Source organism: Spongiactinospora sp. TRM90649, from assembly GCF_029382225.1.
In the GTDB taxonomy this organism is placed as follows: Bacteria; Actinomycetota; Actinomycetes; order Streptosporangiales; family Streptosporangiaceae; genus Spongiactinospora.
In genome coordinates, this window is sequence record NZ_JARLTC010000004.1 from 1 (window position 1) to 56,893 (window position 56,893).

53 protein-coding genes (1 of these 53 cut by a window edge) are annotated in these 56,893 nt (G+C 71.2%); 5 read left to right on the top strand and 48 right to left on the bottom strand.

Translation table 11 applies throughout. The features are described 5' to 3' along the window. Positions 1-586 precede the first annotated feature (586 nt). The 10 genes from tyrS to argC form a co-directional block, all read right to left on the bottom strand. The gene (gene tyrS, locus P3X83_RS04980) at positions 587-1,858 is read right to left on the bottom strand and encodes a tyrosine--tRNA ligase (RefSeq protein WP_277303659.1); all 1,272 of its coding nucleotides are present in this window, start codon (positions 1,856-1,858) and stop codon (positions 587-589) included. Positions 1,859-1,977: 119 nt separating this feature from the next. Further along, positions 1,978-2,598 (bottom strand): DNA-3-methyladenine glycosylase, encoded by a 621-nt coding sequence (locus P3X83_RS04985; protein ID WP_277303660.1) that lies wholly within the window; start codon positions 2,596-2,598, stop codon positions 1,978-1,980. A gap of 10 nt (positions 2,599-2,608) precedes the next feature. Further along, on the bottom strand, positions 2,609-4,027 hold the full coding sequence (gene argH / locus P3X83_RS04990; RefSeq protein WP_277303661.1) for an argininosuccinate lyase: 1,419 nt from the start codon (positions 4,025-4,027) through the stop codon (positions 2,609-2,611). 112 nt (positions 4,028-4,139) lie between these two features. Continuing rightward, positions 4,140-5,336: an argininosuccinate synthase gene (locus P3X83_RS04995; RefSeq protein WP_277303662.1), complete on the bottom strand. Its 1,197-nt coding sequence runs from the start codon at positions 5,334-5,336 to the stop codon at positions 4,140-4,142. Positions 5,337-5,391: 55 nt separating this feature from the next. Continuing rightward, positions 5,392-5,913 (bottom strand): arginine repressor, encoded by a 522-nt coding sequence (locus P3X83_RS05000; protein ID WP_277303663.1) that lies wholly within the window; start codon positions 5,911-5,913, stop codon positions 5,392-5,394. Further along, positions 5,910-6,833, bottom strand: a complete 924-nt coding sequence (gene argF / locus P3X83_RS05005; protein ID WP_277303664.1) for an ornithine carbamoyltransferase — start codon at positions 6,831-6,833, stop codon at positions 5,910-5,912. The genes P3X83_RS05000 and argF overlap by 4 nt, the downstream gene beginning before the upstream one ends. Then, complete coding sequence (locus tag P3X83_RS05010; protein WP_277303738.1) at positions 6,830-7,975, bottom strand: acetylornithine transaminase; 1,146 nt, start codon at positions 7,973-7,975, stop codon at positions 6,830-6,832. Before P3X83_RS05010 ends, argF begins: the two co-directional genes overlap by 4 nt. 62 nt (positions 7,976-8,037) lie before the next feature. Further along, positions 8,038-8,952, bottom strand: coding sequence for an acetylglutamate kinase (argB, locus tag P3X83_RS05015; RefSeq protein WP_277303665.1), 915 nt, complete (start codon positions 8,950-8,952; stop codon positions 8,038-8,040). Next, positions 8,949-10,100, bottom strand: coding sequence for a bifunctional glutamate N-acetyltransferase/amino-acid acetyltransferase ArgJ (argJ, locus tag P3X83_RS05020; protein WP_277303666.1), 1,152 nt, complete (start codon positions 10,098-10,100; stop codon positions 8,949-8,951). Before argJ ends, argB begins: the two co-directional genes overlap by 4 nt. Then, positions 10,097-11,125, bottom strand: a complete 1,029-nt coding sequence (gene argC, locus P3X83_RS05025) for an N-acetyl-gamma-glutamyl-phosphate reductase (protein WP_277303667.1) — start codon at positions 11,123-11,125, stop codon at positions 10,097-10,099. The genes argJ and argC overlap by 4 nt, the downstream gene beginning before the upstream one ends. A 204-nt stretch (positions 11,126-11,329) precedes the next feature. On the opposite strand from argC, the gene P3X83_RS05030 reads away from it, so the two are divergent. Together P3X83_RS05030 and P3X83_RS05035 are read left to right on the top strand one after the other, a co-directional pair. Then, positions 11,330-13,012: a class I adenylate-forming enzyme family protein gene (locus P3X83_RS05030; protein ID WP_277303668.1), complete on the top strand. Its 1,683-nt coding sequence runs from the start codon at positions 11,330-11,332 to the stop codon at positions 13,010-13,012. A 53-nt stretch (positions 13,013-13,065) separates the two neighbouring features. Further along, positions 13,066-14,370 carry an MFS transporter gene (locus P3X83_RS05035; protein ID WP_277303669.1) on the top strand — a complete coding sequence of 435 codons (1,305 nt, stop codon included), beginning with the start codon at positions 13,066-13,068 and terminating at the stop codon, positions 14,368-14,370. Between the two features lie 100 nt (positions 14,371-14,470). On the opposite strand, the gene P3X83_RS05040 is transcribed toward P3X83_RS05035, so the two are convergent. The 15 genes from P3X83_RS05040 to P3X83_RS05110 form a co-directional block, all read right to left on the bottom strand. Beyond that, a complete protein-coding gene (locus tag P3X83_RS05040) occupies positions 14,471-17,035 on the bottom strand; it encodes a phenylalanine--tRNA ligase subunit beta (RefSeq protein WP_277303670.1) in 2,565 nt (854 codons plus the stop codon). After that, a complete protein-coding gene (gene pheS, locus P3X83_RS05045; protein WP_277303739.1) occupies positions 17,035-18,075 on the bottom strand; it encodes a phenylalanine--tRNA ligase subunit alpha in 1,041 nt (346 codons plus the stop codon). The genes P3X83_RS05040 and pheS overlap by 1 nt, the downstream gene beginning before the upstream one ends. 142 nt (positions 18,076-18,217) lie before the next feature. Further along, positions 18,218-19,300, bottom strand: coding sequence for an ATP-binding protein (locus tag P3X83_RS05050; protein WP_277303671.1), 1,083 nt, complete (start codon positions 19,298-19,300; stop codon positions 18,218-18,220). Positions 19,301-19,361: 61 nt separating this feature from the next. Then, complete coding sequence (locus tag P3X83_RS05055; protein ID WP_277303672.1) at positions 19,362-20,165, bottom strand: RNA methyltransferase; 804 nt, start codon at positions 20,163-20,165, stop codon at positions 19,362-19,364. Positions 20,166-20,296: 131 nt separating this feature from the next. After that, entirely contained in the window at positions 20,297-20,677 is a 381-nt protein-coding gene (rplT, locus tag P3X83_RS05060) for a 50S ribosomal protein L20 (RefSeq protein ID WP_277303673.1), read from the bottom strand. A 26-nt stretch (positions 20,678-20,703) separates the two neighbouring features. Further along, positions 20,704-20,898, bottom strand: coding sequence for a 50S ribosomal protein L35 (gene rpmI / locus P3X83_RS05065; RefSeq protein ID WP_111167197.1), 195 nt, complete (start codon positions 20,896-20,898; stop codon positions 20,704-20,706). 131 nt (positions 20,899-21,029) lie between these two features. Then, positions 21,030-21,623, bottom strand: a complete 594-nt coding sequence (infC, locus tag P3X83_RS05070) for a translation initiation factor IF-3 (protein WP_277303740.1) — start codon at positions 21,621-21,623, stop codon at positions 21,030-21,032. Positions 21,624-21,908: 285 nt separating this feature from the next. Further along, on the bottom strand, positions 21,909-22,751 hold the full coding sequence (locus tag P3X83_RS05075) for a shikimate dehydrogenase (RefSeq protein WP_277303674.1): 843 nt from the start codon (positions 22,749-22,751) through the stop codon (positions 21,909-21,911). Beyond that, entirely contained in the window at positions 22,748-23,899 is a 1,152-nt protein-coding gene (gene mltG / locus P3X83_RS05080) for an endolytic transglycosylase MltG (RefSeq protein ID WP_277303675.1), read from the bottom strand. The genes P3X83_RS05075 and mltG overlap by 4 nt, the downstream gene beginning before the upstream one ends. A gap of 391 nt (positions 23,900-24,290) precedes the next feature. Next, entirely contained in the window at positions 24,291-24,764 is a 474-nt protein-coding gene (gene ruvX / locus P3X83_RS05085; protein ID WP_277303676.1) for a Holliday junction resolvase RuvX, read from the bottom strand. 94 nt (positions 24,765-24,858) lie between these two features. After that, positions 24,859-27,531: an alanine--tRNA ligase gene (gene alaS, locus P3X83_RS05090; protein WP_277303677.1), complete on the bottom strand. Its 2,673-nt coding sequence runs from the start codon at positions 27,529-27,531 to the stop codon at positions 24,859-24,861. 1 nt (position 27,532) lies between these two features. Next, on the bottom strand, positions 27,533-27,793 hold the full coding sequence (locus P3X83_RS05095) for a hypothetical protein (RefSeq protein WP_277303678.1): 261 nt from the start codon (positions 27,791-27,793) through the stop codon (positions 27,533-27,535). Continuing rightward, positions 27,790-28,179: a DUF948 domain-containing protein gene (locus P3X83_RS05100; RefSeq protein WP_277303679.1), complete on the bottom strand. Its 390-nt coding sequence runs from the start codon at positions 28,177-28,179 to the stop codon at positions 27,790-27,792. Before P3X83_RS05100 ends, P3X83_RS05095 begins: the two co-directional genes overlap by 4 nt. 115 nt (positions 28,180-28,294) lie before the next feature. Continuing rightward, complete coding sequence (locus tag P3X83_RS05105; RefSeq protein ID WP_277303680.1) at positions 28,295-29,611, bottom strand: replication-associated recombination protein A; 1,317 nt, start codon at positions 29,609-29,611, stop codon at positions 28,295-28,297. 28 nt (positions 29,612-29,639) lie between these two features. Further along, entirely contained in the window at positions 29,640-30,101 is a 462-nt protein-coding gene (locus tag P3X83_RS05110; RefSeq protein WP_277303681.1) for a DUF2231 domain-containing protein, read from the bottom strand. Between the two features lie 224 nt (positions 30,102-30,325). On the opposite strand from P3X83_RS05110, the gene P3X83_RS05115 reads away from it, so the two are divergent. Continuing rightward, entirely contained in the window at positions 30,326-31,240 is a 915-nt protein-coding gene (locus tag P3X83_RS05115; protein WP_277303682.1) for a peptidylprolyl isomerase, read from the top strand. 71 nt (positions 31,241-31,311) lie between these two features. Here the strand turns inward: P3X83_RS05115 and aspS are convergent, their stop codons facing one another. From aspS to P3X83_RS05130, 3 genes are read right to left on the bottom strand one after another with little or no spacing between them, the layout of a single operon-like run. Next, a complete protein-coding gene (gene aspS, locus P3X83_RS05120) occupies positions 31,312-33,063 on the bottom strand; it encodes an aspartate--tRNA ligase (RefSeq protein WP_277303683.1) in 1,752 nt (583 codons plus the stop codon). Continuing rightward, positions 33,060-34,325, bottom strand: a complete 1,266-nt coding sequence (hisS, locus tag P3X83_RS05125; RefSeq protein WP_277303684.1) for a histidine--tRNA ligase — start codon at positions 34,323-34,325, stop codon at positions 33,060-33,062. The genes aspS and hisS overlap by 4 nt, the downstream gene beginning before the upstream one ends. Next, entirely contained in the window at positions 34,326-35,006 is a 681-nt protein-coding gene (locus P3X83_RS05130; protein ID WP_277303685.1) for an MBL fold metallo-hydrolase, read from the bottom strand. 151 nt (positions 35,007-35,157) lie between these two features. Here P3X83_RS05130 and P3X83_RS05135 point away from each other — a divergent pair, with 151 nt between their 5' ends. Both P3X83_RS05135 and P3X83_RS05140 read left to right on the top strand, forming a co-directional pair. After that, positions 35,158-35,982 carry a peptidylprolyl isomerase gene (locus tag P3X83_RS05135; RefSeq protein ID WP_277303686.1) on the top strand — a complete coding sequence of 275 codons (825 nt, stop codon included), beginning with the start codon at positions 35,158-35,160 and terminating at the stop codon, positions 35,980-35,982. 43 nt (positions 35,983-36,025) lie between these two features. Next, positions 36,026-37,255: a DUF349 domain-containing protein gene (locus tag P3X83_RS05140; protein ID WP_277303687.1), complete on the top strand. Its 1,230-nt coding sequence runs from the start codon at positions 36,026-36,028 to the stop codon at positions 37,253-37,255. A gap of 190 nt (positions 37,256-37,445) precedes the next feature. Here P3X83_RS05140 and P3X83_RS05145 read toward each other — a convergent pair whose 3' ends face one another. From P3X83_RS05145 to pgsA, 20 genes are all read right to left on the bottom strand, one after another. Then, entirely contained in the window at positions 37,446-39,632 is a 2,187-nt protein-coding gene (locus P3X83_RS05145; protein ID WP_277303688.1) for a bifunctional (p)ppGpp synthetase/guanosine-3',5'-bis(diphosphate) 3'-pyrophosphohydrolase, read from the bottom strand. 242 nt (positions 39,633-39,874) lie between these two features. Further along, positions 39,875-40,399 carry an adenine phosphoribosyltransferase gene (locus tag P3X83_RS05150; RefSeq protein ID WP_277303741.1) on the bottom strand — a complete coding sequence of 175 codons (525 nt, stop codon included), beginning with the start codon at positions 40,397-40,399 and terminating at the stop codon, positions 39,875-39,877. Between the two features lie 83 nt (positions 40,400-40,482). Continuing rightward, entirely contained in the window at positions 40,483-41,526 is a 1,044-nt protein-coding gene (secF, locus tag P3X83_RS05155) for a protein translocase subunit SecF (RefSeq protein ID WP_277303689.1), read from the bottom strand. A 1-nt stretch (position 41,527) separates the two neighbouring features. Then, positions 41,528-43,321: a protein translocase subunit SecD gene (gene secD, locus P3X83_RS05160; protein WP_277303690.1), complete on the bottom strand. Its 1,794-nt coding sequence runs from the start codon at positions 43,319-43,321 to the stop codon at positions 41,528-41,530. A gap of 86 nt (positions 43,322-43,407) precedes the next feature. Beyond that, positions 43,408-43,791: a preprotein translocase subunit YajC gene (gene yajC, locus P3X83_RS05165; protein ID WP_277303691.1), complete on the bottom strand. Its 384-nt coding sequence runs from the start codon at positions 43,789-43,791 to the stop codon at positions 43,408-43,410. A 233-nt stretch (positions 43,792-44,024) separates the two neighbouring features. Further along, complete coding sequence (gene ruvB / locus P3X83_RS05170) at positions 44,025-45,044, bottom strand: Holliday junction branch migration DNA helicase RuvB (RefSeq protein ID WP_277303742.1); 1,020 nt, start codon at positions 45,042-45,044, stop codon at positions 44,025-44,027. A 105-nt stretch (positions 45,045-45,149) separates the two neighbouring features. Beyond that, on the bottom strand, positions 45,150-45,770 hold the full coding sequence (ruvA, locus tag P3X83_RS05175) for a Holliday junction branch migration protein RuvA (protein WP_277303692.1): 621 nt from the start codon (positions 45,768-45,770) through the stop codon (positions 45,150-45,152). Next, entirely contained in the window at positions 45,767-46,300 is a 534-nt protein-coding gene (gene ruvC / locus P3X83_RS05180) for a crossover junction endodeoxyribonuclease RuvC (protein WP_277303743.1), read from the bottom strand. Before ruvC ends, ruvA begins: the two co-directional genes overlap by 4 nt. 90 nt (positions 46,301-46,390) lie before the next feature. Further along, on the bottom strand, positions 46,391-47,548 hold the full coding sequence (locus P3X83_RS05185; protein ID WP_277303693.1) for a GNAT family N-acetyltransferase: 1,158 nt from the start codon (positions 47,546-47,548) through the stop codon (positions 46,391-46,393). Between the two features lie 44 nt (positions 47,549-47,592). Next, a complete protein-coding gene (locus P3X83_RS05190) occupies positions 47,593-48,345 on the bottom strand; it encodes a YebC/PmpR family DNA-binding transcriptional regulator (protein WP_277303694.1) in 753 nt (250 codons plus the stop codon). Positions 48,346-48,349: 4 nt separating this feature from the next. Then, positions 48,350-48,952 (bottom strand): pyridoxal 5'-phosphate synthase glutaminase subunit PdxT, encoded by a 603-nt coding sequence (pdxT, locus tag P3X83_RS05195; protein ID WP_277303695.1) that lies wholly within the window; start codon positions 48,950-48,952, stop codon positions 48,350-48,352. A 54-nt stretch (positions 48,953-49,006) separates the two neighbouring features. After that, positions 49,007-49,330, bottom strand: a complete 324-nt coding sequence (locus P3X83_RS05200) for an MFS transporter (protein ID WP_277303696.1) — start codon at positions 49,328-49,330, stop codon at positions 49,007-49,009. A gap of 88 nt (positions 49,331-49,418) precedes the next feature. Continuing rightward, entirely contained in the window at positions 49,419-49,856 is a 438-nt protein-coding gene (locus P3X83_RS05205; protein WP_277303697.1) for a MarR family transcriptional regulator, read from the bottom strand. A gap of 91 nt (positions 49,857-49,947) precedes the next feature. Further along, positions 49,948-51,627 (bottom strand): alkaline phosphatase D family protein, encoded by a 1,680-nt coding sequence (locus tag P3X83_RS05210; protein ID WP_277303698.1) that lies wholly within the window; start codon positions 51,625-51,627, stop codon positions 49,948-49,950. 226 nt (positions 51,628-51,853) lie between these two features. Beyond that, positions 51,854-52,801, bottom strand: a complete 948-nt coding sequence (gene pdxS, locus P3X83_RS05215) for a pyridoxal 5'-phosphate synthase lyase subunit PdxS (RefSeq protein ID WP_277303699.1) — start codon at positions 52,799-52,801, stop codon at positions 51,854-51,856. 20 nt (positions 52,802-52,821) lie between these two features. Continuing rightward, complete coding sequence (locus P3X83_RS05220; RefSeq protein WP_277303700.1) at positions 52,822-53,841, bottom strand: DUF3048 domain-containing protein; 1,020 nt, start codon at positions 53,839-53,841, stop codon at positions 52,822-52,824. A gap of 125 nt (positions 53,842-53,966) precedes the next feature. After that, entirely contained in the window at positions 53,967-54,509 is a 543-nt protein-coding gene (locus P3X83_RS05225) for a hypothetical protein (RefSeq protein ID WP_277303701.1), read from the bottom strand. Continuing rightward, entirely contained in the window at positions 54,506-55,645 is a 1,140-nt protein-coding gene (locus tag P3X83_RS05230) for a glycosyltransferase family 4 protein (protein WP_277303702.1), read from the bottom strand. Before P3X83_RS05230 ends, P3X83_RS05225 begins: the two co-directional genes overlap by 4 nt. Before the next feature lie 6 nt (positions 55,646-55,651). Beyond that, the gene (locus P3X83_RS05235) at positions 55,652-56,590 is read right to left on the bottom strand and encodes a phosphatidylinositol mannoside acyltransferase (RefSeq protein ID WP_277303703.1); all 939 of its coding nucleotides are present in this window, start codon (positions 56,588-56,590) and stop codon (positions 55,652-55,654) included. Next, a protein-coding gene (gene pgsA, locus P3X83_RS05240) for a phosphatidylinositol phosphate synthase (RefSeq protein ID WP_277303704.1) crosses the window boundary here: on the bottom strand, positions 56,562-56,893 show its 3' portion. It continues 331 nt past the right edge of the window; only the last 332 of its 663 coding nucleotides appear in the window; its start codon lies off the right edge, out of view — the gene reads right to left on this strand; it ends in the stop codon at positions 56,562-56,564. Before pgsA ends, P3X83_RS05235 begins: the two co-directional genes overlap by 29 nt.

A 56,893-nucleotide genomic window follows, 5' to 3' on the forward strand; every position in this document is an offset into this window, starting at 1 on the left:
ATGCATTCTATGCATTCATCATGCATGCACTGGCTTTTAACACACTGTTGAGTTCTCAAGAAACGGACGCGTACACCGTCGAACCGGACCAGTCTAGCCGCTCCAGCCCTCTGGGGCATACCTCTTCAGAGAAGACCTTACCAGATCGCTAGAACCGCGTCAAACTCCGATTCCGATGATCAAATTTGATCTTCAGATCAGCCTGCTGGCAGGCTGATTCCCACAGACTTACCGTGCCACCGCACGACGCCGAACTCGACCGGATCTCCGGGGGCTCAGTACTCCGTGCGATCTTGACAGACCCCGCACTCAGGCGGACAAGTCAAGAAGCTCACCCTGGGGCCCGTCCGCCTCGCAGGCGTCCGGCTCACTCCCGGGGGTGGAATGAAGATTAGGCGGAGCTCCCGGCCGCGTCAAATCGCGGGGCCTCGCGTCGGCCCAGGTCACCGGATCGCTCGCCACAGCCGCCCAGGTTTGCGACCGGAACGTTACATTACGGCGAGCGCTGTCCGGCCCCATCAGCCCCAGAGACCACACCTGTCCCGGCGCCCCCTTGACAGGGACCGCCGGGACAGAGTGCCGCGGATCAGTCTCCGGTGACCTCTACGCCGCCCACGGACCGCTTGCCGCGGCGCAGCACCAGGAAACGGCCATGGAGCAGGTCGTCCGCCGTGGGCACGTAGCCCTCGTCGGTGATCTTGGAGTTGTTCAGGTACGCGCCGCCCTCCTTGACGGCACGCCGAGCGGCGGACTTGGACTCCACCAGCCCGCTCTCGGCCAGCAGGTCCACGTAGGCGGCCCCGAGCGCCGGCACCTCGGCCTTCGGCACCTCCGCCAGCGCGGATCCGAGGGTGCGCCCGTCCAGCTCCTCCAGGGAGCCCTGGCCGAACAGCGCCCGCGAGGCCGCGACCACGCGAGCCAGCTCGTCCGCTCCGTGGACCATCGAGGTGACGTCCTCGGCGAGGGTCCGCTGCGCCTCACGCGCGGCCGGGCGGTCGGCCACAGCCTTCTCCAGGGCCTCGATCTCCTCGCGGGTGCGGAAGGTGAAGACCTTCAGGAATCGGATCACATCGCGGTCGTCGGCGTTCAACCAGAACTGGTAGAACGCGTACGGCGAGGTCAGCTCGGGGTCCAGCCAGATCGCGCCGCCGGCCGTCTTGCCGAACTTGGTGCCGTCGGCCTTGGTGATGAGCTTGCCGGTCAGGGCGTGCACGTGCCCGCCCTCGACCCGGCGGATCAGGTCGACGCCCGCGATGATGTTGCCCCACTGGTCGCTGCCGCCCACCTGCAGCGAGCAGCCGTGCCGGCGGTACAGCTCCAGGTAGTCGTTGGCCTGGAGAATCTGGTAGCTGAACTCGGTGTAGCTCAGCCCCTCTCCCCCGAGGCGCGCGGAGACCGACTCGCGGGCGAGCATCCGGTTGATCGGGAAGTGCTTGCCGACGTCACGCAGGAAGTCGATGGCCGAGAGCCCGGCCGTCCAGTCGAGGTTGCTCACCAGCGTGGCGGCGTTCGGCCCGGGCTCGAACGACAGATACCGCTCGACCTGGACGCGGATCCGGGCCACCCATTCCTCGACCACCTCGTTCGAGTTCAGCGAACGCTCGGTGCTGCGCCCGCTGGGGTCGCCGATGAGGCCCGTCGCGCCGCCCACGAGCCCGATCGGGCGGTGCCCGGCCCGCTGGAAGCGGGTGAGGATCAGGAGAGTGGCGAGGTTGCCCGCGTGCAGCGAAGGCGCGGTGGGGTCGTAGCCGCTATAGACCGTGATCGGACCCTCGGCCAGCGCCGCGCGCAGGGCGTCGGCGTCGGTGGACTGCGCGAGCACGTCGCGCCATTCGAGCTCATCGAGGATGTCGGTCACGTTCCTGACTTTCGTCGATCGGTTGCTGAGTCGGTGTGCCTGATACGGCACAGCCTGCCCGATCGTATCCCCGATCCGCCACTCGAAAGCGGCGCGACATATGGGGATGAAGTGACCTGTCAGGTTCGCGGGGCGAGCGCCGTCCCACGACGGCGGGGCACATGCGCGCGGTACGGCGAGACCGTCGGGTCCCCCTCGATCCAGAACCGCCACGGTGTGTCCGCCGCCGACGAGATGCCGGTGCGCGGGCCGGACAGCACCACCGGAGGGGCACCGTCGTCCGTGTGTACCGTCAACGGCCCCGCGCCGCAAGCGTCGATCCCGTTCTCCTCGCGGCGGAACCCAAGGGCGGTGGCCAGGCGGGCGGGCCCCCTGGCCAGGTCTCGATCGCGTACGGCCGGCCCGCGCCGCGCCCGCGCCCGCTCGGCCCCCTCGACGATCTCCCCCGCGCGCAGCAGCACCGCCGAGCCCTCCCCCTCCGGACGGCACACCAGGTTGGCGCAGAAGTGCATGCCGTAGGTGAAGTAGACGTAGAGATGCCCGGGTGGCCCGAACATGACCGCGTTGCGGGGAGTCATCCCGCGATAGGTGTGCGACGCGGAGTCTTCGCCGGGCAGCCCGTACGCCTCCACCTCGGTCAGCCGCAGCGCGACCGAACCGTGCACGACCACCTTCCCGAGCAGCTCGGGCGCGACCACGTCGGACGGCCGGTCGAAGAAGTCTCTGCCGAGGGGTTCCATCCGGTGGCCCCTACGCGCCCGCCGCCCACGAGGCCTGGGCGTCGACGATCTCCCGCAGCGCCACGAGCTGGTCGCGGACCCGGTCGGGCGCGGTGCCGCCGTGGGCCTTGCGTGCGGCCAGCGCCCCCGGCACGTTCAGCACGTCGCGGGAGTCGGGGGTGAAGTGCGGGGAGACCTTCGCCAGCTCCTCGTCGGTGATCTCGTCGAGGGTCTTGTCGTGGACCTGGCACCACACCACCAGGTGCCCCACGGCCTCGTGCGCGTCGCGGAACGGCACGCCCTTGCGGACCAGCAGTTCGGCCAGGTCGGTGGCGAGGGCGAAGCCGTCGGGGGCGCTGGCGGCCAGCCGCGCCGTGTTGACCCGCATGGTGGCCACCAGGCCGGCGACCGCCGGGAGCACCAGCAGCAGGGTGTCGACGGAGTCGAACACCGGCTCCTTGTCCTCCTGGAGGTCACGGTTGTAGGTCAGCGGCAGGCCCTTGAGCACGGTGAGCAGCGTGGTCAGCGAGCCGATCAGCCGGCCGGACTTGCCCCTGGCCAGCTCGGCGACGTCGGGGTTCTTCTTCTGCGGCATGATCGAGGAGCCGGTGGAGTAGGCGTCGTCCATCTCGATCCAGCGGAACTCCTGGGAGGCCCACAGCACGACCTCCTCTCCCAGCCGGGACAGGTGCACGCCGACCAGCGCGGCGCAGAACAGGAACTCGGCTGCGAAGTCGCGGTCGGCGACGGCGTCCATCGAGTTGGGCGCGGCGGAGCCGAAGCCCAGCTCCTCGGCGACGGCCTGCGGGTCCAGCGGCAGCGAGGACCCGGCCAGCGCGCCGGAGCCGAGCGGGGAGACGGCGGCGCGGCGGTCCCAGTCGCGCAGCCGGTCGATGTCGCGCGCGAAGGCGTGGACGTGGGCGAGCAACTGGTGGCCGAAGGACACCGGCTGGGCGTGCTGCAGGTGGGTCATGCCTGGCGCGGCCGTCTCGGCGTGCTGCTCGGCCTGGCTCATCAGCGCGGTCTCCAGCTCGACCAGCCTGGAGACGATGTGCCGGACGTGGTCGCGCAGGTAGAGCCGCAGGTCGGTGGCCACCTGGTCGTTGCGGCTGCGGCCGGCGCGCAGCTTGCCGCCGAGCGCGCCGAGGCGCTCCAGCAGGCCCCGCTCCAGCGCGGTGTGCACGTCCTCGTCCGCCACGGTGGGCCGGAACTCGCCGGAGACGCACGCGTGCTCCAGGTCGTCGAGCGCGCCGATCATGCGGTTCAGCTCGTCGTCCTCCAGCAGCCCCGCCCGGTGCAGCACCCGGGCGTGCGCCCGGGAGGCCAGCAGGTCGTACGGCGCGAGCCGCCAGTCGAACTGGACGCTCACCGACAGACGCGTCAGCGCGTCGGCGGGCCCTCCTTCGAACCGGCCGCCCCACAACCGCATCGGCTTGCCACCGTCACTCACCCTGTCTCCTCCCCTTTTCCTTCCGCGACCTTACTCCGCCCGGAGCACCACTCACGCGCGGCATGACCAGCGCCGGTCACCGTCGTACGGGTGACCGGCGCTTTGTTCTCCCTCAGCTACGGCCGTCCCTGGCCGCCGCGATCTTCGAGGGCAGGCTCCACAGTTCCACGAACCCCTTCGCCGCCGACTGGTCGAAGGTGTCGCCGGTGTCGTAGGTGGCCAGGTTGAAGTCATAGAGCGACGCGTCGGAGCGGCGCCCGGTGACCACGGCTCTGCCGCCGTGCAGGGTCATCCTGATCTCGCCGCTGACGTGCCGCTGCGTGTCGGCGATGAAGGCGTCCAGGGCGCGCTTCAGCGGCGAGAACCACAGCCCGTCGTAGACCAGTTCGCTCCAGCGCTGGTCCACTCCGCGCTTGAACCTGGCGAGGTCGCGCTCGACGGTGACGCTCTCCAGCTCCATGTGCGCGGTGATCAGGGCGATCGCCCCCGGCGCCTCGTAGATCTCGCGCGACTTGATGCCGACGAGGCGGTCCTCGACGAGGTCGATGCGGCCGACGCCGTGCGCGCCGGCGCGCCGGTTCAGCTCGGCGATGACCTGGAACGGGGTGAGCGGCCTGCCGTCCAGGGCGACCGGTACGCCCCGCGAGAAGGTGACGACCACCTCGTCGGGCTCGCGGGCGAGCGCGGGGTCGGCGGTGTAAGCGTAGACGTCTTCGGTGGGGCCGTTCCAGATGTCCTCAAGGAAGCCGGTCTCGATGGCCCTGCCCCAGATGTTCTGGTCGATCGAGTAGGGCGACTTGGCCGTGACGTCGATCGGCAGGCCCTTCTCCTCGGCGAAGGCGATGGCCTTGTCGCGGGTCCAGGCGTAGTCGCGGGCGGGGGCGACGACGCTCAGGCCCGGGGCCAGCGCGGCCAGCCCGGCCTCGAAGCGCACCTGGTCGTTGCCCTTGCCGGTGCAGCCGTGCGAGACGTGGGTGCCGCCGTACCGTTCGGCCGCGGCGACCAGGTGCTTGACGATCAGCGGGCGCGACAGCGAGGACAGCAGCGGGTAGCGGTCCATGTAGAGGGCGTTGGCCCGCAGCGCGGGCACGCAGAAGTCGGCGGCGAACTCCTCGCGGGCATCGACGACGACGGATTCGGCCGCGCCGCAGTCGATCGCGCGTCGCCTGATGACCTCGAGGTCCTCGCCGCCTTGACCGACGTCCACGGCGACGGCGATCACCTCTGCTCCCATCTTCTCCGCGAGGAAGGGAATGGCGACGGAGGTGTCCAGCCCTCCCGAGTAGGCGAGGACGACGCGGTCGGTCATGGCGATTCGGCTTTCTGGTGCGATCTTCCGGATTGGCTGCGGGGACGTGCCCGCGTCACGTGGACGCGGGCCAGGTACGTCGGTCCGCGGCCTTGAGCAGCGCGTCGGCGACGGTCCGGCCGCCCTGTGGGTCGCGGCTGATGACCAGGATGGTGTCGTCTCCGGCCACAGTGCCGAGGATGGCCTCCCAGTCGGCGTGGTCGATGGCGGAGGCGAGGAACTGGGCGGCGCCCGGCGGGGTGCGGGCGATCACCAGGTTGGCCGACGCCTCGGCGGAGACCAGCAGTTCCTCGGCGATCCGGCGCAGCCGCGCGGCGGGCGTCTCCCCCGCGCCGACGCGGCGCGGCTGGATGCGTCCGCCGCCCTCGCCGGGCAGGGAGTACACCAGCGAGCCGTCCTCGGCGCGGAGCCGCAGCGCGCCCAGTTCGTCCAGGTCGCGGGAGAGCGTCGCCTGGGTGACCTCGACGCCGCTCTCGGCCAGCAGCCTGGCCAGCTCCGGCTGGGAGCGCACCGCCTGACGGCGGAGCAGCTCGGTGATGCGGGCCTGCCGGGCGGCCTTGGTCATCGGGATGGTCATGACGACCGTTCCATTAAGAACTGGAGCAGCGCCTTTTGCGCGTGCAGGCGGTTCTCCGCCTGGTCCCACACGGCGCTCTTCGGCCCGTCGATGACCTCGGCGGTGATCTCCAGGCCGCGGTAGGCGGGCAGGCAGTGCAGCACGACGGCGTCGGCGGCGGCCTGCGCCAGCAGTTCGTCGTTGACCTGGTACGGCATCAGCGCCGCGACCCGATCGTCCTTGTCCTCCTGGCCCATCGACACCCAGGTGTCGGTGGCGAGCACGTGCGCGCCGCGCGCCGCCGCGGCCGGGTCGGACAGGACCACGACGGACCCGGAGGTGCGGGCGGCGATCGCGGCGGCCTGGTCGAGGATCACGGGGTCGGGCTGGTAGCCGGGGGGCGCGCCGATCCGGACGTGCATCCCGGCGGTGGCGGCCCCCAGCAGGTAGGAGTGGGCCATGTTGTTGGCGCCGTCGCCCAGGTAGGCCAGGCTGAGCCCGGCCAGGCGGCCCTTGCGCTCGCGGACGGTCTGCAGGTCGGCGAGGATCTGGCAGGGGTGGAAGGCGTCGGTGAGGGCGTTGACCACCGGGACGGTCGCCGCCGCGGCCATGGCCTCGATGCGGTCCTGGCCGTAGGTGCGCCACACCACGGCCGCGACCTGGCGCGAGAGCACCCGCGCGGTGTCCTCGACGGGCTCTCCCCTGCCCAGTTGCGAGGTGCCGGCGTCGATGATCAGCGGGTTGCCGCCGAGTTCGGCGATGCCGACCGCGAAGGAGATCCGCGTGCGGGTGGAGTGCTTGTCGAACAGCACGGCCACGGTGCGCGGGCCGTCGAGCGGGCGGTGGCCGTACCGGTCCTTCTTCATGGCGTCCGCCAGGTCGAGGACCTGGGCCTGCTCGGCCGGCGACAAGTCGTCGTCGCGCAGGAAGTGCCTGGTCACGGGTGTACCTCCGACAGGATTGCGGGCAGCGTGGCGACGAACGAGGTCAGCTCGGCCTCGGTGATCACCAGCGGCGGTGCGATGCGGATGGCCTCGGGGGTGACCGCGTTGACGAGGAAACCGGCGCGCTGGGCCGCGGCCTGCACCTCGGGGGCGCGCGGGTCGCGGAGCAGGACGGCCAGCCACAGGCCGCGCCCGCGGACCCCGGCGAGCAGCGGGTGGTCGATCCCGGCGATTCCCCGTGCCAGCGCCGCCCCGGCCGAGTAGGCGTTCTCCAGCAGCCCCTCGCGCTCGATGGTGTCCAGGACGGCCAGCGCCGCCGCGCACGACACCGGGTTGCCGCCGAAGGTGGACCCGTGGTCGCCCTTGGCGAAGAGCGTGCCGGCGTCGCCGAGGCCCACGCAGGCCCCGATCGGCATCCCGCCGCCCAGCCCCTTGGCCAGGGTGAGGATGTCGGGCAGCGGCCCTTCGGCCTGGTGGGCGAACCAGTAGCCGGTGCGGCCGATGGCCGACTGGATCTCGTCGGCGACGAGCAGGGCGCCGGTGGCGTCGCAGATCTGGCGGGCGGCGGCGAAGTAGCCGTCCGGCGGGGGGACCACTCCGGCCTCGCCCTGGGTGGGTTCGAGGAACACTGCGGCGCACTCGTCGGTGACGGCGTTCTTCAGCGCGTCGGCGTCGCCGTAGGGAACGAAGCGGACATCGGTCGGGAACGGCCCGAACTGCTCGCGGATCGCGGGCTTGCCGGTAAGGGACAGCGCGCCCATGCTGCGGCCGTGGAAGCCGTTCTCGGCGGCGACGAAGTAGCCGCGGCCCTTGGCCTTGCCGTACTTGATCGCCATCTTCAGCGCGGCCTCGTTGGCCTCGGTGCCGGAGTTGGCCAGGAACACCCGGCCGGGGGCGTCGAGGAGGTCGAGCAGCCGCTCGGCGAGGAGCACCTCCGGCTTGTGCATGAACAGGTTGGAGGTGTGGGCCAGGGTGGCCACCTGCTGGGAGACGGCCTGGACCAGGGCGGGGTGGGCGTGGCCGAGCGAGCTGACCGCGATGCCGCCGATCAGGTCGAGGTACTCGCGCCCGTCGACGTCCCAGACGCGGCAGCCGAGGCCGCGCGCGAGGGCGACGGGAGGCACCCCGTAGTTGGGCATGAAGACCGCCTCGAAGCGCCTGCCGAGGTCTTCGGTGTTGGCGGGCTGGGCGTCGTGCGGGCTCACGGGTGGACCTCCTGGTCGGCGTCGCCGGTCTTGACGGCGGGGACGACCATGGTTCCCACGCCTTCGTCGGTGAAGATCTCCAGCAGCAGCGCGTGCTGCACGCGCCCGTCGAGCACGTGCGCCTGGGGCACGCCGCCGCGCACCGCGGTCAGGCACGCCTCCATCTTGGGCAGCATGCCGCTGGAGAGGGACGGCAGCAGCAGCGCCAGTTCGTCGGCGTCGAGGGTGCCGATCACCTCGTCGCTCGCGGGCCAGTCGGCGTACAGGCCCTCCACGTCGGTGAGCACGACCAGCTTCTCCGCGCCGAGCGCGACGGCCAGTTCGGCGGCGGCGGTGTCGGCGTTGACGTTGTAGACGGTGCCGTCCTCGCCCCTGGCGATGCTGCTGATCACCGGGATCCGCCCGTCGTCGAGCAGCGCGCTCACCGCGCCCGCCTCGACCTTGACGACCTCGCCGACCTGGCCGATGTCCACCTGCTCGCCGTCGACGACGGCGTACTTGCGGATGGCGGTGAGCAGGTGGGCGTCTTCGCCGGACAGGCCCACCGCGAACGGGCCGTGGTCGTTGATCAGGCCCACGACATCGCGGTTGACCTGGCCGACCAGCACCATCCTGACGACCTCCATGGCCTCGGGGCTGGTGACCCGGAGCCCGGCGGTGAAGGTGGACTCGATGCCGAGACGGTCGAGGTGGGCGTTGATCTGGGGGCCGCCGCCATGCACGACGACCGGTTTGAGGCCGACGTAGCGCAGGAAGACGATGTCCTTGGCGAACGCCGCCTTGAGCGTGTCGTCGGTCATCGCGTGGCCGCCGTACTTGATGACGACGGTCGCGCCGTGGAAGCCCGCCAGCCAGGGCAGGGCCTCGATCAGGGTCGCCGCCTTGCCTCCGGGCACGCTGAGGTCGGTCATGTGGAGTACGCCGAGTTCTCGTGCACGTAGGCAGGGGTGAGATCGGTGGTGTGCACGGTCGCCGACTCCGGACCGGCGGACAGGTCGATCGTCACGGTGACGTCGCGCGGGCGCAGATCGACCTTGTCGCGGTCGTCGCCGGCCGCGCCGCCCCGGCAGATCCAGATGCCGTTGATCGCCACGTTGACCCGGTCGGGCTCGAAGGCGGCGTCGGTGGTGCCGACGGCGGACAGCACCCGGCCCCAGTTGGGGTCTTCGCCGTAGATGGCGCACTTGAACAGGTTGCTGCGGGCCACCGCGCGGCCCACGGCCACCGCGTCGTCCTCGGAGGCGGCGCCGACCACCTCGATGGCGATCGCCTTGGTCGCCCCCTCGGCGTCGACCAGGAGCTGCCTGGCCAGGTCGGCGCAGACCTCGGTGATCTTCTCGGCGAACTCGCGCTCGTCGGGGGTGATCCCAGACGCACCGCTGGCCAGCAGCAGCACGGTGTCGTTGGTGGACATGCAGCCGTCGGTGTCGAGCCGGTCGAAGGTCACCGAGGTGGCCTCGCGCAGCACGGCGTCGAGCCGGTCGGCCGGGAGGTCGGCGTCGGTGGTGAGCACGCACAGCATGGTGGCGAGGCCGGGGGCGAGCATGCCCGCGCCCTTGGCCATGCCGCCGACCATGTAGCCCTCGCCGCGACGGAAGGAGATCTTGGAGACGGTGTCGGTGGTGCGGATGGCGTCGGCGGCGGGCAGCCCGCCGTCCCTGCTGAGCTGTCCGGCGGCCGACTCGACCCCGGCGAGCAGGGTGTCCATCGGCAGCCGCTCGCCGATCAGGCCGGTGGAGCACACCGCGATCTCACCGGCGGAGTCGCCGAGCAGCTCGGCGGCCTTCTCCGCGGTGGCGTGGGTGTCCTGGAAGCCCTCCGGCCCGGTGCAGGCGTTGGCGCCGCCGGAGTTGAGGACCACGGCCACCACTCGGCCGCCCTTGAGCACCTGCTCCGACCACAGCACCGGGGCCGCCCTGACCCGGTTCCTGGTGAAGACGGCGGCGGCGGCGCGCGACGGGCCGTCGTTGACCACGAGGGCGAGGTCGCGCTGGTTGTCCGATTTGAGGCCGGCGACGACGCCCGCCGCCCTGAATCCGAGTGGTGCGGTAACGCTCATGGAGCGACTCCGTTGAGGGGAAGGCCGATTTCTTCCGGAAGCCCGAGGGCTAGATTGGCGCTCTGGATCGCGCCGCCCGCGGTGCCCTTGGTGAGGTTGTCTATGGCGATGACCACGATGACGCGCCCCGCCCGCTGGTCCAGGGCGACCTGGAGGGCGGCGGTGTTGGCTCCGCTGGTCATCGCGGTGGCGGGCCACTGGCCTTCCGGCAGCAGCCGCAGGAAGGGTTCGCCGTCGACCGCCCGCAGGTAGGTCTCGCGCAGCGCGGCCTGGGTGAGGCCGGGCGCGGCGGGCGCGGTGCAGGTGGCGAGGATGCCCCGGCTCATCGGGGCGAGGGTCGGGGTGAAGGAGACGGTCACCGGCGTGCCCGCGACCGCCGAGAGGTTCTGCTCCATCTCGGGCGTGTGGCGGTGGACGCCGCCCACGCCGTAGGCGCTCATCGAGCCCATGACCTCGCTGCCGAGCAGGTTGGGCTTGGCGGCGCGGCCCGCGCCGCTGGTGCCGCTGGCGGCGATGACCACGACGTCGGGCTCGGCGAGCCCGGCGGCGAGGGCCGGGAACAGGGCGAGGGTCACGGCGGTGGGGTAGCACCCGGGGACGGCGACGCGCTTGGAGCCGCGCAGCCGCTCGCGCTGGCCGGGCAGCTCGGGCAGGCCGTACGGCCAGGTGCCCGCGTGGGTTCCGCCGTAGAAGTGCTCCCAGGCGGCGGGGTCGGCCAGGCGGTAGTCGGCCCCGCAGTCGACGATCAGCGTGTCGGGGCCGAGTTCGGCCGCCAGCGCGCCGGACCGCCCGTGTGGCAGCGCGAGGAAGACCACCTCGTGCCCGGCCAGGGTCTCAGGTGTGGTGTCCAGCAGGGGGCGGTCGGCCAGTGCGGCCAGGTGCGGCTGGTGCGCGCCGAGCAGGGTGCCCGCGCTGGACCCGGCGGTCAGCGCACCGATCTCCAGCTCGGGATGGGCCAGCAGCAGGCGTAGCAGTTCACCTCCCGCGTATCCGCTCGCTCCGGCGACGGCAGCGCGCGCTCCCAAGTCGGTTCAGCTCCCTCGGTTCGTATAATCATGCAGTCAAGTGCATGACCTTGCTGAAGAGTATGCACCAGGCAGCATGCCCATGCAAGCCGGGTTCCGAACCGGAAAACCGTTGTCACGCTCCGGTTGCCTGCCCTTATGGCCCGCCCGATACGCTGATCACGTCCCACCGGTACTGGCCGCTCACACCGGGGAGATCATGCGATGGCACTCACCCACGACCGGATCCAGGCGCGGCTCACCGCCCCCGGCGGGCTCTTCGAAATGGACGAGATAGAGGTTCGCGGCCACCCGATTCGCACCTGGAAACACGCACCCCCGCACTTTCGCGCGCTCCTTTCCGGCAGCAGGTCACACGGCGGCAAGCCGTTCCTCGGCTACGACGGTGACTGGATCACCTTCGACGACCACTACCGCCGGGCGGCGGCGCTCGCCCTGTGCCTCGCCGGCGACTACGGCGTGCGCAAGGGCGACCGGGTGGCCATCGCCATGCGGAACTACCCCGAATGGGTCATCGCATTCTCCGCGGTGCTGGCGTGCGGGGCCGTGGCCGTGCCGCTCAACGCGTGGTGGACCCGGCCGGAGCTGGAATACGCGCTCACCGACTGCGGCGCCACGGTGCTGATCGCCGACGGCGAGCGGGCCGTGCGGATGCGGGACACCCCGCTGACGGCCCGCCTCATCGTCACCCGCCCGCTGGAGGAGCCGCCGCCCGGCACGGCCCTCCTGGCCGACCTGGTCGGCGAGCCCGGCGGCGAGGTCGGGCTGCCCGACGTCCGGGTCGAGCCGGAGGACCCGGCCACGATCTTCTACACCTCCGGCACCACCGGGCGCCCCAAGGGCGCGCTGGGCAGCCATCGCAACCTGGGCGAGGCGCCGCTCACCATCGCCTACTCGCTGACCAGGGCCGCCGCCCTGGCCGGGCGCGACGCGGCGCACGCGGTCCGGCGGCGGCGCGTCACCCTGCTGGCCGTACCGCTCTTCCATGTGACCGGCTGCTTCGCCGCCATGATCCCCTCGCTGTTCAGCGGCTCGGCCGTGGTGCTCATGTACAAATGGGACCCGGGGGCGGCGCTGCGGCTGATCGAGACCGAGCGGGTCACCGGCATCGCCGGGGTGCCGACCAACGCCTGGCAACTGATGTCGCACCCGGGGCTCGGCGAGCACGACGTGTCGAGCCTGGGATCGCTGTCCTACGGCGGCGCGCCCGCGCCGCCCCGGCTGGTGGAGCGCATCGCCGAGGCGCTGCCGGGGCGCACGCCGTCCAACGGGTACGGCATGACCGAGACCACCTCCCTGGTCATCCACAACTGCGGCGCCGACTACGCCGCCCGGCCGGACAGCGTCGGCCGTCCCATCCCGACCGTGGACGTGCGGATCACCGGCCCCTCGGGGCACGACCTGCCGCCGGGCCAGGTGGGCGAGCTGCGCGTGCGCGGCGGCCCGGTGATCACCGGCTACTGGAACCGGCCGGACGCCACCGCAGATACGTTCACGGACGGCTGGCTACGCACCGGCGACCTGGCCAGGATCGACCCCGACGGCTACGTCTACCTCGTTGACCGCGCCAAGGACGTGGTCATCCGGGGCGGCGAGAACGTCTACTGCGCCGAGGTCGAGGCGGCCCTGTTCGAGCATCCCGCGGTGGACGACGCCGCCGTGTTCGGGATCCCGCACGACGAGCTGGGCGAGGAGGTCGGCGCGGTGATCCGCCCGCTGCCCGGAGCCGGACTGGAGCCCGGGGAGCTGACCGCCTTCCTGCGTGAGCGGATCGCGCCCTTCAAGGTCCCGGCGCGCTTCTGGTTCCGCGACACCGAACTGCCCCGCAACGCCGGCGGCAAGCTGCTCAAGACCGGCCTGCGGCGCGAGGTGCTCGGCTCCTCGTAGGCCCGGGAAATTGGATTGCCGCCGTACCGGGGCAGGAGTCACAATCTCGTCTCGTGCCGGACTCCGATCGATCGCCGCTAGCGCTGTTCCGTCACCTGCGGATGGACCTGAGACCGCTGCGCGACTCCCGCGACTTCAGGTATCTGATGGGGTCCGGGGTCATCACCATGTTCGGCAGCTTCCTGACCTTCGTCACCATCCCGCTGCAGATGAAGCAGCTCACCGGCTCCTACGTCGCGGTCGGGCTGGTCAGCCTGGCGGAGTTCGTGCCGATGGTCGTGTTCGGGCTGTGGGGCGGCGCGATCGCCGACGCGCTCGACCGGCGCCGGGTGGTGCTGATCTGCGAGGGCGGCCTGGCGCTGATGGCGGCCCTGCTCACGCTCAACGCGCTGCTGCCGCGCCCGCAGGTCTGGGCGCTCTACGTGATCGCCGCGCTGATGGCCTCGCTGGACAGCGTGCAGCGGCCGAGCCTGGACGCCATGGTGCCCCGGGTGGTCCGGCACGACCAGCTCACCGCCGCCGCGGCGCTGACCAGTTTCCGGTGGAACGTCGGCGCCATCGCCGGGCCCGCGCTGGCCGGGCTCATCGTGGCCGGTTTCGGACCGGCCACGACCTACGGGATCGACCTGCTCACCTACGTCGTGTCGATGGCCCTGCTGTGGCGGGTGCGCGCGGTCCCGCCGCGTGAGAACGCCGCTCCGGCCACGCTGCGCAGCCTCGCCGAGGGCGTGCGCTACGCGATGGGCCGTCCGGACCTGACCGGCACCTACCTGGTGGACATGGCCGCGATGTTCTTCGCCATGTCCATCGCGCTCTACCCGTTCCTCGCCGACGAGCTGGGCGCTCCCAAGGCGCTGGGCCTGCTCTACTCCGCGGGCGCGGTGGGCGCGCTGCTGGCCTCACTGACCTCCGGCTGGACGCGCCACGTGCGGCGGCACGGCCTCGCGGTGATCGTCGCGGCCATGGTGTGGGGCCTGGCGGTGTTCCTGGCCGCGCTCGCCCCGAGCCTGTGGGCGGTGTTCGCCTGCCTGGCCCTGGCGGGCGCGGCCGACATGATCAGCGGCATCTTCCGCACCACCATCTGGGACCAGACGATCCCCGACGAACTACGCGGACGGCTGGCGGGCATCGAGCTGCTGTCGTACTCCTCCGGCCCGATGCTCGGCAACGCCAGAGCGGGCCTGATGGCCGACCTGGGCGGCACCAGGTTCTCGCTGGGAGCGGGCGGCCTGCTGTGCGTCGGCGCGGTGGCGCTGATGTCGGTGCTGCTGCCGAAGTTCCGGACCTACGACGCCGAGACCGACGAGCACGCCGTCGCCGAACGCACCCGCAGGGCGGCAGCCCCAGAGCCTGCTTGAGTGCCTGCCTGAGGGCCCGCCCGAACGAAGCGGGGCCGGCGCGCATGAGCGGCCGGCCCCTTCTCTCTCTTGCTCTCTCTTACCCTTGATCGCCCCGAGGTCAGGAGCCCCGCAGGCGGGCTCCGAGGCGGTCGGCGGCGAGCGCCACCGCCGCGTCACGGGCGGCGCTGGTCTCCTCGACGGTGAGGGTGCGGTCGGGGGCCCGGAAGCGCAGGGCGTAGGCGAGCGACTTGGCGCCCTCGCCCACCTGCGCGCCGGTGTAGACGTCGAACAGCCGGATGTCCTCCAGCAGTTCGCCCGCGCCCTCGCGGATCACCGCCTCGACCTCCGCGACCGGGGTGGCGGCCGGGACGATCAGCGCGACGTCCTGGGTGGCCACCGGGTAGGCGGACACGGCGGGCGCCTGCGCGGGGCCGGACATGGCCGCCGCGAGACGGCTCAGCTCCAGCTCCATCGCGCAACTGCGGGGCGGCAGGCCGTACGCCTCGACGACCCTCGGGTGCAGCTCGCCCGCGTGGCCGACCAGCACGTCGCCGACGTGCAGTGCGGCACAGCGGCCGGGATGCCACGGCAGATGCTGGTCGGCGGTGACGGTCACCTCAAGCCCGGCCTGGCGCGCCACCAGGCGCGCCGCCTCCACGGCGTCGGCCCAGGTAGCCGCCCGGCCCGCGCCCCACCAGCCGGACCGCCCGGCCTCGCCGGCCAGCACCACCGCCACGCGGTACGGCTGGTCCGGCAGCGCCGCCTCGATCGCCGCCAGCTCCTCGGCGGACGGCTTGCGGTCCACCGGCAGGATCGGCGCCTTGCGGGCGGACCCGGACTTTGGACGGTAGACCAGCCCGTTCTCGAACAGGGTGACGTCGGAGGCGCCCCGCCCCACGTTGCGGACCAGGGTCTTCAGCAGCCCGGGAAGCAGCGTGGTGCGCAGCAGCGGCTCGTCCTCGCTGAGCGGATTGGCAAGGCGGGTCGCCTGGCGGCGCGGGTCGTCGGCGTCGAGCCGCAGGTTGTCGAGGTCGCGCTCACCCATGAACGGGTAGGACAGCACCTCGACGTACCCGGCGGCGGCCAGCGCCCTGCCCACCCGGCGGCGGAGGCGCTGCCACTCGGTGAGACCCCCTCCCGCCGGAGCCAGCGGCAGCACCGACGCGAGCCGGGAGTAGCCCTCCAGCCGGATGACCTCCTCGGCGAGGTCGTTGGGGTCGGTCAGGTCGAGCCGCCAGGTCGGCGGGCTGACCGTCAGCAGGTCATCGGCGCCCTCGCTGACGTCGAGCTGCTCGCGCAGGTCGCCGCCGGTCACGGTGCCGGTGCCGGCCGCCGGACCGCCGCCCTTGGCCTGGGGGTCGGCGCCCTCGGTGACCGTGCAGCCCACCTGCTCCAGCCGCCTGATCACGGTCTCGCGCGGGTAGGTCATGCCGGCCACCCGGCCGGGGTAGCCCGAGGGGATGACGATCCGGACCGGTTCGGCGTCGATCGCCGCGTGCGTGACGCCCGGACCGGCCGTGCCGCCGCCCAGCTCGACCAGGAGCCGGACCGCGCGCCAGGAGGCGTAGAGCGGCAGCTCACGGTCGACGCCCCGCTCGAACCGCCGCGACGCCTCGCTGACCAGACCGTGCCTGCGGGACTGGCGGGCGGTTCCGGTGGCCGAGAAGTGCGCCGCCTCCACCACCAGCTCGGCGGTGGTGTCGGAGATCTCGGTGTTCAGGCCGCCCATGGTGCCGGCCATGGAGATGGGGCCGGACTCGTCGGTGATCAGGATGTCCTCGGGGTGCAGCTTGCGCACGACGTGGTCGAGGGTCTCCAGCGTCTCGCCCTCGCGCGCCCGGCGCACCACGATCTCACCGGTCAGCCGGGTGCGGTCGAAGGCGTGCAGCGGCTGGCCCAGCTCCAGCATCACGTAGTTGGTGACGTCGACGGCCAGCGACACCGGGCGCATGCCCGCCCGCAGCAGCCGGATGCGCATCCACAGCGGGCTCGGGGCCGCCGGGTCGAAGCCGCTGACCTCGCGCAGCACGAAACGGTCGCAGACCGTGGCGTCGGCGATGGACGCCGGGTAGGCGGACCCGCCCGACGCGGGCAGGTCGAGGTCGGCCGGGTCGCGGAACGGCACGCCGAACGCGGTGGCCGCCTCGCGCGCCACGCCCCTGATCGACAGGGCGTATCCGCGGTCGGGGGTGACCTCCAGCTCGATGACGTCGTCGCGCAGCGCGAGCAGCTCGACGACATCGGCGCCGATCGGCAGGCTCGGCGAGAGCACCAGGATGCCCGGAGAGCTCTCGGCGATGCCGAGCTCCTGCTCCGAGCAGATCATGCCGTCGGACAGCCGGCCGTAGGTCTTGCGGGCGCCGATCTCGAAGCCGCCGGGCAGCACCGCGCCGGGCAGCGCCACCGGCACCCGGTCGCCGACGGAGAAGTTGACGGCGCCGCAGACGATGCCGCGCGGCGCGGCCTCGCCGACCTCGACCTGGCAGTAGCGGATCGGCTTGTTGAAGCCGGTCAGCTCCTCGATGTCGAGGACCTCGCCCACCACCACGTTCTTGATCTCGTGGCCGTGCGAGGTGATCGATTCGAGCTTCAGCCCGGCCGCGGTGAGCCGGTCGGCGATCTCGTGCGCGTTGACGGCGGGCAGGTCGACGAACTCCCGCAGCCAGGAGAGCGGGACCCTCATCAGACCTCCATCCCGAACGGGAGCGTGAAGCGCACGTCTCCCTCGACCATGTCGCGCATGTCCTCGGCGTTGTGCCGGAACATCAGCGTCCGCTCGATGCCCATGCCGAAGGCGAAGCCGGAGTATCGCTTGGGATCGACCCCGCAGGACACGAGCACCCGGGGGTTGACCATGCCGCAGCCGCCCCACTCGATCCAGCCCTCGGACTTGCAGGTACGGCACGGCGGCCCGCCGGGGACCGCCGAGGCGCCCCGGCAGACGAAGCACTTGAGGTCCATCTCGGCGGACGGCTCGGTGAACGGGAAGTAGTTGGGCCGGAACCGCGTGGAGATGCCCTCCCCGAACATCACCTCGGCGAACCGGTCGAGCGTGCCCTTCAGGTGCGCCATCGTCAGCCCCTCGTCCACGGCCAGCCCCTCGACCTGGTGGAACACGGGAGTGTGGGTGGCGTCGAGCTCGTCTGTGCGGAACACCTTGCCCGGCGAGACGACGTAACACGGCACTCCCCGGGCGAGCAGCGCCCGGACCTGCACCGGCGAGGTCTGGGTGCGCAGCACCTTGCCCGAGTCGACCGACTCCACGAAGAAGGTGTCGTGGTCGGAGCGGGACGGGTGGTCGGGGGCGATGTTCAGCGCGTCGAAGTTGAACCACTCCCCCTCCAGCTCCGGGCCCTCCGCGATCTCGTAGCCCATGGCCACGAAGGCGTCGCCGATGCGCTCCTGGAGCGTGGTCAGCGGGTGCCGGGCGCCGCGCGGCACCCGGTCCCACGGGAGCGTCACATCGACGGCCTCCTCGACCAGGACGCGCTCGTCGCGCTCGGCGGCCAGTTCGGCCTGGCGGGCCGACATGGCCTCGCCGATGGCCTTGCGCGCGGTGCCGATGCGCTTGCCGGCCTCGGCGCGGGCCTGCGGCGGCAGGGCGCCGATCTCCCGGTTGGCGAGCGCGATCGGGGAGCGGTCGCCGGCGTGGGCCAGGCGTACCTGCTTCAGTTCGTCGAGGTCGCCCGCCGCCTTGATGGCGGCGAGGGCGTCGTCCCGCATGCGCGCCACCTCGTCGGCGTGCAGCGGGCTCACCTCGACCGGGTCGTAGTTAGACAAGAGAGAGCTCCGATTCAGGGCTTGAGCGGCACGATTCTAGTGCTTTCCACGGCGGAGCCCACCGGGAGGACGACCGCGCGTTCGCTCAGGCGAAGTCGGGCCTGCCGGTGGGCACGGTAAATCGGAACTCCGCCCCGCCCTCCGGGGCACGCTGCACGGTGATGGTGCCGCCGTGCGCCTCGACAAGGCCCTTGACGATGAACAGGCCGAGCCCGGTGCCGCCACGGCGGCGGCCCTGCCCCCGCCAGAACTGCCGGAACACGCGTGTGGCCAGCTCGGGCGCGATGCCCTCGCCCTGGTCCCTGACGGACACGGCCACTCCCCACTCGATCGGTTCCACGACTATTGTCACGGTACCGCGTCCGTGGCGCACAGCGTTTTCCAGGAGGTTCGCCAGGATCTGATCGATCTTGTCCTGGTCTAGCCACATCTCGGGGAGTTCGCCCTCGACGTGCAGCCGGAACCGGCCGTCACGCTCGCCCGCCGCCACCCGCCCGGCGATCAGCCTGCGGGCCCGCGCGGGGATGTCGACGATCTGCCGGTGCAGTTGCAGGCGGCCGGACTCGATGCGCGAGACGTCGAGCAGCTCGGTGATCAGGCGGGTCACCCGGTCGGCGTCGGAGTTGACGGTCTCCAGCATGACGCGCTTCTGGTCGTCGGTGAAGCGCGCCCACTTGGCGAGCAGGGTGGCGGTGAAGCCCTTCACGCTGGTCAGCGGCGAGCGCAGCTCATGGGCGACGGTCGAGACCAGGTCGGCCCTGCTGCGCTCCAGGCGGGCGCGGGCGCCGGCGTCGCGCAGCGTGACCACCACCCGGACCACCTCGCCGCCGCGCTCCGGCTCGCGCACCAGCCGGGCGGCGAGGAGAAGTTCCTGGCCGCCGGGGACCTGGACGTAGCACTCGGGCTGGCGGGTGCGGACCCGCAGCCCGCCGCAGGGGTCGAGCCACTTCCACCACTCGCGCCCGTCGGGGTCTCTGAAGGGGAAGACGTCACGGATGTCGCTGCCGACCGCCGCCTCGGCCCGGACGCCGGTGAGCCGGGTGGCCGCCCGGTTGACGAGCAGGACCCGGCCCTCACGGTCGATGATGATCAGACCGTCCGGAAGCTCGTCGGCGGTGAACAGGCATGCCGCGTCAGGGTGCGGCGTATCGGTGTTCTCGCCCTGCAACGACCCCGCCTCCTCGACCTACAAGGCGACAATAGCGGGTTTCCCGGCCCCTACGGCAGCCTCACTTTTCCCTCTGAGCCCGGGCAGATGCGTACAAACACACCGCTGCGGCGGTCGCGAGATTGAGGCTTTCCGCCTTTCCGTAGATAGGAACGCGGACCACCTCGTCCGCCGATCGGAGAATCTCCTCGGGAAGCCCCCACGCCTCATTGCCGAAAACCCATGCGGTGGGGCCCGAAAGGTCCACGTCGTCGAGCGTGCGTTCGCCGCTGCCGTCCGCGGCGAGCACGGTGAGGCCGCGCTCGCGCAGATGCCCCACGGCCCGCGCCACCGGCTCCCCCATCGCCACCGGGAGGTGGAACAGGCTCCCCGCGCTGGCTCGCACGCACTTGCCGTTGTAGGGGTCGACCGAGGCGTCGGTGAACACCACCGCGTCGGCTCCTGCCGCGTCGGCCGTGCGCAGCACGGTGCCCGCGTTGCCGGGGTCGCGCACGTGGGCCAGCACGGCGACCAGCCGGGTGTCGGCGCCCACGGCCTCGGCCAGCGGCACGTGCAGCAGCCTGCAGACCGCCAGCACTCCCTGCGGGGTCACGGTCTGGGCCAGCTCGGCCATGACCTCACCGCTGACCGGGTGGACGGGCACACCGGCGCGCGCCGCCTCCGTCACGATCTCGGCGTGCCGGGACTCGGCCTCCGCCGTGGCGTACAGCTCGACGGTGACGCCCTCCAGCCGCAGCGCCTCGCGAACCGCCTGCGGGCCCTCCGCGAGGAAGGCGCGGTCGCGTTCGCGGAAGGCGCGTTTGGCCAGGCGCCTGGCCGCCTTCACCTTCGGCGACCTGATGTTGGTCAGTTCCGGCCTGGCCATCGTGCTCCCCTGGAACGAAACAGCGTGCTGAGCACGCCTGCAAAAAAGAAACGCCGTGACCACATGGTCGCGGGATCCTCAGACGATCAGGATCCGCGCGGACCGCGCGATCACGGCGGGCGGTGACGCTGTCAGGCGACCGGCGCGTTGACGTCGGCCGGCAGCGCCTTCCTGGCGGCCTCGACCAGGGTGGAGAACGTGGCGGCGTCGGTGACGGCCAGATCCGCGAGGATCTTGCGGTCGACCTCGATCCCGGCCAGCTTCAGACCCTGGATGAACCGGTTGTAGGTGATGCCGTTCTGCCGGGCCGCGGCGTTGATCCGCTGGATCCACAGCCGCCGGAACTGACCCTTGCGATCCTTGCGGTCGCGGTAGGCGTAGGTCATCGAGTGGAGCATCTGCTCCTTGGCCTTGCGGTACAGGCGCGACCGCTGGCCACGGTAACCACTCGCCCGTTCGAGAACGACCCGGCGCTTCTTCTTGGCGTTGAGCGCCCGCTTCACGCGTGCCATGGCTATCTATCTCCCCGGGGATTCGCTTACTTGGCGAGCAGCTTCTTGATCTTCTTGGTGTCCGCGGCGGACATGACCACATCAGGAGCGAGGCGGCGGGTCAGGGTGGACGGCTTGTGCTCGTTGTAGTGCGCACGGTTGGCCCGGCGACGGATGATCTTTCCGGATCCGGTCATCCGGAACCGCTTCTTGGCACCACTGTGCGTCTTCATCTTCGGCATGGCAGCCGTCTCTCCCTCGTTCCTCGTGCCGTTGCCCCGGGCCGGTTACCCGAGTCAAGGGCATGCCTGACATCGAGACCGTATCGGTCTCGGCTTGGCCCATGGCCGGGGGCCTGCCGGATTACCGGCGGCTAACCCTCGTCAACGGCCTCGGTCGCCGTGTCGTCGTCGCGCCGGGCTTTGGCCGCCGCCTTCTCGGCCTTGGCCTCGGCCTTCTTCTTGTGCGGACCGATCACCATGATCATGTTACGGCCGTCCTGCTTCGGCTGCGACTCGACGAAGCCCAGCTCCGTCACGTCTTCGGCCAGCCGCCGCAGCAGCCGGGAGCCGAGCTCGGGCCGGGACTGCTCACGGCCCCTGAACATGATCGTGACCTTGACCTTGTCCCCGGCTTTGAGGAAGCGCACGACGTGACCCTTCTTGGTCTCGTAGTCGTGCGGGTCGATCTTCGGCCGGAGCTTGATCTCCTTGATGATCGTGTGCGCCTGGTTGCGACGCGCCTCGCGCGCCTTCATCGCGGACTCGTACTTGAACTTTCCGTAGTCCATGAGCTTGCACACAGGCGGCCGAGCGGTTGCCGCGACCTCCACCAGATCCAGGTCGGCCTCCTGGGCCAGCTTCAGCGCATCGTGGATGGAGACGATGCCGACCTGCTCACCGTTGGGACCGACGAGGCGAACCTCGGGGACGCGGATACGCTCGTTGATGCGGGGTTCGGCGCTGATGGGACCTCCTAGGTTTACGATCCTCGGCCGCCTCCACAGGCGACCGCCACGTGCTCGATCGTGCCGGGGTCCAGGTCGCGTCGCCGACGACGCAAAATGCCCCGCACGTCGCGCATGCGGGGCCACCGGGCCCTTTCGAGCCCTCCGGAGCAGATATCCGGTGTGATCCTTGACCCGCCGGCCTTTCGGCCGATCAGGTGGGAGGAAGACCTCCGCTTGCGCATCCGGCAGGCACGCCGGACCGATCGAGTACTTACGTTACCACAACACGGCAGGCACGCTGAATCATCCCGCCGTACGCCGGGCCAGCTCCGCCTCGCCCGCCGCACGCATCGCCTCGACCGGGACGTCGGCCCGGCCGGTCATCAGCTCGACCTGGCGCACGGCCTGGTGCAGCAGCATGGCGAACCCGCTCACGACGGTGCCGCCCCCGGCGGCCACCGCGCCCGCGAGCACCGTGGGCCAGGGCGAGTAGACCACGTCGAGCAGCGCGGGCACCCCGGCCAGCTCGCCGGCCAGCGGATCGGCCGCGCCGGAGGGCAGCGTGCTGATCACCAGCTCCGCGTCCACCGCGACGGAGAGCTTGTCGAAGGAGAGGACCGACAGCGCCATGCCCAGCCGTTCGGCCACCTGGATCGTCTCGCCCGCCCTGGCGGGGTCGCGCGCCACCAGGGTGGCCGCGCCCAGCCCGAGGTCGCGCAGCGCGGCCAGCGCCGAGGCCGCCGTGGCGCCGCCGCCCAGGATCGCCGCAGAGGCCGGCACGTGCACCCCGGACTCGATGAGCGCGGCCACGATGCCGTACACGTCGGTGTTGTCACCGTGCCTGCGCCCGTCGCGCAGCACCACCGTGTTCGCCCCGCCCACCTCCGCGGTCAGGTCGGTCGCGGTGTCGAGCAGCGGCAGCACGGCTCGCTTGAGCGGCATGGTCAGCGACAGCCCGGCCCACTCCGGGCCGAGGCCGGCCAGCAGCGCGGGCAGGGCGCCCTCGTCGCACTCGACGGCGTCGTAGCGCCAGCCGGTCAGGCCGAGCGCCTCATAGGCCGCGCGGTGCAGCACGGGTGAGAGCGAGTGCGCGATCGGGGAGCCGAGCACGGCGGCCCGCGCGGCGGGGGGTCCCGGTGTCGTCATCCGCCCTTGTAGTTCCGTTCGAACTCGGCCTTGAACTGCAGGAACTCGTCATAGCTCGCGGTGTACTTGGTGATGCCCCGCTTGGGGTCGGTCGCCACGAAGTACAGCCAGGGGCCGTCGGCGGGGTTGAGCGTGGCCTCGATGGCGTGGTCGCCGGGGTTGCTGATCGGGCCCGGCGGCAGCCCGAGGTGCCGGTAGGTGTTGTACGGCGACTCGCTCTCCGTCTCGGCCATCGTGGCCATGATGCCGTACTTGTTCAGGGCGTACATGACGGTGCTGTCCATCTGCAGCTTCATCGGCGGCTTCTGGTTGAGCCGGTTGTAGATCACCCGGGCGATCTTCGGCATGTCGGCCGCGTTGCCCGCCTCGGCCTGGACGATGCTGGCGATGGTGAGCAACTGGTGCTGGGTGAGCTTCAGGTCCTTGGCGCCCTCGGCCATCCTGGCCTGTTCGGAGGCGGTGTTGTACCGGTCGACCATGGCCGAGAGGATCTCCGACGGGGTCATCTTGGGGGTGATCTCGTAGGTCGCCGGGAAGGCGTAGCCCTCCAGGCGTCCCTTGGCCGCCCTCGGCAGTTCCAGGCCCTTGGCCGCCGTCTGGAAGTCCTTCTCCGGCAGCTTCGTCTGCGCGGCCAGCTCCTTGATGATCTGGGAGACCCGCAGCCCCTCCCGGATGGTGACCTTGGCCAGCAGCCGCTTGGCCGGGTCGAGCAGGACCACGGCGTCCTTGGCCGCCATCCGCTTGCGCATCTTGTACTCGCCGGGCTGGAGCGAGGCGCTCTTGCCCGCGGCGTCCACCGCGTTGGTGAACGCGCGGGCGCTGGCCACCACGCCCTGCTTCTCCAGCAGGTCGGCGATCTCGGCCGCGCTGGCGCCCTGGCGTACCTCCACCACGATCTCGCCGCTGCCCTGGCCGGTGAAGTCGTCGGGGACCATGGCGTCGCGCAGCCAGTGATAGCCGTAGTAGCCGCCGCCGCCGAAGATGCCCGCCAGGATGATGATGGCGAGCATCGGCGCGAGGAACCCGCCTCGGTTGCGCCTGCGCCTGCGTCGCCGCCCGCGCTTGCCGCGCCCCGATGACCGGCCACGACGCGGCCGGTCATCGCCGTCGTCGGTGCCGAGCAGGAAGTCCATGTCGAGATCGTTCATAGATGCGCTGGCCAATCTCCCGTTACGGGCGGCCCGAAGTCAAGCGAATCCGCCGAACCGGTAGCGGACGCGAGCCGGCCCGTGAGGGCGCTCGGCCCGGCGATTCCGCTCGGCCGCCCCGATGGGATTGGGGGTATCCCTCGGGACATCAGGATGTCCCAAAGCATGTCGGCTCTACCCGGTATCTCACGAACTCGCTCTCTATGTCAGGGAATTTCGCGATTCTATGCTGCGGTCGGCGGGAACCGGACCCGGGCCGAGCGCCCTTGACCGGGTTTGCGGCCGTCACGATTGTGCCTTCCCCCGGAAATTTCCCGCAGGAACCGGCGATAGTCCATGGTTCGGAAAAGTGTTATGGACCACGGGTCTCACCCACGGCCGACAGGAAGCGTCAATTCGGGCCGCCCCCGGCGTCCGGGTCAACGGCCCTGCCGGGCGGGCGCCCGGTGTTGCGCTCGGAGTCGAGCGCGGCCTGCAGCAGCACCACGGCCGCGACCTGGTCGACCACGTCACGCTGGTTCCTGGCCCGCACCCCGCTCGCGCGCAGCCCCTGCTGCGCGGACACGGTGGTGAGCCGCTCGTCCAACAGCCGCACCGGCACGGGGGCCAGCCGTACGGCCAGCCGCCGCGCGAACCCCACCGCCAGCTCGGCGGCCTTGCCCTGCTGCCCGGACAGCGAGGTCGGCAACCCAACCACGACCTCGATGACCTCGTACTCGGCCGCGATCGCGGCGAGGCGGGCCAGGTCGTCCTTGCCCCTGCGCACGGTCTCGACCGGGACGGCCAGCATTCCGGACGGATCACTGCGCGCCACGCCGACCCGCACCGACCCCACGTCGACGCCGAGCCGCACGCCCCGCCTCACCGGGCGCTCCCGGCGCGAACCCCCACACCGGCGGCCCGGCCGGCCGCGCATCCCACCGAGCCGCCCCCGCGGCTCATCACGTGGCGCGATTCGCTCACGCGAGCCGCTGGGACACCGCGGCCTGTACGGCGCGCAGCGCGTCATCAATGGACTCCGGGCGTGCCCCCCCGCCCTGAGCCACGTCGTCCTTGCCGCCGCCGCCGCCGCCGAGCTCCTTGGCCGCGACGCCGACCAGGCGTCCCGCCGAGAGCCCGCGCGCGCGGCCCGGCTCGTTCACCGCGGCGACCACCACCGGCCGCTCGGCGGGCACGCCCGCGACCACCACGACGGCGCCCCGCTCTGCGTGGATCCGGCCCCGCACGTCGAGCGCGAGCTTGCGCAGATCGTCGGCCGAGGTGCCGTCGGGCGCGCGGTGCGTCACCACGGACACGCCGCCGACGTCGGCGGCCCCGGCGGCCAGCTCTCCTGCGACCGCGAGGACCTGCGCCGAGCGCAGCCGCTCAAGCTCCTTCTCCGCGGCTCGCAGCCGGGCGACGATGCCCTCGACCCGCTCGGGCAGCTCCTCCCTGCGGGTCTTGAGCTGCTCGCTGAGCTGGGCCACCAGCACGCTCTCGCGGGCCAGGAAGCGGAAGGCGTCGAGGCCGACCAGGGCCTCGACCCGCCGCACGCCGGCTCCGATGGACGACTCGCCGAGCACCTTGACCAGGCCCAGATGCCCGGAGCTGGCCACGTGGGTGCCGCCGCACAGCTCGCGGGAGTAGTCGCCCACCTCCACGATGCGGACCTCGTCGCCGTACTTCTCGCCGAACAGCGCCAGCGCGCCCATCGCGCGCGCCTCGCTCTGCGTGGTGTAGAACGCGTTGACCGCGAGGTCGTTGATCAGGACCGCGTTGACCTCGTCCTCGACGTCGCGCAGCACGCTCGGCGGCACGGCCCCGGCGGCGGTGAAGTCGAAGCGGAAGCGTCCAGGGGAGTTCTCCGAGCCGGCCTGCGCGGCGGACTCGCCGAGCGCGTTGCGGAAGCCCCGGTGCACCAGGTGGGTCGCGGTGTGGCTGCGGGAGATCGCCCGGCGGCGCTCGACGTCGATCTCGGCCTGCGCGGAGTCGCCCACCCGGACCTCGCCGGTGCGGACCTTGCCCCGGTGGACGGTCAGCCCGGCCAGCGGCGACTGCACGTCGACGATGTCGATCTCGGCGCCGTCGGTGCGGATGACGCCCTGGTCGGCGAGCTGGCCGCCGCCCTCGGCGTAGAACGGCGTGCGGTTGAGCACGAGCTCGACGGTCGTGCCCGCGCCCGCCGCGGGGACCGAGGCCCCGTCGATCATGATGCCGAGGATCTCGCCCTCGGCCGCGGCGGCGTCGTAGCCGAGGAACTCGACCCGGCCCGCGCGCTCCAGAAGGTGGCCCAGCACCGAGATGTCGGCGTTGCCGGTCTTCTTGGCGGCGGCGTCGGCCTTGGCGCGCTCGCGCTGCTCGCGCATGAGCCCGCGGAAGCCCTCCTCGTCGACCCGCAGGCCCTGCTCGGCGGCCATCTCCAGGGTGAGGTCGATCGGGAAGCCGTAGGTGTCGTGGAGCTGGAACGCCTGCGCGCCCGCGAGGACCTCGCCGCCCTTGCGCTTGGTCTCCTCCACGGCCACGTCGAAGATCGCGGTGCCGGTGCGCAGGGTGCCCAGGAAGGAGGCCTCCTCGGCGTCGATCACGCCGTGGATCTGCGGGGCGTCGGCCTTCAGCTCGGCGTACTGGCGGCCCATCACGTCGATGGCGACGGCGGTCAGCTCGTGCATGTAGCGCTCGTCGCCGGAGCCGAGCAGCCGCAGGTTGCGGATGGAGCGGCGCAGGATGCGGCGCAGGACGTAGCCCCGGCCCTCGTTGCCCGGGATCACGCCGTCGGCCACGAGCATGACGCCGGTGCGGACGTGGTCGGCCACGACGCGCAGGCTGACGTCGGCGCGGGGGTCGCGCCCGTAGCGGGTGCGGGTCAGGTCGGCCGCGCGGTCGAGGATCTTGTAGGTGGTGTCGATCTCGTAGATGTTGTCGACGCCCTGCAGGATCGCCGCCATGCGCTCCAGGCCCATGCCGGTGTCGATGTTCTTGGCCGGCAGCTCGCCCTGGATGTCGAAGTCGACCTTGGTGCGGACCTCGGAGAGCTGCGACTGCATGAAGACGAGGTTCCAGACCTCCAGGTAGCGGCTCTCGTCGACGACCGGGCCGCCCTCACGGCCGTACTCGGCGCCGCGGTCGTAGTAGATCTCGGAGCAGGGGCCGCCGGGGCCGGGCACGCCCATGTGCCAGTAGTTGTCGGCGAGCCCGCGACGCTGGATGCGCTCCACCGGCACGCCGACCTTGTTGTGCCACAGGTCGGCGGCCTCGTCGTCGTCTTCGTAGACGGTGACCCAGAGCCGCTCCTCGGGGAAGCCGAACCCGCCGTCGGACTCGGTCCGGGTCAGCAGCTCCCAGGCGAACGGGATGGCCCCGTCCTTGAAGTAGTCGCCGAAGGAGAAGTTGCCGAGCATCTGGAAGAAGGTGGCGTGCCGGGTGGTCTTGCCCACCTCGTCGATGTCGGGCGTGCGCACGCACTTCTGCGAGGTCGTCAGCCGGTCGGCCGGGGGCTTGCGCTGGCCGAGGAAGTAGGGCTTGAACGGCACCATGCCGGCGTTGACGAGGAGCAACGTGGGGTCTTCGGCGACCAGGCTCGCCGAGGGCACGATGGTGTGCCCGCGCTCCTCGAAGAAGCGCAGGAAGCGGCGGGCGATCTCTGCCGACTCCATCTCAGCGGCCGTCCTTCACATAGTGGTTTGTAGTGATATTTCCGTCGAAAGTGTCGAGGCCGTACTCGGCCCGCAGCTCCGACTCGCGTTTCGCCGCGGCCTCCAGCGCCTCGTCCGCGAACTCGCGGACCCCGGCCAGCAGGCCCGTCATCCGGCCCACCGCGCGGTTGGCCAGGTGGTCGGGCTGCAACGCGCGCAACCTGCGCATCACCCAGACCGCGGCGAACGCGCCGAGCGAGATGTAGAAGAGCCGGCGGATCATCGGCGCCGCCCCGCGGTACGGGGCCGCCGATGGGGATCGCGGCGCGCGGAGGCGGCCCGGCGCACGCCGTGGCCGAACGCGGAGACCTTGATGAGGGGGCCGGTGACCAGCGTGGAGGCGATGGCCGAGAGCCTGGCCAGGTGACCGCTGACCTGCTTGACGTCGAGGGCGATGACGTCGAGGGCGGCGAGCTGGCGGTTGGCCTCGCCCACCGTGACGTTGACGTCGTCGAGCAGCGGCACGACCCGCTCGCCCAGTTCGGCGACCATCTTGGTGGTCTCGGTCAGCAGCCGGGCGACCTTGACGAGCACCATGGCGAGGAAGCAGACCAGGATCGCCCAGAACATGGCGACGATCAGGCCCGCGACCTGTCCCGCGGTAAGCATGTGCGGCTCAATCCCCTCGTTGGTTACCCGGCTGACGGCGAGTGGAATGGGAAGACCCTATCGTGCCCGCGCCGCGGACCGTGGCTCGTCAGTCGATGGTACGGCTCCGGCCGCCTCACCCCGGACCGCCACCCCGCAGGAAGTCGCGGATCCTGGCCCACCGGTCGGCGTACCCGGCCTCGGCCCCGTGCCTGGTGGGCTCGTAGTAACGGCGGTCGCGCAACTCGGCCGGGGCGTAGTCCTGGCGGACCAGCCCGTGCTCGTGGTCGTGCGGGTACTTGTAGCCCTCGCCGTGGCCGAGCTTCTTGGCGCCCGGGTAGTGGGAGTCGCGCAGGTGACCTGGCACCTGGCCGATCGCGCCCCGCGAGACGTCGCCGCACGCCGCCCCGATCGCCTTGATCACCGCGTTCGACTTGGGCGCCAGCGCGCAGTGGATCACGGCCTGGGCCAGGTTGAGGCGGCCCTCGGGCAGGCCGATGAACTCGACCGCCTGCGCGGCGGCCACCGCCACCTGCAGGCAGGTCGGGTCGGCCATGCCGACGTCCTCCGAGGCGAAGATCACGATGCGCCGGGCGATGAAGCGGGGGTCCTCCCCCGCCTCGACCATGCGCGCCAGGTAGTGCAGCGCCGCGTCGGCGTCGGAGCCGCGCATCGACTTGATGAAGGCGCTGACGACGTCGTAGTGCTGGTCGCCCTGGCGGTCGTAGCGCACGGCGGCCTTGTCGACCGCGCGCTCGACGACCTCCACGGTGATCTCGTCTTCGAGGAGGGCGGCGGCCTCCAGGTAGGTCAGCGAGCGGCGGGCGTCGCCGCCGGCCAGCCGTACGAGCTGGTCGAGGGCCTCGGGCGCGAGGCGCGCCCGGCCGCCGAGCCCGCGCTCGTCGGTCACGGCCCGCTCAAGGACGGCCGCCACGTCGTCGTCGGACAGCGACTCCAGGGTGAGCAGCAGCGAGCGGGACAGCAGCGGCGAGATCACCGAGAAGAACGGATTCTCGGTGGTGGCGCCGATGAAGGTCACCCAGCGGTTCTCGACGGCGGGCAGCAGCGCGTCCTGCTGGGCCTTGTTGAAGCGGTGCACCTCATCGACGAACAGGACGGTCTGGCGGCCGGTCATGCCCAGCTCGCGGCGTGCCGAGTCGATGGCGGCGCGGACGTCCTTGACGCCCGCCGACACCGCCGAGACCTCGACGAAGCGGCGCTTGGTGACCCCTGCCACGACGTAGGCCAGGGTGGTCTTGCCGGTGCCCGGCGGCCCCCACAGGAAGAGCGACATGGGCGCCTCGCTCTCCACGAGCCGGCGCAGCGGAGTGCCGGGACCGAGGAGATGGCGCTGGCCGAGCACCTCGTCGAGGGAGCGGGGCCGCATGCGCACGGCGAGCGGCTCCTGCCCGCGATGCGCGTCCTCGGCGGCCGAATCGAACAGACTCTCCACTATCCAGACACTACAGGTGCGGGCGGGGTCATCGGGTCCCCCAGACGGCGATCGCACCCGTGTGACCGGCGCGGATCACGTAGAAGCCGACGGCCAGGGCGAGCAGCACGGTCACGCCGGAGAGAACCGCCGACAGGGTCTTGCCGAGCCTGGGCCCGGCGAAGACCATCAGGAGCCCGGCCACGCCCAGACCGACGGTGGTCCACAGCAGCGGCCCGGCGAACCCCTCGTGGTCGCCGATGGGACCGGCCATCTGCGCGGGCGGCCCATCGGGGAACAGCTGCGCCTTGAGCGCGATGCCGCTCTGCCTGGCGGCGAAGACGGCCGCGGGGGCGGCGACCGACAGCCCCGCGACCGCCCAGCCGAGCCGGGTCCGCCAGCCCGGCAGGAGGGCGTAGGCGATCGAGGCCAGTACGGCGAGCGGTGCGAGCACCACCGCCCCGTGGACGATCAGCGGGTGGGCGGGAAGACCGAGGATCTGTTCGAACATGCGCTGCTCCAGGTGCGAGCGGCGAGCACGGTGTGTGCGCCGTGGTGTACAAGCGGTTCCAATGGAATACGGTCGTGGACCCTACGCCGGTTCCCCGTGGCGATCACCTCTTCGTATCTCTCCGGTCACATCCGGCAATTCACATCACTTACGTGTTTCACATCCCACTGCCGGTACGATTCGCCGAGTCGAAAGCACGGCAATCGATCCTGGAGGAATCAGCGGTGAGCGGCGACGACCGCCAGAGCGAACTGGCGCAGCAGCACAAGGAGCGGCAGGCGCAACGTGCCGCCGACGAGCGCAGGAGCGCGTCCAGGGCGAAGCGGAACGTCACCGTCGGGGCGGGGATCGGAATCGTCGTCGTGATCGGCGGCATCGTGGCCGCGACCACGCTGCTCGGCGGAGGCGACGACAAGGACCCGGCCAACGCCGCGGCCGCGACGCCCGGCGCGTCGGCCTCGTCCTCCCCGGCGGTGTCCCCCTCGATCTCGACCTCGGCCGCCCCGGCCAAGCCGGGCGAGTGCGCCTACCGTGACGACGACTCCGGCAGCCCGGCCAAGGACGTCGGCCGGCCCCCCGCCAAGCCCAACCTGGGCTGGAAGACCATGACGCTGGCGACCAACCGCGGCGACATCGTCATCGACCTGGCCACCCAGAAGGCGCCGTGCACGGTCAACTCCTTCGCCTACCTGGCCAAGAAGAACTTCTTCGACGGCACCCGCTGCCACCGCCTGGCCATGCCGGAGGCCACCGGCCTGGCGATGCTGCAGTGCGGTGACCCGCTGGCCAAGGGCGACGGCAAGAGCAAGACCGACGGGCAGGGCAGCAGCGGCTACCTGTTCAACGACGAGAACCTGCGCGGGATGTCCTACACGCGCGGCACGGTGTTCATGGCCCAGGCGGCGGAGGCGGCCAACTCCAACGGCAGCCAGTTCGCGATCTCCTTCGGCGACGACACCACCGCGCTGGACTCGGAGGCGGCGTACACGCCGTTCGGCAAGGTCAGCAAGGGCATCGAGATCCTAGACGAGGTCGCCAAGGGCGGGTTCATCAAGAACGAGGGCGACGTGAACGACACCGGCGGCGCGCACGCGCCCAAGCTCTCGGTGATCATCAAGGACGTCAGCCTGGCCAAGTGAGCGTGCCACGGCCGCCGTCCCCCTCGGGGGGGACGGCGGCCGTGTTCGTTGTCACGGACCCGTCACGGGGATCAGGCGGTGCCGGGAGCCTCCGGCTCGCGCGGCTTGGCGTCCACGCCGGCCTCCTTGCGCTGCTCGGCGGTGATCGGGGTGGGCGCCGCGGTGAGCGGGTCGAACCCGGACGCCGTCTTGGGGAAGGCGATCACGTCGCGGATGGACTCGCCACCGGCGAGCAGCATGCAGACGCGGTCCCAGCCGTAGGCGATGCCGCCGTGCGGCGGCGGGCCGTACTTGAACGCCTCCAGCAGCCAGCCGAACTTGCTCTCGGCCTCCTCCTTGGAGATGCCCAGCACCTCGAAGACCCGCTGCTGCATCTCGGCGCGGTGGATACGGATGGAGCCGCCGCCGATCTCCATGCCGTTGCAGACCATGTCGTAGGCGTAGGCCAGGGCCTCGCCCGGGTGGTCCTGGAAGGTGTCGGCCCACTCGGGCTTGGGACCGGTGAACGGGTGGTGCACCGCGGTCCAGCCGCCCTCGCCGTCCTCCTCGAACATCGGCGCGTCCACGATCCACAGGAACGACCAGGCCGACTCGTCGATCAGGCCGCCGCGCCTGCCGATCTCCAGCCGGGCAGCGCCGAGCAGCTCGCGGGAGTCGCGCGGCTTGCCCGCGGCGAAGAACACCGCGTCGCCGGGGGACGCCCCGGTGGCCTCCGCCAGCCCGGCCAGCTCGGCCTCTGAGAGGTTCTTGGCGACCGGGCCGCCGAGCGTGCCGTCCTGCTGCACCAGCACGTAGGCCAGGCCCCTGGCGCCGCGCGCCTTGGCCCAGTCCTGCCAGCCGTCCAGTTCCCTGCGGGTCTGCCCGGCGCCGCCGGGCATGACCACCGCGCCGACGTAGGGCGCCTGGAAGACCCGGAACGCGGTGCCCGCGAAGTAGCCGGTCATGTCCACCAGTTCGCAGCCGAAGCGCAGGTCGGGCTTGTCGGAGCCGTACCTGGCCATGGCGTCGGCGTAGGTGACACGGGGCAGCGGGAGGGGCAGCTCGTAGCCGCGCAGCTCCTTCCACAGCCGGCCGATCAGCGCCTCGCCGACGGCGATGACGTCGTCCTGGTCGACGAACGACATCTCGATGTCGATCTGGGTGAACTCCGGCTGCCGGTCGGCGCGCAGGTCTTCGTCGCGGAAGCACTTGGCGAGCTGGTAGTAGCGCTCCAGGCCGGAGACCATGAGGAGCTGCTTGAAGAGCTGCGGCGACTGCGGCAGCGCGTACCAGTGACCCGGCTGGAGGCGCACCGGCACCAGGAAGTCGCGCGCGCCCTCCGGCGTGGAGCGGGTCAGCGCGGGGGTCTCGACGTAGACGAAGCCCTGCTCGTCGAGCACCTGGTTGGCAAGGTAGGTGGCCTTGGAGCGGGTGCGGATCGCCTCGGCCACCTGCGGGCGGCGGATGTCGAGGTAGCGGTACTTCAGGCGGGCCTCCTCCGAGACCCCCGTGCTGCCCTCGATGGGGAAGGGCAGCGGCGCCGCCTCGCTGAGCACGCTCACCTCGTCGGCCACCACCTCGATCTCCCCGGTGGGCAGATCGGGGTTCTCGTTGCCCTCCGGCCGCACGCGCACCTCGCCGACGACCCGCAGGCAGTACTCGGACCGCAGGTCGTGGGCGAGGTCGTCCTCGCGGAACACCACCTGGGCCGAGCCCGAGGCGTCGCGCAGGTCGATGAAGACGACCCCGCCGTGGTCGCGGCGACGGGCCACCCAGCCGGCCAGCGTCACCTGCCGGCCAGCGTGCTCCTTACGGAGCGAACCGGCCGTATGCGTGCGGATCACTGAATCTTCCCTTTCAAGGCTTCGACGACCTGGGCCAGTGGCACCTCGGTCTGCTCTGCGGTGGTCAGGTCCTTCATCTGGACGGCCTGCGCCGCCAGGTCACGCTCGCCCAGGATGAGCGCGACGCTCGCCCCGGACCGGTCGGCGCCCTTCATCGCGCCCTTGAGCCCCTTGCCGCCGAACGCCATGTCGGCGACGAACCCGGCGGCCCGGATCTCGGCGAGGAGCAGGAACATCCGGCGGCGGGCCTCCTCGCCCAGCGGCACGCCGTACACCTGGACGGGCGTGCCGGTGGCGGGATCCTCGCCGAACAGCCCCTCGGCCTCCATCGCCAGCACCGTGCGGTCGACGCCGATGGCCCAGCCCACGCTCGGCAGCGGCGGGCCGCCGATCATCTCACTCAGCCCGTCGTAGCGGCCTCCGCCGCCCACGGCCGACTGCGACCCCAGGCCGCCGTGCACGAACTCGAACGTGGTGCGCGTGTAGTAGTCGAGGCCGCGCACCAGCCGGGGGTCGTCGGTGTAGGCGACGCCGGAGGCGGTCAGCAGCGAGCGGACGTCCTCGTGGTAGGCCTTGCACGCCTGGCAGAGGTGGTCGGTGACCAGCGGCACGCCGGTGAGCCGAGCCTGGACCTCGGGCCGTGAGTCGTCGAGCACGCGCAGCGGGTTGATCTCGATGCGCTGCCTGGTCGCCTCGTCGAGGTCGAGGCCGCGCAGGAAGCCCTGCAGGGCGGCCCGGTAGGCCGGGCGGCACTCCTTGCAGCCCAGCGTGTTGAGCAGCAGCGTGATGCCGCCGAGGCCCAGTGCGGCGTATCCCTGGACGCCGAGCGAGATGACCTCGGCGTCGAGCACCGGGTCCTCGGCTCCGAGGGCCTCGATGCCGACCTGGGAGAAGTGGCGGTACCGGCCCCGCTGGGCGCGCTCGTAGCGGAAGTTGTTGCCGGAGTACCACAGCTTCACGGGGAGCCTGCCGTTGTGCAGGCCGTGCTGCAGCACCGCGCGCACGACCGGGGCGGTGCCCTCGGGGCGCAGCGTGATGGACCGGCCGCCCTTGTCCTGGAAGGTGTACATCTCCTTGGACACGATGTCGGTGGACTCGCCCACGCCCCGGGCGAACAGCGCGGTGTCCTCGAAGGTCGGCGTCTCGATGTAGCCGTAGCCGGCGCGTCTTGCGGGCTCGGCCATCGCCTCGCGGACCCGCAGCGCGCGCTCGGAGCGCGGGGGCAGCCAGTCGAAGGTGCCCTTCGGCGATTGGAAAGTCATTCAGATCCCCCTGGTGGGACCGGCCTGCGGCGCGGCCTCCGCCAGATACGGATTGGTCGCGCGCTCCTGGCCGATCGTGGTCTGTGGCCCGTGACCGGGCAGTACCACCGTCTCGTCGGGCAACGGCAGGCACTTGACGGCGAGGCTGCGCAGGATCGCCGGGTAGTCGCCGCCCGGGAGGTCGCTGCGTCCGATGGAGCCCTGGAACAACAGGTCACCGGAGAACATGACCTGCTCGTCGGCCATCCGGAAGCACACCGAGCCCCAGGTGTGGCCCGGGGTGTGATCGACGGTGATCCGCATTCCCGCGATCTCCATCACCGCGCCGTCGGACAGTTCGCGAACGTCGTCGGGCTCACTGAGCGTGATGCCGCCGAATATCTGCGTCGCGGTGGCCGAGAATCCCTTTGCCGGGTCGCTCAGCAGTGAGCGGTCCTCGGGATGGATCCAGGCCGGGATGTCGCGGGCCCCGCAGACCGGCGCCACCGACCAGACGTGGTCGAGGTGGCCGTGGGTGAGCAGCACCGCGACCGGCTTGAGCCGGTGTTCGCGCAGCATGTCGTCGAGTCCGGCGACGGCGTCCTGGCCAGGGTCGATGACCACGCACTCCTCGCCGGCGGCGGGAGCGGCGACGTAGCAGTTGGCCTGCAAGGCCCCTGTGGGAAAGCCGGCGATCAGCATCTGCCTCAGTTGATCTCGTCAAGAATGCGGATGGGAATGTAACCGAAGGGTACCGGTGCCGGTCGCCGGGCTGCGAACCATTAGGCGTTGGCCGATACGATTCGCCCACCTCAGTTAGTTCATCGGCTTGACACTCGAAGGGTGGACGGCAGTGGCAACCGGCAAGGAGCGCCAGCGGCAGCTCGCGCGCGAGCACTACGAGCGCCAGATGCAGCGGCGGATAGAGCGCCAGGCGAAGACCAAGCGCAACGCGGTCATCGGATCGACGATCGGTGTCGTTGTGGTCATCGGAGGTGTGGTGGCCGCCGTCACCCTGTTGGGCGGGAACGACTCCCAGCCACAGGCGGCCAGCAGCAGTCCCGCGGCCAAGCCGGTGGACCCGACCAAGGTGACGTGCTCTTATCCCGAGGAGAGCAAGGGAGAGGTCAAGAAGGTCGGCGTCCCGCCGTCCAAGCCCGACCTCTCCGCCACCCAAATGACCATGAACACCAGCCAGGGCGACATCGTCATCGACCTGCAGCCGCTGAAGGCCCCCTGCACGGTCAACTCCTTCGCGTTCCTGGCGAGCAAGGACTACTTCGACGGCAGCAGTTGCCACCGCCTCGTCAACCCCGACGGCGGCGGGCTGGCCATCCTGCAGTGCGGCGACCCGCTCGCCAAGGCCGACGGCAAGGGCGTCAAGGACGGCCAGGGTGGCCCCGGCTACAGCTTCGCGGACGAGAACCTGGGCGGCATGCCGTACGGCAGGGGCGTGGTGGCCATGGCCAACAGCGGCCCCAACACCAACGGCAGCCAGTTCTTCCTCATCTTCGGCGACGAGACCAAGCAACTGCCCCCGCAGTACACGCCATTCGGTACCGTCAGCAAGGGAATCGACATCCTCGACAAGGTGTCCAAAGGTGGGTTCTTGGCGGACAACACCGCCCCGAAGGTGAAAGTCCAAATCAAAGACGTGACAATCTCTGGCAAGAGCTGACGTAATAGCCACATAGGTCAGGGACTAACAAGTGGAGGACACGGTGAGCACCGACCCGTGGGGCCGGGTAGACGACGACGGCACCGTCTACGTGCGTACGGCTGAGGGAGAGCGAGCCGTCGGGTCCTGGCAGGCCGGTGAGCCAGAAGAGGCGCTGGCCTATTTCCATCGCAAGTACGAGGAACTGGCCACGCAGGTGGAGCTGCTGGAACAGCGGCTGCGCGGCACCGACCTGCCCCCCGCGCAGGCCGAGGCCGGAATCGTCAAACTGCGCGAGGCCATCACCGGCGCCCATGCCGTGGGCGACCTGGACGCCCTGCTGGACCGCCTCGCCACCCTGACCGACCTGGTCGCCAAGCGTCGTGAGGAGGTCAAGGCCGCGCGCGACCAGGCCCGCGTGGAGGCGAGGGGCGTCAAGGAGCGCATCGTCGCCGAGGCCGAGCGGATCGCCAGCGAGACCAGCCACTGGAAGTCCGGCGGGGAACGGCTGCGCCAGCTCGTCGAGGAGTGGAAGGCCGCCGACCGCATCGACCGGGTCACCGAGGCCGCCCTGTGGAAGCGCCTGTCCTCGGCGCGGACGGCGTTCGCCAAGCGCCGCAAGGTGTACTTCGCCGGCCTGGAGGAGCAGCGCGAGGGCGTGCGGGCCGAGAAGGACCGCATCGTCGCCGAGGCCGAGGCGCTGGCCGCCTCCACCGACTGGGGCGCGACGGCCTCGGCCTACCGCGAGCTGATGCGCCAGTGGAAGGCCGCGGGAAGGGCGTCCAGGGAGGTCGAGGAGGAGCTGTGGGCGCGCTTCAAGGGCGCCCAGGACCAGTTCTTCCAGGCCCGCTCCGCGGTGTTCGCCGAGCGTGACGCCTCCCTGCGGGAGAACGCCGACGGCAAGGAGCAGCTCCTGGCAGAGGCGGAGAAGATCCTGCCGGTGACCGACGCCCGGAGCGCGCGTGGCGCGCTGCGCCACATCCTGGAGCGCTGGGAGGCGCTCGGCCCGGTCCCCCGCGACCAGCGCGACCGTCTCGAAGGCGGGCTGCGCCGGGTGGACGAGGCGGTGCGCAAGGCCGAGGAGTCGGAGTGGAAGCGCTCCAACCCCGAGGCGCGCGCCCGCGCGCAGGACACCGTCAACCAGTTGCGCCGGTCCATCGAGCAGCTTGAGGCCCGCCTCTCCCAGGCGCGGGCCACAGGCAGGGAGAAGGACGTCAAGGAGCACGAGGAGGCCCTCACCGCGCGCAGGTCGTGGCTGGAGGAGGCCGAGCGCACGCTCAGCGAGTTCTCCTGATCCCATTTCCCCAGATCGACCCGGCACCCGAGGTGCGGCGCCTCCGCTCCTCGGGTGCACCGGGTCGATGGAGAAAAGGGTCCAGAACGGGCCCTATAGCCCCTTGTGGCGATTTGCGGGGTTCGGCTGGCAGGGGCCAGTGCCGGTGGCGCACCGCCCGCCGTACGGGCCCTCTCGGGGGCGCGACGGGTCAGTTGTTCACGCGGTAGACGTCGTAGACACCCTGAATGTTCCGCACGCCCTTGAGCACGTGGCCCAGGTGCTTGGGATCGCCCATCTCGAAGGTGAACCGGCTGACCGCCACCCGGTCGCGGGAGGTGGCGACCGACGCCGACAGGATGTTGACGTGGTGGTCGGACAGCGTGCGGGTGACGTCGGAAAGCAGGCGCGGCCGGTCGAGCGCCTCGACCTGGATGGCCACCAGGAAGACCGAGTCGTCGCCGGGTGACCAGCTCACGTCGACCAGGCGGTCTTCCTCGGTGCGCAACTGCTCGGCGTTGGGACAGTTGACCCGGTGCACCGAGACGCCGTGGCCCCGCGTGACGAAGCCCAGGATCTCGTCTCCCGGCACCGGCGTGCAGCAGCGCGACAGCCGCACCCAGACGTCCTGGTCTCCGGCGACCACGACGCCGGCGTTGGCCCCCGTGCGGGGACGGCCGCGCAGGCGGGTCGGGACGGCGGCCTCGGCGATGTCCTCTTCGGCGCTGTCCACGCCTCCGATGGACTCGACCAGCTTGCCCACCACCGACTGGGCCGAGACGTGCCCCTCGCCGACGGCCGCGTACAGCGCGGAGACGTCGGGGTAGCGCATGTCGCGGGCCAGCGCCAGCAGCGCCTCGCCGGACATCAGCCGCTGCAGCGGCAGGCCCTGCTTGCGCATGGCGCGGCCGATGGCCTCCTTGCCCGCCTCGATCGCGGTCTCGCGGCGCTCCTTGGAGAACCACTGCCGGATCTTGTTGCGGGCCCGCCCGCTCTTGACGAACTTCAGCCAGTCGCGCGACGGCCCGGCGTCCTGCGACTTGGAGGTGAAGATCTCCACCGTGTCGCCGTTGCCGAGCCGCGACTCCAGCGGCACCAGGCGGCCGTTGACCCGCGCGCCGATGCAGCGGTGGCCCACCTCGGTATGCACGGCGTAGGCGAAGTCGACCGGCGTCGCCCCCTCGGGCAGCGCGATGACCTGGCCGCGCGGGGTGAAGACGTAGACCTCCGACACCGACAGGTCGAAGCGCAGCGACTCCAGGAACTCGCCCGGGTCGGAGGTCTCCTTCTGCCAGTCCAGGAGCTGACGCAGCCACGCCATGTCGCTGCCGGGCTTGACCTTCGCCCCGGCGGGACCGGTGGCGTTGGTCTCCTCCTTGTACTTCCAGTGCGCGGCCACGCCGTACTCGGCCCGGTGGTGCATGGCGTGGGTGCGGATCTGCAGCTCGACCGTCTTGCCCTCGGGCCCGATCACCGTGGTGTGCAGCGACTGGTACATGTTGAACTTGGGCATCGCGATGTAGTCCTTGAAACGCCCGGGCACCGGGTTCCACCGGGCGTGGATCGTTCCGAGGGCGGCATAGCAGTCGCGCACCGTGTCGACCAGGACTCTGATGCCCACCAGGTCGTAGATGTCGTCGAAGGCGACGTCGCGGGCGATCATCTTCTGGTAGATCGAGTAGTAGTGCTTGGGACGGCCCTTGACCGTGGCGCGGATCTTGGCGTCGCGCAGGTCGGCGGCGACCTTCTCGATCACCTCCTGCAGGAACAGGTCGCGGCGCGGCGCCCGCTCGGAGACCATCCGGGCGATCTCGTCGTAGCGCTTGGGGTAGAGCAGCGCGAACGCGAGGTCCTCCAGCTCCCACTTGATGGTGTTCATGCCCAGGCGGTGGGCCAGCGGGGCGAAGATCTCCAGCGTCTCGCGGGACTTCTGCTCGCGCTTGTGCGGCGGCAGGTAACGCATGGTGCGCATGTTGTGCAGGCGGTCGGCCAGCTTGATGACCAGGACGCGGATGTCGCGCGACATCGCGACCACCATCTTGCGCACGGTCTCGGCCTGGGCCGCGTCGCCGAACTTGACCTTGTCCAGCTTGGTGACGCCGTCGACCAGCAGCGCCACGTTGTCGCCGAAGTCACGGCGCAGCTCGTCCAGGCTGTAGGCGGTGTCCTCGACGGTGTCGTGCAGCAGGGCGGCGCAGAGGGTCTCGTCGTCGGTGCCCAGCTCGGCCAGGATGGTCGCGACGGCCAGGGGATGGGTGATGTACGGGTCGCCGCTCTTGCGCTTCTGGTCGCGGTGATGGTGGGCCGCCACCTCGTAGGCACGCTCGATGAGGCGCAGATCGGCCTTCGGGTGCGTCGCCTTCACCGTGCGGAACAGCGGTTCGAGCACAGGGTTCATGGCCCCACCCCCAAAGCGCGAGAGCCGGCCGCGCCGGGGCGTCGCGGCGCGTTCAGCGGCGGGCGCGGGCCCGCCCGCGCCCGGACCTCCCGGACCGGCCGGTGAGACGGCGGGCCCGGGGGCCTCACCGCCTGGGGTCGTCTCTGACGCCACCACGTCGCGGGGCACGCAGACTCCTCACGTTCGAGTCCAGATCCCTCAGTGTATCCACGTGGTTCACCGAGGTGGCGTCCCCCGGGGGATCAGACGATCACAAGAGAGCGCAGGTCGAGGTCCGCGAGCCGCTCACGGCCGGAGAGAAAGGCCAGCTCCATGAGCACCGCGGCGCCTACGACCTCGGCTCCGGCCTCCTTGACCAGGTCCGCCGTCGCCCGTGCGGTGCCGCCTGTGGCGAGCACGTCGTCGACGATCAGGACCCGGTCTCCAGGGTCGAAGGCGTCACGATGCACTTCGACCACTGCGGAGCCGTACTCCAGATCGTAGGACTTCTCCAGGGTTCCAGCGGGAAGTTTGCCCTTTTTCCGGACGGGCACGAAGCCGGCGCCCGCCCGATAGGCGACCGGGGCGGCCAGGATGAAGCCCCGCGCCTCGATCCCGACCACCTTGTCCACACCCGCGCACAGCCCGGCCAGCTCGTCCACCACGGCGGAGAACGCCTCGTGGTCGGCGAGCAGCGGCGTGATGTCCTTGAACACCACCCCCGGCCGCGGATAGTCGGGGACATCGCGGATCCGCCGCAGGATCAGCTCGATCAGCTCGCTCATCATCGGCCCGTCGTTCTCGGAGGGATGGTCGGGCAACGGTACGCGCCCCCGCCCCGGGGACAGCGGGCGGGGGCGCGTACCGTGCGTTACTTCTTGCGCCGCTTGGTGGCGGTGGCGCCGTTGGCGGCGGCCACCGGCTCGCGGGTTTCGGCGTCGGACGGTTCCTTGCCGGGGCCCCGGGACGCCAGCCGCCTGGCGAGCTGCTGGTACTTCGGCTCCCGCTCCTTCAGCGTGACCAGCAGCGGGGTGGCCACGCACAGCGAGGAGTAGGTACCGACGAGCATGCCGACGAACAGGGCCAGGGAGAGGTCCTTCAGGGTGCCCGCGCCGAGCAGCGTGGTGCCGATGAACAGGATCGCCGCGACCGGCAGGATCGCCACCAGGGTGGTGTTCAGCGACCGGATCAGCGTGTGGTTCAGCGCGTTGTTGGCGGCCTGCGAGTAGGTCATCTTGGAGCCCGTGCCGAGCTTCGCGGTGACCTCCTTGATCATGTCGAACACCACGACCGCGTCGTAGAGCGAATAGCCCAGGATCGTCAGGAAGCCCAGGACGGTCGCCGGGGTCACCTCGAAGTCGGTCCAGGCGTAGACGCCCGCGGTGATGATCAGGTCGTGGAACAGCGCGACGATCGCGGCCAGGGCCATCTTCCATTCGAAGGCCATGGTCAGATACAAGATGATCGCCAGCATGAACACGCCGAGACCGATCAGCGCCTTCTCGGAGACCTGACCTCCCCAGGACGCGCCGATGAGATCGACGTCGACCTGGTTCTGCGGGAGCTTGTACTCCGTGGCGATGGCCTTCTGGAGCTGGGTGCCCTGGCTCTCGGTCAGCGTCTCGGTGGTGACCCGCCAGCGGTCGCCGGCCGTCTGCGGGATGGCCTGGTGCACCTGCTGCTTGGTGAAGGTGTCACGGACCTGCTCGATGCTCGCCGTGGGCGCCTTGAAGGAGAACACCGAACCGCCGGTGAACTCCACCCCCAGGTTGAGGCCGTTGATGATCAGGCCCGCGATGGACACCAGCAGCAGGCCGGCCGACAGGGAGTACCAGAGCCTCTGCTTGCCGACGAAGTCGACGTTGATCTCGCCTCGGTAGAGGCGACGAGCGAGCCCGGAACCGAATCCAGCCATGTCAGGCCTCCCTCGGGGCTGTCGTACGGACGGTGGTGTCGAGGCTCATGCGCTCGGCGTCCAGGCCGGATAGCTTGTGTCCCTTGCTGAAGAACTTCAGCCTGGCCAGCAGCGCGACGAACGGCTTGGTGAACATGAAGACGACCACGATGTCGATCAGCGTGGTCAGGCCCATCGCGAAGGCGAAGCCGGCCACACCGCCCACCGCGAGGAAGTAGAGCACCAGCGCGGCGATGAACATCACCGCGTCGGCGATCAGGATCGTACGGCGGGCGCGCACCCACGCCACCTCGACGGCCGCCCTTAGCGACCGCCTGCCCTCCTTCATCTCATCTCGAATACGTTCGAAATAGACGATGAAGGAGTCGGCTGTGATGCCGATCGACACGACGAGGCCGATGATGTGCGGCAGCGAGAGCCGGAACCCGGCGTTGGCGCCCAGCACGACCACCGACTGGTAGGTCAGGATGGTCGCCACCGCGAGGCTCAGCACCGAGACGACGCCCAGCCCCCGGTAGTAGAGCAGGGAGTAGATCACGACCAGGGCCAGGCCGATGCCGCCGGCGATGAGGCCGCCCCTGAGCTGGTCTGCGCCGAGCGTGGAGGAGACCTCCGAGATCGAGCTGCGGACGAACTTCAGCGGCAGCGCGCCGTACTTGAGCTGGTTGGCCAGCTCGTTGGCGCTCTCCTGGTTGAAGGTGCCGGAGATCTGCGCCCGGCCGCCGTTGATGGGCTCCTGGATGACGGGGGCGGAGATCACCACGCCGTCGAGGACCATGGCGACCTGGTTGCGCGGCGCCTGGCTGTTGAAGGCCGTCGTGGTGACCTTGCCCCACTCCTGGCCGCCCTTGCTCTTGAAGCTGAGCTGGACCAGCCACTCGCCGGTGTCCTGGGCCACGCCGGAGTCGGCGCTGGCGATCTCGGTGCCGACCACGGCGGCCTTGTCCAGGATGTAGCGCGCGGCGCCCTCGGCGTCGCAGACCGCGATCTGCTTGGTGGGGTCGTCCTGTGCGCCCTGGCCGCGGTCCTTCTTCGTGCAGTCGAGCTTCTTGAACTGCTCGATCACCGCGGGGTCGATGCCGGTCGGGTCGATGCCGGCCATCGGGTCGTCGGGCTGCGGGGCGGCGGGGGTGGGCGCCGGCGTGGCCTGGCCCTTGTCGTCGCCCTTCTCCTTGCCCTTCTCGTCGCCCTTCTCGCCCTTCTTGTCAGAGGGCTGTGCCGAGGGCTCCGCCGACCCCGTGGGCGTGGCCGCCGGGGTGGGGTTGGTCATCACGGAGAATGAGCGCTTACCGCCGGTGAAGCCGCTCTGGGCGCCGGGGCTGCCGCTCTCGGCCGGATCCGGCGAGCCCGCGCTCTGCGAGGGCGTGGCCGCCGGGGATCCGGTCGGGGCGGGCGCCGGCGTGCCGTTGGGCGACCCGCTCGGGGTCGGGGCGGCCGTGGGCATCTGGGCCGCGGCCGCGGCGATGCCGAGCACCTGTCGGAACCGCAGTTCCGCCGTGGTACCGACCAGCTTCACGACATCTTCCTGCCCCACGCCGGGGACAGAGATCACGATATTGTCGCCCGACCTCGCGACCTCCGCGTCGGAGATGCCTGTGCCGTTGACCCGGTCGCGGATGATGTTGACCGCGAGGTCGAGGCTCTCCTGTGACGGCGGCTGGTTGTTCGACGTCACCGGGGACAGCGTCACGATCGTGCCGCCGGCCAGGTCGAGGCCGAATAGGGGGGCGAACGCCCGCTGCAGGGACATGGTCCCGCCCAGGGCGAGGATGAGGGCCACGAGGAGGAGGAGCATGCGCCCCGGCCTGCTGTGGCTGCTGGTCGGTCGTCGGGCCACTGGTCGCCTGTTTCCTTCGGGTGAAAGGGTTTGTCGTAGCCTAATCAGGGCTTGCCGGTGCTTGATCCCTTCCCGTCGCCGTCGACCGGCTCGGCGTGGTCGGCGTCGCGATCCTGATCGTCATCGGCCGTGGTGTCCGTCTCGGCCTCTTCTTCTTCGACGGGCGTGATGACGCGCCCGATCGCCCCCTTGATGAAACGGCTCTCCACTCCGGGAGCGATTTCCAGGATCACGTCCTCACCGTCGATCGCGACCACGGTCGCGAACATGCCGGTCGTGGTCATCACGCGCGTTCCCGGCGCCAGGGAGTTCTGCATGCGCAACTGCTCCTGCTGGCGCTTGCGCTGCGGCCTGATCAGCAGGAAGTAGAAGACCACCACCAGCAAGATCAGCGGCAGAAAGGAGGTAAGCGCGTTATTGCCGCCCACGATGGGCCACCTTCCATGTGGATGAGACCGGCTCTCGCCGATCGTTTCGTGCGATGTGCGGCCACGCCGCTCAGCACGTCAGCCTACACAGCCAGCCAAGGCAGGGAGTGTAGGCGAGCAGTGCACGGCCCGGCAACGAACCCACGATGCGGCGCGCGGGAAAGTTCCCGCTTCGAGACCCTTGTCATCGATCTGTGATGAGGATAAGGCGCGCCGCGTGCGGTCGGAACGATTCAAGGCTCGCCCGGCGCGGCGACGCCGAACGCGTCGGGCGGCGGGATGAGACCCAGGTGGGTCCAGGCCGCGGCGGTGGCGACCCGGCCGCGTGGCGTGCGGGCCAGCAGACCCTGGCGTACGAGGAAGGGCTCGGCCACGACCTCGACCGTCTCGGGCTCCTCGCCCACGGCGACCGCCAGCGTGGACAGGCCCACCGGGCCGCCGCCGAACTTGCGCAGCAGCGCGGCGAGCACCGCCCGGTCGAGGCGGTCGAGGCCCTCGGCGTCGACCTCGTAGAGGTTGAGCGCGGCGGACGCGATGTCGACGGTCAGCGCGCCGTCCGCACGAACCTCGGCGAAGTCGCGCACCCTGCGCAGCAGGCGGTTGGCGATGCGGGGCGTGCCGCGCGAACGGCGGGCGATCTCTCGCGCGGCGTCTTCCGGGAGCGTGACGTCGAGCAGGCGGGCCGAGCGGTACAGGACCAGTTCCAGCTCGGCGGCGTCGTAGAAGTCCATGTGCGCGACGAAGCCGAACCGGTCGCGCAGCGGCGCGGGCAGCAGCCCGGCCCTGGTGGTGGCGCCGACGAGGGTGAAGGGCGCGATCTCCAGCGGGATCGCGGTCGCGCCCGGGCCCTTGCCGACCACGATGTCGACCCGGAAGTCTTCCATCGCCAGGTAGAGCATCTCCTCGGCGGGGCGGGCCATCCGGTGGATCTCGTCGATGAACAGCACCTCGCCCTCGGCGAGCGTGGACAGGATCGCGGCGAGGTCGCCGGCGCGCTCCAGCGCGGGCCCGGATGTGAGGCGCAGCGGCGCGCCCAGCTCCGCGGCGATGATCATGGCCAGGGTGGTCTTTCCCAGGCCGGGGGCCCCGCTCATCAGCACGTGGTCGGGCGCCTTGCCGCGCCGCAGCGCGCTTTCCAGGACCAGCGAGAGCTGCTCACGCACCCGGCCCTGGCCGATGAACTCGCCCAGCCGCCTCGGGCGCAGCGCCGCCTCGACGGCGCGCTCGTCGCCGTCGGCGTCGGACGAGACCAGGTCGCGGGAGTAGGGCCCGGCCTGCGGGCCGGGCGACCCGGGCGACTCCGGCGGCTCGGGGAACTCGGGGAAGACGTGCGAAGAGTCGGAGGACACCGCCACAACCTAACGAACGCTCAGCGCGCGCAGCGCGGCCTTCAGCAGCAGGGCGATCTGCGGCGCCCGCCCGGCGGCGAGGTCGGCGTCGGCCTGCGGGGCGACGACGGCCACCGCCTCGTCGGCGTCGCGCGTGGAGTATCCCAGCCCGACCAGGCCGCTGTGCACCTGCTCGCGCCAGGGCGGCGCGATCGTCGGCGAGGAATCGCCGGGGATGCCCGTGTCGAGCGGGACGCCGAGCTTGTCCTTCAACTCCAGGATGACGCGCTGGGCGACCTTCGGCCCGATGCCCGGCACCATGGTCAGCGCCTTGACGTCGCCGCCGGCCACCGCGAGCCGCAACTGCGCGGGCGCGTGGACGGCCAGCATGGCCAGCGCCAGCTTCGGCCCGACCCCCGCCACCCGCTGCACCGACTCGAACACGTCGCGCTCGTCGCGCTCGGCGAAGCCGAAGAGGGTGAGGGACTCCTCGCGTACCACCAGCGAGGTGGCGAGCCCGGCGGACTCCCCCACGCGCAGCGCGGCGAGCGTGCCGGGCGTGCAGTGGACCAGCATGCCGACCCCGCCGACCTCGACCACGGCCGTGCCCGGCCCGATCGCCGTGACCCTTCCCGACACCGACGCGATCACGCCCCCACCCCTCTTCCGGCTTTCGCCCTGGCCAGCGCCTCGGCCATGCGGTTCTGCGCGCCCGCCCGCCACACGTGGCAGATCGCCAGGGCCAGCGCGTCGGCGGCGTCGGCCGGCTTGGGGGTGGCCGACAGCCGCAGCAGGCGGGTGACCATGGCGCCGACCTGCTTCTTGTCGGCGGTGCCGCTGCCGGTGATGGCGGCCTTGACCTCGCTCGGTGTGTGCAGGGCGACGGGCAGGCCGCGCCGCGCGGCGCAGACGATGGCCACCGCGGACGCCTGCGCGGTGCCCATCACGGTGCGGGTGTTGTGCTGGGCGAAGACGCGCTCGACGGCGACGGAGTCGGGGCGGATCTCGTCGAGCCAGCGCTCGATCTCCGCCTCGATGGCGACGAGCCGGGCTCCGATCTCGTCGTCGGGCGGGGTGCGGACCACGCCGACCGCCACCATCGACAGCGGTGAGCCCGGACGGCCCTCCACCGCTCCGAGCCCGCATCGGGTCAGCCCCGGATCGACTCCGAGCACCCGCAGGCCGGGCAAGCGCACCGGCACCCCTCTCCACGAACACCTGTTCGGGGGCCGACTCTATCGTGTGCGGCCCCCGCGCGCACCCGTGACACGTCAGAAGTAGTCCAGCATGTACGGCGCGCCGCGGAAAGCCGCTTCCAGCGCCTCGTCCACGGCGGGGCCGCCGCCGTGCAGCCGTCCCGAGCGGCGCAGCGCGCCCGCGGGCACGCCCCCGAACAGGGCCGACAGCCCGCCGATGGACACGCGGGTGCCTTCGCCGCCCTCGGCCCGGGTGGCCCTGCCCTCTCCCCCGGCGACCTCCAGGCGCCAGGCGCCGGAGTTGGCGGGCCGCTGCGGGTCGTCCACCGTGAGGACGGTGTCGAGCGTGACGTTCCCGGGGAAGCCGCGCCCGGCGACGGCGGCGGGCACGTCGATCAGCCGGAACATCCAGCGGACCTGCGCGACCTCGTCGCGGGAGCGCTCGCGCAGCATCCAGAAGACCGGGTCGTCGGGGGCGACGCAGGCGCGCACGGACTTGGCGACCGAGGAGGAGGAGCCGACCAGGGACCACATCGCGCGGGCGGTGGCGTGCGATCCGGCCACCAGGGTGTCGACGTCGATGTCGCCGCCGTCCCAGCGGTAGAGCAGGAAGCCGTCCTCGGCGCCGTAGATGAGGTCGTTCTCCTCGCCGAGCCATTCGCGCCAGGTCGCCTCGTCCCAGCAGACCGGGCCGCTGGCGCGGGCGGCGGAGTGGACACGCCCGATGATCGCGATGACCTCGGCGACGTCGTCGGGGCCGAGCCTGCGCAGCTTGACCGGTTCGTCCGGAGATCCGATGGCGCGCAGGGCCTCGGCGGGGAAGGTCGCGACGTGCTGCGCCCCCACGTGCTCCCAGCCCAGGCCCCGGTAGACCGGGGTGGTGGCCGGGAACAGGACGGACACGGTGTGGCCGAGTTCGGCCGAACGCTCGATCGCGGCGCGCAGCAGCAGGCCGCCGACGCCGCGCCCGCGCTCCTCTGGGGCGACGGCGACGCCGCCGATGCCGGCCATGGAGGCGGGGCGCCCGTGCCACCACTGCCGGAACTCACCGATCCGGCAGGAGGCCACCAGGCGCGGGCCGTCGAAGGCGCCGACGCAGCGGCGGAGCGGGATCTGGCGTAGCATCGCCTGGCGCCAGGACTCGACGTCTCCGTCGGGCACCGGCCCGAACGCGCGTTTGCGGTTGTCGAGCACGGCGTCCAGGTCGTCGGCCGTCAGGTCGCGTATCTCCATGGGGCCCAAAGTTACGCATTCACCGCGCGTTCCGGCGAACCGTTTTAGTCGAGTTTGGCCATCACGTCGTCGGAGACGTCGAAGTTGGCCCAGACGTTCTGCACGTCGTCGCTGTCCTCCAGTGCCTCCAGCAGGCGGAACACCTTGCGCGCGCCGTCCTCGTCGAGCGCGACGCTCACCGAGGGCAGGAACGAGGCCTCGGCCGACTCGTAGTCGATTCCGGCCCCCTGCAGGGACTTGCGGACCTCGACCAGGTCGCCCGCCTCGGACACCACCTCGAAGGACTCGCCGAGGTCGTTGACCTCCTCGGCGCCCGCGTCGAGCACCGCCGTCAGCACGTCGTCCTCGGACAGCTCGCCGGCCTTGGGCACGATCACGACACCCTTGCGGTTGAACATGTAGGACACCGAGCCGGGGTCGGCCATGGAGCCGCCGTTGCGGGTGACCGCGACGCGCACCTCCGAGGCCGCGCGGTTGCGGTTGTCGGTGAGGCACTCCACGAGCACGGCGACGCCGCCGGGCGCGTAGCCCTCGTACATGATCGTCTGCCAGTCGGCGCCGCCGGCCTCAAGGCCGCCGCCGCGCTTCCTGGCCCGCTCGATGTTGTCCAGCGGGACGGAGTTCTTCCTGGCCTTCTGGATGGCGTCGAAAAGGGTGGGGTTTCCGTCTGGGTCGGGACCACCGGTTCTCGCCGCCACCTCGATGTTCTTGATGAGCTTGGCGAACAGCTTGCCGCGCTTGGCATCGAGCGCGGCCTTCTTGTGCTTGGTCGTCGCCCATTTGGAGTGGCCGGACATCGCCCTAGCGCTCCCTACCGTCTCTACGAACCATCTCGACAAAGTACGCGTGCACGCGGCCGTCACCGGTCAGCTCAGGATGGAAGGACGTCGCGAGCAGCGGGCCCTGACGGACCGCGACGATCCTATCCCCCGGGCGGGTGCGGCCCAGCACCTCGACGTCGCCGCCGAGCGTCTCGACCCAGGGCGCCCGGATGAAGACGGCACGCAGGATCCCGCCTCCGGCGAAGTCGATGTCGGACTCGAAGGAGTCGACCTGCCGGCCGAAGGCGTTGCGGCGCACCACCATGTCGATGCCGCCGATGGTCTGCTGACCTGCGATGCCGTCCTCGATGCGGTCGGCCAGCATGATCATGCCGGCGCAGGAGCCGTAGGCGGGCATGCCCTCCTTGATCCGCGCCTTGAGCGGGTCGAGCATTTCGAAGGCGTCGGCCAGTTTCCACATGGTCGTGGACTCGCCGCCGGGGATCACCAGCCCGTGGACGGCGTCGAGCTCCCCGGCCCGCCGTACGGCACGGACCTCGGCGCCCGCCGCGGAGAGCGCGCGCAGGTGCTCCCTCACGTCTCCCTGCAGGGCGAGCACACCGATGATGGGCGCGTTGGTCACGGAACATCCTTCGGGATCGTCTGGAACATCCTCGGCTAAACGTCGCAGCCGCCGTCAATCTTCCCAGATCACACCGTGGCCGGCGCATCGTGCGCCGTGTGGCCCGCGTCCACCCTGGCCAGGGCGCTCAGGTGACGCCTGCGCGCCCTCGGTGAAGACGGTGTTGCACGGCCCGATCGGGATGCCCGCCAGCGCGGCGAAGACCACGACCAGCGCCAGCCCGAGCAGCAGGGTGCGCTTGCCGCCGATCCGGTTGGACACCCAGCCGGTGATCGGCATGGCCACCGCCGTCATCAGGAAGTAGCCGGTGAACAGCGGCGACACCTCGCTCGGCGAGGCCGACAGGCCCTGCGCGATGGAGGGCAGGATCGGGTCCACCAGGCGATGCCCATGAAGGCGACGACGGCCGCGAAGGCCCCGGCCCACACGGCGACGGGCTGGCGCGGGATGCTCGTGTTCCCGGTTGTCATGTTCTCCTTACGAGCGCGGCCAGCGCGGGCAGCGCCGCGGCGATGGCCGCGCGCTCGTCCGGGGTCAGCTCCTGGAGCCGCCCGGCGAGATAGTCGTGCCTGGCCCGGCGAACCGCCGACAGGCGGGCACGGCCCCCGTCGGTCAGTTCGACGGTGCGGACCCTCGCGTCGGCGGGGTCGCCGCCCCGTATCACCAGGCCGGGGTCCTCCAGGCGGTTTATCTGGACCGTCATGGTGGGGAGCTGGACCCCGTGCTCCTCCGCCAGGTCGGTCATCCGTCGCGGGCCCGCCTCCAGGGAGCCGAGGACCGCGTACTGCTGGCTCGTGACCGGCTGCCCGGCGGCGGCCCTGCGCAGCAGCATCACCAGGTGGCGCAGCTCGCGGGACAGTCGCACGGCCAGCTCCGCGCTGTCGGCGGGGTCGGTGGACGTCATACTTAGCCAGTCTAACTTAGCCTGGCTAAGTATTAGCCGGGAGAACGGGCGGCGGCCTTCCGGCCGCCGCCCGTTACGAGGGGGCAGAGGTTCAGGGACGCCTGGTCTCGCGGTCCACGGTCTCCTGGATCGGGTCGCCGACCTGCCTGCGGGCCGACGGGTCCGCGGGGCGCAGGAACGTCTGGTGCACTCCCGGAACACGGTCCTCGATGGCGAAGCTCGCTCTGGTGTGCAGCGGGGAGTCCGGCGTGGTCACCGCGGGCAGTACCCGGAAGTCGGCGTCGATCCGGTCCTGGCCGATCCTGGTGAGCACGTAGCCGCGCTGGTTGTTGAAGAACCGCAGGTGCGGGTTGATGGTGAGGAACGGGTGGGTCGCCGGGTCGGAGTCGGCTCCGTCGCCGCCCGTGCTGATCGAGCTGGTGACCAGCTCGGAGCCCACGGTCGCCGACGTGGGGTCGTCGTAGTCGAGCTTCAGGTCGCTGGCCCAGTGCGCGTGCACGTCGCCGGTGAGCACCACCGCGTTGCGCACTCCGGCGTCCACCCAGCCCCTGGTGATCCGCTCACGGGAGGCGACGTAGCCGTCCCAGGCGTCCTGGCTGGTCACCTTGAGCGGACCGGCGTTGTTGTCGCGCTGGGCGAAGAAGACCTGCTGTCCCAGGACGTCCCAGCGGGACCTGGACAGGCGGAAGCCGCGCAGCAGCCATTCCTCCTGCTCGGCGCCGGTGATGGTGCGGTTGGGGTCCACCGACTCCGGGCAGTCCCGGTAGCCGTCGCCGCAGCCCTGGTCGTCGCGGTACTGCCGGGTGTCGAGCATGTGGAAGGTGGCCAGCCGTCCCCAGCGGATCCGCCGGTAGAGCTGCATGTCGATGCCCTTGGGGACCGACGTGCGGCGCAGCGGCATGTTCTCGTAGTAGGCGCGGAAGGCGGCCTCCCGCCTGGCCAGGAAGTTCGGCTGCGGGACGTCGGGCCGCTCGGGGACCTCGTCGGCCCAGTTGTTGTCCAGCTCGTGGTCGTCCCAGACCACCGCCCAGGGGGCGGCCGCGTGCGCGGCCTGCAGGTCAGGGTCCGCCTTGTACTGGGCGTGGCGCTGGCGGTAGTTGGCCAGCGTCTCGGTCTCTGGGCCTTCGTGGTGGCGGATGTTGCCGCCGGGGATGGTGTAGGTGTCGCGCCGGTACTCGTACTGGTAGTCGCCGAGGTGCAGGATCAGGTCCGGGTTCTCCTCGGCGAGCCGCCGGTAGGCGGTGAAGTAGCCGTGCTCGTACTGCGCGCAGGAGACGAACGCCATGGTCAGGCCGGGGCCGTAGGACAGCGGGTGGGGCGAGGTGCGCGCGCGGCCCACTCCCGAGAGGTGGCGGCCGGTCCGGAAGCGGTACCAGTAGTCGCGGTCCGACAGCAGGCCGTCCAGTTCGACGTGGACACTGTGGCCCCATTCCGGCCTGGCGACGGCGGTGCCCTGCCGTACGACCTTGCGGAAGCGCGCGTCGGTGGCGACCTGCCACTGCACGGGCACCGGACGGCCGGGCATCCCGCCCGCGCCGTCCTCGGCCAGGGGCTGCGGGGCCAGCCGGGTCCAGATGACGAAGCCGTCGTCGGCGGGGTCGCCGGAGGCGACGCCGAGGGTGAACGGATCGGAGCGGAGCTCTCCCGCGGCCGCGGCGGTTCCCGCGATCTCGTCGGGGGTCGGGTCGGCCGAGGCCGCGGCGGGCACGCCCGCGACGGCGCCCGCGGCGAGCCCGGTCACGATGAAGGATCGCCTGCTGAGTGGGGACATGAGGGGACCTCCACGAACGATCGGAGGAAGCGATCAAGCTTCGGGACGACCGCAGCTTGACGAAGGCCGATGTCCGGGAGGTTCCATTACGGTGGCCGCTGACCCAATTTGACCCAACGTTAACTTGTTCAAGAGTCCGACCCGAACGACTTGTAACGTTCCATTACCCCTGAACAACGAAATCCGGCGGAACCGCCTGGGATCCGCCGGATTCGTGGGCCGCCGCCTACCAGCCGCGCTCGGCGAGCCGGTGCGGCTGCGGGATTTCGTCCACGTTGATGCCGACCATGGCCTCGCCCAGCCCGCGCGAGACCTTGGCGAGCACGTCGGGGTCGTCGTGGAAGGTGGTGGCCTTCACGATCGCCGCGGCGCGCTTGGCCGGGTCGCCGGACTTGAAGATGCCCGAGCCGACGAACACGCCCTCCGCGCCGAGCTGCATCATCATCGCGGCGTCGGCCGGGGTGGCGATGCCGCCCGCGGTGAACAGCACGACCGGCAGCTTGCCGAGCTTGGCGACCTCGGCCACCAGCTCGAACGGCGCCTGTAGTTCCTTGGCGGCGACGTACAGCTCGTCCTCGGCCAGACCGGCCAGCCGGCGGATCTCGCCCCGGATGCGCCGCATGTGCATGGTGGCGTTGGAGACGTCTCCGGTGCCGGCCTCGCCCTTGGAGCGGATCATCGCCGCGCCCTCGGTGATCCGGCGCAGCGCCTCGCCCAGGTTGGTCGCACCGCACACGAAGGGCACGGTGAACTTCCACTTGTCGATGTGGTTGGCGTAGTCGGCGGGGGTGAGGACCTCGGACTCGTCCACGTAGTCGACCCCGAGCGCCTGCAGCACCTGGGCTTCGACGAAGTGACCGATGCGGGCCTTGGCCATGACCGGGATGGAGACCGCGCCGATGATGCCCTCGATCATGTCGGGGTCGCTCATGCGCGACACGCCGCCCTGGGCGCGGATGTCGGCGGGAACCCGCTCCAGAGCCATGACCGCGACCGCTCCGGCGTCCTCGGCGATCTTGGCCTGCTCGGCGGTGACGACGTCCATGATCACGCCGCCCTTGAGCATCTCGGCCATGCCGCGCTTGACCCGGGCGGTTCCGGTTGAGGAGGTTTCGGTTACTTCGGGACTGCTGCTCGACACGGGTGCATACCTCACGACGGCGGGCGTATTCATCACTTCCAGGATAGTTGCTCTCAGGGCTGAACCGGCTTCGGGGCGGCGATGACCACCCAGACCTGGCCCCTGGCGAACGGCAGGGGCTCACCGGCCTCCGTGGTGAAGGTGGTCCCCTTCTCCTCCGCCTCGCGCGACCAGCGGGCCTTGTAGGCCTTGCCGTCGCGCAGGACCACCGCCCGGCCCTTGCCCGTGGTCTGGATCAGCGGCGTGTAGCTGCCGGTGAAGTCGTGGAACTGGGAGCGGGTGGTCTTGGCGTACTGCACCACGACGGTCGGCGCCCCGAGCTGACGGCCCTCCGCGCCCATGTCCTTCTTGCCGTCCTGCCAGATCAGCCAGCGCTTCTGCGCGTCGTCCCAGCGGAAGTCGAAGGTGGCCGCCGGATAGCGGACCTTGAACGCCTTGCGCTCGGCGCCCCCTTCCGGGGCCTCGTCGGCGAATGTGTACCCGACGTCGTCCGCCTTGGTCGCCTTCGGCGCCTGGCGGAGCAACTGGCGGGGGTTGGCCACCAGGTTGTACGGCGCGGACCTGCCGGGCTCGCGGTTGTAGGCCGATCCGGCCGCGCTGTCGGAGACGTCGAACAGCGACGCCTCCTGCACGAACGGGATCATCTTGGTCTGGACGCCCGAGTAGGCCAGGGCGGGCTTGCCGAACTGCGGCAGGATGTGCAGGTCGGAGATCCGGGCCGAGCGGACCGGCCCGACCTTGGCCGGCAGCTTGGAGGAGAAGATCGCCATCAGCCGGGTCAGGCCGCCCTCGACCTGCTCGACGTAGACGATGTCGGCGCTGCTCACGCCGATCTGCGGCTTGCCCGCCGCGGTGTTCTCGATCTTCACGGCCAGCACCGGCTTGCGCGCGGCGGTGGGCCTGCCGGTGAAGGGGTGCTCGGGCTGGGGGGTCGGTGTGGGAGTGGCGGCCTCGGAGGTCGCCGCCTGCGGGGCGCTCGGTGTGCCCCCGCCGCTGCCCGACGAGCAGGCCGCGACCGGAGCCAGGACGGCCACCCCGGCCAGCGTGACCGTCATCACCCGAAATGCCCGCACGTGTCATCCCCTCCGCTTTTGCCGTGAATCGGGGACGAGCTTACCGATGTCATCTAAGAGCCAGCTCAAAATAGGGTAACGAAGGTCAACAGACCCCACTTTTCCCGATAACCGGCGATGATCTGTTACTCGGCGGCCATGGACGAGGGCGGGGTGTCATCGATCTCGAAGAAACTGGGGAACTCGGTGCGGCCCGCCAGCCGCAGGGTGCGGGCCAGCCACCGGCGCTGGGCCGTCCGCGTGACGCCCGCCGCGTTGTTGTAGAACCGGCGCGCGTAGACGACCTTGGCCACCGCCTCGTCCAGCTCCTCCAGCAGCACGACGCCCCCGGCGCTCTCGCCCAGCTTCTCCCTGAAGCGCTCCTGGTCCACCGCCGCGCGCAGGGTACCGGACAGGTCGCTCTCGGCGTGCTCGCGCTCCTCGGGGCCCGCCGTGCGGGCCTCGTGCGCCGCCGAGGCGAGCACCAGGGAGGTGGCCGGGTCGAGGAGCCGCGAGGCGGCCAGCTCCAGGCAGACCGCGGCGCGGCGCACCAGGGCCGCGTCGAGCGCCTCCCAGGCCAGTTCCAGGCGGATGTGCAGGCGGTCCAGGCGACCCGCCCGCCAGGAGATGTAGACGCCGGTGAGCACGAGCAGGACACCGGCGATCAGGACGACGATCGTGCTGGTCATGAGGCGCTCGACCGGTCCTCTTCGACGCCGGGCTGATGCTGGGTGACCGTCTCGTACACCCGGACCACGTCACGGGCCACCGTGGACCAGTCGTACTTGCGCACCGCGCGCCGCGCCTCGTCGGACAGGCGCGTCCTGCGCTCGGGGTCGTCGAGCAGCCGCCCCGCCTCCTCCGCCAGCGAGCGCGCGTCGCCGTTGGTGAACAGCGCGCCCGCCTCGCCCTCGCCGAGCACGCGGCGGAAGGCGGGGATGTCGCTGGCCAGCACCGTGGCCCCGGCCGACATGGCCTCGGCCAGGACGATGCCGAAGCTCTCGCCCCCGGTGTTGGGCGCGCAGAAGACGTCGACCGAGTGGTAGGCGCGCACCTTCTCCTCCTCGCTGACCATGCCGAGCAGGGTGACCCGGTCGTGCAGCCCGGCGGGCACCCGCTGGTAGACGTCGCCCGCGTCGCCGGGACCGGCGATCAGCAGGCGCAGCCCCGGACGGCTCGGGGCCAGCAGGGCGAACGCCTCCAGCAGGATCGGCAGGCCCTTGCGCGGCTCGTCCATCCGGCCGAGGAAGCCCAGCGTGTCACCGTCCGGACCCCAGCCAGGCAGGGGCTCCCCCTCGGTGTAGCGGCTCACCGTCACGCCATTGGGGATCAGCACCGTGTCGCCGCCGAACTGCTCGACCAGGCTCTTGCGCGCGGCGTCGGAGACCGCGATGCGCCCGCTCAGCTTCTCCAGTGCGCTGCGCAGCATCGGCTCGGCCACCGCGATCGCCCGCGAGCGGACCCACGAGGCGTGGAACGTGGCCACGATCGGGCCCTTGGCCGCCCAGCAGGCCAGCACGCCCAGGCTGGGCACCAGCGGCTCGTGGATGTGCAGCACGTCGAAGCCGCCCTCGCGGACCCAGCGCCGCACGCGGGCGGCCGACAGGAACCCGAAGGCCATCCGCGCCACCGACCCGTTGTAGGGCACCGGCATCGCGCGGCCCGCCGAGACCACGTAGGGCGGCAGGTCGGCGTCGTCGGAGGCGGGCGCGATCACCGAGACGTGGTGGCCGTCGGCCATCAGCGCCTCCGCGAGGTCGCGGATGTGCGCCATCACCCCGCCGGGGACGTCCCACGCGTAGGGACAGACCAGGCCGATCCTCATGTTCGGTCATCCACGCCGGGGCTCCAGGTCGTCCAGCCACAGCCGCTGCAGCATGTGCCAGTCCTGCGGATGCTCGGCGATGCCCTTCTCGAAGACGTCCATCAGTCCCTGCGCGACGACGGCGATCTTCTCCTGGCGGGTGCCCTCCTCCGGGACCGGGATCTCCGGATGGATGTGGATCCCCCAGTCGTCGCCCTCGAACCACAGGATCACCGGCAGCAGGGCGCATCGGGTCTGTACGGCGAGCAGCGGCGGCCCCGCGGGCACCCGGGTGCGCGCCCCGTAGAAGTCGACCTCGATCCCCTTGGCCGTGAGGTCGCGCTCGGCGGGCAGGCACACCACCCCGCCCTTGCGCACCCGCTGCGCCAGCGTGGCGTAGCTGAGGCCGTCGCCGCCGGTCAGCGGCAGCACCTCCATGCCCAGGCCCTCGCGGAAGCTCACGTAACGGCGGTACAGCGACTCGGGCCGCAGGCGCTCCGCGACGGTCGTGAACGGGTGCCCGACACCGGCCAGCCACGCGCCCGCCTGGTCCCAGTTGCCCATGTGCGGCAGCGCCAGCACCGCGCCGCGACCGGCCTTGACCGCCTCCTGGACGTGCTCCAGGCCGATCGTGTGGCTGCGGGCGACGACCTCGTCGCGGTCCATCGCGGGCAGCCGGAAGACCTCGTGGAAGTAGCGCAGGTAGGAGCGCATCCCGGCTTTGCTCAACTCGCGCATCTCGGGGCTGTCGGCGCGCAGGCCGGTCACCCTGGCCAGGTTGGACTCCAGGCGGCGCACGCCCTTGCCCCGGCGGCGCCACACCTGGTCGGCGGCCACACGGAAGGCGGCGGCCGTCAGCCTCTCGGGCAGCCGGGGGACCACGGCCCACCCGGCGGCGAACCCGGCGGACACAAGGCGCTGGGCCGTCGTCGGCTTGTCAGGCTTGGCGGTCATCGGTGCGGTCATCGGTCTCCCGGTCGGGGGCTGGGCCCGCGGGCACGGCCGCGGCGCCGATCTGGCGGTGGACGTGCAGCACGCGCTGCCCGACGGTCACCACGCTGGCCACCGCGAGCAGCCAAAGTCCCACGCCCAGAATGTACGGTACGCCGAACCCGTCGAGTCCCGCCGCGACCAGCACGATCAGCAGCCGCTCCGGCCGCTCCACCAGCCCGACGTCGCAGGTCAGGCCCAGGCCCTCGGCGCGGGCCTTGGCGTAGGACACCAGCGCGCCCGCGACCAGGCAGAACAGCGCCACGCCCGCCAGGACGA

Excerpts from the sequence above, each read along its gene's own strand:
- alaS (WP_277303677.1), bottom strand. The coding sequence starts at position 27,531 with ATGGAGTCGGCAGAGATCGCCCGCCGCTTCCTGCGCTTCTTCGAGGAG.
- P3X83_RS05040 (WP_277303670.1), bottom strand. The coding sequence starts at position 17,035 with ATGAGGGTCCCGCTCTCCTGGCTGCGGGAGTTCGTCGACCTGCCCGCC.
- P3X83_RS05095 (WP_277303678.1), bottom strand. The coding sequence starts at position 27,793 with ATGATCCGCCGGCTCTTCTACATCTCGCTCGGCGCGTTCGCCGCGGTC.
- P3X83_RS05150 (WP_277303741.1), bottom strand. The coding sequence starts at position 40,399 with ATGATGAGCGAGCTGATCGAGCTGATCCTGCGGCGGATCCGCGATGTC.
- P3X83_RS05055 (WP_277303672.1), bottom strand. The coding sequence starts at position 20,165 with ATGGCCAGGCCGGAACTGACCAACATCAGGTCGCCGAAGGTGAAGGCG.
- pdxS (WP_277303699.1), bottom strand. The coding sequence starts at position 52,801 with ATGAATACGCCCGCCGTCGTGAGGTATGCACCCGTGTCGAGCAGCAGT.
- P3X83_RS05030 (WP_277303668.1), top strand. The coding sequence starts at position 11,330 with ATGGCACTCACCCACGACCGGATCCAGGCGCGGCTCACCGCCCCCGGC.
- P3X83_RS05230 (WP_277303702.1), bottom strand. The coding sequence starts at position 55,645 with ATGAGGATCGGCCTGGTCTGTCCCTACGCGTGGGACGTCCCCGGCGGG.
- P3X83_RS05130 (WP_277303685.1), bottom strand. The coding sequence starts at position 35,006 with ATGCTGATCGCCGGCTTTCCCACAGGGGCCTTGCAGGCCAACTGCTAC.
- P3X83_RS05000 (WP_277303663.1), bottom strand. The coding sequence starts at position 5,913 with ATGACCATCCCGATGACCAAGGCCGCCCGGCAGGCCCGCATCACCGAG.
- P3X83_RS04995 (WP_277303662.1), bottom strand. The coding sequence starts at position 5,336 with ATGACCGACCGCGTCGTCCTCGCCTACTCGGGAGGGCTGGACACCTCC.
- argJ (WP_277303666.1), bottom strand. The coding sequence starts at position 10,100 with ATGAGCGTTACCGCACCACTCGGATTCAGGGCGGCGGGCGTCGTCGCC.
- P3X83_RS05110 (WP_277303681.1), bottom strand. The coding sequence starts at position 30,101 with ATGTTCGAACAGATCCTCGGTCTTCCCGCCCACCCGCTGATCGTCCAC.
- mltG (WP_277303675.1), bottom strand. The coding sequence starts at position 23,899 with ATGAACGATCTCGACATGGACTTCCTGCTCGGCACCGACGACGGCGAT.
- P3X83_RS05210 (WP_277303698.1), bottom strand. The coding sequence starts at position 51,627 with ATGTCCCCACTCAGCAGGCGATCCTTCATCGTGACCGGGCTCGCCGCG.
- rpmI (WP_111167197.1), bottom strand. The coding sequence starts at position 20,898 with ATGCCGAAGATGAAGACGCACAGTGGTGCCAAGAAGCGGTTCCGGATG.
- P3X83_RS04985 (WP_277303660.1), bottom strand. The coding sequence starts at position 2,598 with ATGGAACCCCTCGGCAGAGACTTCTTCGACCGGCCGTCCGACGTGGTC.
- P3X83_RS05145 (WP_277303688.1), bottom strand. The coding sequence starts at position 39,632 with ATGAACCCTGTGCTCGAACCGCTGTTCCGCACGGTGAAGGCGACGCAC.
- P3X83_RS05185 (WP_277303693.1), bottom strand. The coding sequence starts at position 47,548 with ATGGAGATACGCGACCTGACGGCCGACGACCTGGACGCCGTGCTCGAC.
- secF (WP_277303689.1), bottom strand. The coding sequence starts at position 41,526 with ATGGCTGGATTCGGTTCCGGGCTCGCTCGTCGCCTCTACCGAGGCGAG.
- P3X83_RS05190 (WP_277303694.1), bottom strand. The coding sequence starts at position 48,345 with ATGTCCGGCCACTCCAAATGGGCGACGACCAAGCACAAGAAGGCCGCG.
- hisS (WP_277303684.1), bottom strand. The coding sequence starts at position 34,325 with ATGACTTTCCAATCGCCGAAGGGCACCTTCGACTGGCTGCCCCCGCGC.
- P3X83_RS05235 (WP_277303703.1), bottom strand. The coding sequence starts at position 56,590 with ATGACCGCACCGATGACCGCCAAGCCTGACAAGCCGACGACGGCCCAG.
- pheS (WP_277303739.1), bottom strand. The coding sequence starts at position 18,075 with ATGCGGGACGACGCCCTCGCCGCCATCAAGGCGGCGGGCGACCTCGAC.
- rplT (WP_277303673.1), bottom strand. The coding sequence starts at position 20,677 with ATGGCACGCGTGAAGCGGGCGCTCAACGCCAAGAAGAAGCGCCGGGTC.
- secD (WP_277303690.1), bottom strand. The coding sequence starts at position 43,321 with ATGCTCCTCCTCCTCGTGGCCCTCATCCTCGCCCTGGGCGGGACCATG.
- P3X83_RS05075 (WP_277303674.1), bottom strand. The coding sequence starts at position 22,751 with ATGACGACACCGGGACCCCCCGCCGCGCGGGCCGCCGTGCTCGGCTCC.
- argB (WP_277303665.1), bottom strand. The coding sequence starts at position 8,952 with ATGACCGACCTCAGCGTGCCCGGAGGCAAGGCGGCGACCCTGATCGAG.
- P3X83_RS05205 (WP_277303697.1), bottom strand. The coding sequence starts at position 49,856 with ATGACGTCCACCGACCCCGCCGACAGCGCGGAGCTGGCCGTGCGACTG.
- P3X83_RS05100 (WP_277303679.1), bottom strand. The coding sequence starts at position 28,179 with ATGCTTACCGCGGGACAGGTCGCGGGCCTGATCGTCGCCATGTTCTGG.
- P3X83_RS05225 (WP_277303701.1), bottom strand. The coding sequence starts at position 54,509 with ATGACCAGCACGATCGTCGTCCTGATCGCCGGTGTCCTGCTCGTGCTC.
- P3X83_RS05010 (WP_277303738.1), bottom strand. The coding sequence starts at position 7,975 with ATGCCCAACTACGGGGTGCCTCCCGTCGCCCTCGCGCGCGGCCTCGGC.